Source organism: Bacteroides sp. AM54-2NS (genome assembly GCF_003602935.1).
Classification (GTDB): Bacteria; Bacteroidota; Bacteroidia; order Bacteroidales; family Bacteroidaceae; genus Bacteroides; species Bacteroides xylanisolvens.
The window spans coordinates 57,672-115,342 of the sequence record NZ_QTMZ01000018.1 but is presented as its reverse complement, the minus strand read 5'-3'; the positions used below and the strand labels follow the sequence as shown (position 1 = coordinate 115,342).

General features: G+C 39.2%; 36 protein-coding genes, 1 tRNA gene and 8 pseudogenes (2 of these 45 cut by a window edge). 11 read left to right on the top strand and 34 right to left on the bottom strand.

The window, feature by feature from the left end; all coding sequences use genetic code 11:
• On the bottom strand, positions 1–2,016 hold the 5' portion of the coding sequence (locus DXA05_RS13160; RefSeq protein ID WP_004314507.1) for an ATP-dependent Clp protease ATP-binding subunit. 513 nt of this gene lie to the left of the window's left edge; 2,016 of the gene's 2,529 nt are visible here — the first part of the coding sequence; the start codon lies at positions 2,014–2,016; its stop codon lies beyond the left edge, outside the window.
• Positions 2,017–2,370: 354 nt separating this feature from the next.
• On the opposite strand from DXA05_RS13160, the gene gyrA reads away from it, so the two are divergent.
• Together gyrA and DXA05_RS13150 are read left to right on the top strand one after the other, a co-directional pair.
• The gene (gene gyrA, locus DXA05_RS13155; protein ID WP_128859236.1) at positions 2,371–4,947 is read left to right on the top strand and encodes a DNA gyrase subunit A; all 2,577 of its coding nucleotides are present in this window, start codon (positions 2,371–2,373) and stop codon (positions 4,945–4,947) included.
• A 32-nt stretch (positions 4,948–4,979) separates the two neighbouring features.
• A complete protein-coding gene (locus DXA05_RS13150) occupies positions 4,980–6,194 on the top strand; it encodes a tetratricopeptide repeat protein (protein ID WP_004314509.1) in 1,215 nt (404 codons plus the stop codon).
• Positions 6,195–6,417: 223 nt separating this feature from the next.
• Here DXA05_RS13150 and DXA05_RS13145 read toward each other — a convergent pair whose 3' ends face one another.
• The 19 genes and pseudogenes from DXA05_RS13145 to tsaD all read right to left on the bottom strand — a co-directional run bounded on the left by DXA05_RS13145 (position 6,418) and on the right by tsaD (position 24,014).
• Positions 6,418–7,539, bottom strand: coding sequence for a universal stress protein (locus DXA05_RS13145; RefSeq protein ID WP_004314373.1), 1,122 nt, complete (start codon positions 7,537–7,539; stop codon positions 6,418–6,420).
• A gap of 77 nt (positions 7,540–7,616) precedes the next feature.
• Positions 7,617–7,907: a hypothetical protein gene (locus tag DXA05_RS13140; RefSeq protein ID WP_004295969.1), complete on the bottom strand. Its 291-nt coding sequence runs from the start codon at positions 7,905–7,907 to the stop codon at positions 7,617–7,619.
• Between the two features lie 128 nt (positions 7,908–8,035).
• Positions 8,036–8,869, bottom strand: coding sequence for a tetratricopeptide repeat protein (locus DXA05_RS13135; RefSeq protein ID WP_004314372.1), 834 nt, complete (start codon positions 8,867–8,869; stop codon positions 8,036–8,038).
• An 18-nt stretch (positions 8,870–8,887) separates the two neighbouring features.
• Positions 8,888–10,706: pseudogene (locus tag DXA05_RS13130) on the bottom strand (BatD family protein).
• Between the two features lie 31 nt (positions 10,707–10,737).
• Complete coding sequence (locus DXA05_RS13125; RefSeq protein WP_008640249.1) at positions 10,738–11,460, bottom strand: tetratricopeptide repeat protein; 723 nt, start codon at positions 11,458–11,460, stop codon at positions 10,738–10,740.
• Between the two features lie 8 nt (positions 11,461–11,468).
• Positions 11,469–12,497 carry a VWA domain-containing protein gene (locus tag DXA05_RS13120; RefSeq protein ID WP_004314368.1) on the bottom strand — a complete coding sequence of 343 codons (1,029 nt, stop codon included), beginning with the start codon at positions 12,495–12,497 and terminating at the stop codon, positions 11,469–11,471.
• A gap of 45 nt (positions 12,498–12,542) precedes the next feature.
• On the bottom strand, positions 12,543–13,526 hold the full coding sequence (locus DXA05_RS13115) for a VWA domain-containing protein (RefSeq protein ID WP_004314367.1): 984 nt from the start codon (positions 13,524–13,526) through the stop codon (positions 12,543–12,545).
• A 49-nt stretch (positions 13,527–13,575) separates the two neighbouring features.
• Entirely contained in the window at positions 13,576–14,652 is a 1,077-nt protein-coding gene (locus DXA05_RS13110; protein WP_008640252.1) for a hypothetical protein, read from the bottom strand.
• Positions 14,653–14,663: 11 nt separating this feature from the next.
• Entirely contained in the window at positions 14,664–15,533 is an 870-nt protein-coding gene (locus tag DXA05_RS13105; protein WP_004314365.1) for a DUF58 domain-containing protein, read from the bottom strand.
• An 83-nt stretch (positions 15,534–15,616) separates the two neighbouring features.
• The gene (locus tag DXA05_RS13100; protein WP_004314364.1) at positions 15,617–16,612 is read right to left on the bottom strand and encodes an AAA family ATPase; all 996 of its coding nucleotides are present in this window, start codon (positions 16,610–16,612) and stop codon (positions 15,617–15,619) included.
• A 239-nt stretch (positions 16,613–16,851) separates the two neighbouring features.
• Positions 16,852–18,270, bottom strand: coding sequence for an HU family DNA-binding protein (locus DXA05_RS13095; protein ID WP_004314363.1), 1,419 nt, complete (start codon positions 18,268–18,270; stop codon positions 16,852–16,854).
• Positions 18,271–18,283: 13 nt separating this feature from the next.
• On the bottom strand, positions 18,284–18,556 hold the full coding sequence (locus DXA05_RS13090) for an HU family DNA-binding protein (RefSeq protein WP_004314362.1): 273 nt from the start codon (positions 18,554–18,556) through the stop codon (positions 18,284–18,286).
• A complete protein-coding gene (rimO, locus tag DXA05_RS13085; RefSeq protein ID WP_120068411.1) occupies positions 18,549–19,859 on the bottom strand; it encodes a 30S ribosomal protein S12 methylthiotransferase RimO in 1,311 nt (436 codons plus the stop codon). Before rimO ends, DXA05_RS13090 begins: the two co-directional genes overlap by 8 nt.
• On the bottom strand, positions 19,856–20,815 hold the full coding sequence (ftsY, locus tag DXA05_RS13080; RefSeq protein WP_009041129.1) for a signal recognition particle-docking protein FtsY: 960 nt from the start codon (positions 20,813–20,815) through the stop codon (positions 19,856–19,858). The genes rimO and ftsY overlap by 4 nt, the downstream gene beginning before the upstream one ends.
• Positions 20,816–20,953: 138 nt before the next feature.
• Positions 20,954–21,112 (bottom strand): DUF4295 domain-containing protein, encoded by a 159-nt coding sequence (locus DXA05_RS13075; protein WP_004295982.1) that lies wholly within the window; start codon positions 21,110–21,112, stop codon positions 20,954–20,956.
• A gap of 17 nt (positions 21,113–21,129) precedes the next feature.
• Positions 21,130–21,318 carry a 50S ribosomal protein L33 gene (rpmG, locus tag DXA05_RS13070; protein WP_002560155.1) on the bottom strand — a complete coding sequence of 63 codons (189 nt, stop codon included), beginning with the start codon at positions 21,316–21,318 and terminating at the stop codon, positions 21,130–21,132.
• Positions 21,319–21,339: 21 nt separating this feature from the next.
• Positions 21,340–21,600 carry a 50S ribosomal protein L28 gene (gene rpmB, locus DXA05_RS13065; RefSeq protein ID WP_004314359.1) on the bottom strand — a complete coding sequence of 87 codons (261 nt, stop codon included), beginning with the start codon at positions 21,598–21,600 and terminating at the stop codon, positions 21,340–21,342.
• A 122-nt stretch (positions 21,601–21,722) separates the two neighbouring features.
• Positions 21,723–22,955: a competence/damage-inducible protein A gene (locus DXA05_RS13060; protein ID WP_008775676.1), complete on the bottom strand. Its 1,233-nt coding sequence runs from the start codon at positions 22,953–22,955 to the stop codon at positions 21,723–21,725.
• Positions 22,956–22,994: 39 nt separating this feature from the next.
• Positions 22,995–24,014: a tRNA (adenosine(37)-N6)-threonylcarbamoyltransferase complex transferase subunit TsaD gene (gene tsaD, locus DXA05_RS13055; RefSeq protein WP_128859235.1), complete on the bottom strand. Its 1,020-nt coding sequence runs from the start codon at positions 24,012–24,014 to the stop codon at positions 22,995–22,997.
• 200 nt (positions 24,015–24,214) lie between these two features.
• On the opposite strand from tsaD, the gene DXA05_RS13050 reads away from it, so the two are divergent.
• Positions 24,215–28,669 carry a translocation/assembly module TamB domain-containing protein gene (locus tag DXA05_RS13050; protein ID WP_128859234.1) on the top strand — a complete coding sequence of 1,485 codons (4,455 nt, stop codon included), beginning with the start codon at positions 24,215–24,217 and terminating at the stop codon, positions 28,667–28,669.
• Between the two features lie 87 nt (positions 28,670–28,756).
• Here DXA05_RS13050 and DXA05_RS13045 read toward each other — a convergent pair whose 3' ends face one another.
• Together DXA05_RS13045 and DXA05_RS13040 are read right to left on the bottom strand one after the other, a co-directional pair.
• The gene (locus DXA05_RS13045) at positions 28,757–29,614 is read right to left on the bottom strand and encodes a PepSY-like domain-containing protein (RefSeq protein ID WP_128859233.1); all 858 of its coding nucleotides are present in this window, start codon (positions 29,612–29,614) and stop codon (positions 28,757–28,759) included.
• Between the two features lie 21 nt (positions 29,615–29,635).
• The gene (locus tag DXA05_RS13040) at positions 29,636–30,073 is read right to left on the bottom strand and encodes a PepSY-like domain-containing protein (RefSeq protein WP_004306079.1); all 438 of its coding nucleotides are present in this window, start codon (positions 30,071–30,073) and stop codon (positions 29,636–29,638) included.
• A 317-nt stretch (positions 30,074–30,390) separates the two neighbouring features.
• On the opposite strand from DXA05_RS13040, the pseudogene DXA05_RS13035 reads away from it, so the two are divergent.
• The 3 genes and pseudogenes from DXA05_RS13035 (at position 30,391) to DXA05_RS13025 (ending at position 33,237) form a co-directional block, all read left to right on the top strand.
• A pseudogene (locus DXA05_RS13035) lies at positions 30,391–31,541 on the top strand (NEW3 domain-containing protein).
• A 3-nt stretch (positions 31,542–31,544) separates the two neighbouring features.
• Entirely contained in the window at positions 31,545–32,288 is a 744-nt protein-coding gene (locus DXA05_RS13030; protein WP_128859232.1) for an ABC transporter ATP-binding protein, read from the top strand.
• Positions 32,281–33,237: an ABC transporter permease gene (locus DXA05_RS13025; RefSeq protein ID WP_004295992.1), complete on the top strand. Its 957-nt coding sequence runs from the start codon at positions 32,281–32,283 to the stop codon at positions 33,235–33,237. Before DXA05_RS13030 ends, DXA05_RS13025 begins: the two co-directional genes overlap by 8 nt.
• Before the next feature lie 129 nt (positions 33,238–33,366).
• Here DXA05_RS13025 and DXA05_RS13020 read toward each other — a convergent pair whose 3' ends face one another.
• From DXA05_RS13020 to DXA05_RS13000, 5 genes and pseudogenes are all read right to left on the bottom strand, one after another.
• On the bottom strand, positions 33,367–34,641 hold the full coding sequence (locus DXA05_RS13020; protein ID WP_004312440.1) for a HAMP domain-containing sensor histidine kinase: 1,275 nt from the start codon (positions 34,639–34,641) through the stop codon (positions 33,367–33,369).
• 21 nt (positions 34,642–34,662) lie between these two features.
• Positions 34,663–35,339, bottom strand: a pseudogene (locus DXA05_RS13015) (response regulator transcription factor).
• A 214-nt stretch (positions 35,340–35,553) separates the two neighbouring features.
• The gene (gene proS, locus DXA05_RS13010) at positions 35,554–37,047 is read right to left on the bottom strand and encodes a proline--tRNA ligase (protein WP_004312439.1); all 1,494 of its coding nucleotides are present in this window, start codon (positions 37,045–37,047) and stop codon (positions 35,554–35,556) included.
• A 170-nt stretch (positions 37,048–37,217) separates the two neighbouring features.
• Entirely contained in the window at positions 37,218–37,646 is a 429-nt protein-coding gene (locus DXA05_RS13005) for a DUF2867 domain-containing protein (RefSeq protein WP_004312438.1), read from the bottom strand.
• A 139-nt stretch (positions 37,647–37,785) separates the two neighbouring features.
• Positions 37,786–37,858, bottom strand: a tRNA-Gly gene (locus DXA05_RS13000).
• A gap of 776 nt (positions 37,859–38,634) precedes the next feature.
• Between DXA05_RS13000 and DXA05_RS12995 the strand changes: the two are divergent.
• The 5 genes and pseudogenes from DXA05_RS12995 (at position 38,635) to DXA05_RS12975 (ending at position 47,631) form a co-directional block, all read left to right on the top strand.
• Positions 38,635–40,046, top strand: a pseudogene (locus DXA05_RS12995) (TolC family protein).
• Positions 40,047–40,052: 6 nt separating this feature from the next.
• Positions 40,053–41,038, top strand: a pseudogene (locus DXA05_RS12990) (HlyD family efflux transporter periplasmic adaptor subunit).
• A gap of 22 nt (positions 41,039–41,060) precedes the next feature.
• Positions 41,061–42,245 carry an ABC transporter permease gene (locus tag DXA05_RS12985; protein ID WP_004312435.1) on the top strand — a complete coding sequence of 395 codons (1,185 nt, stop codon included), beginning with the start codon at positions 41,061–41,063 and terminating at the stop codon, positions 42,243–42,245.
• Positions 42,229–43,412: pseudogene (locus DXA05_RS12980) on the top strand (ABC transporter permease). The gene DXA05_RS12985 and the pseudogene DXA05_RS12980 overlap by 17 nt, the downstream one beginning before the upstream one ends.
• A gap of 229 nt (positions 43,413–43,641) precedes the next feature.
• On the top strand, positions 43,642–47,631 hold the full coding sequence (locus DXA05_RS12975) for a two-component regulator propeller domain-containing protein (RefSeq protein WP_128859231.1): 3,990 nt from the start codon (positions 43,642–43,644) through the stop codon (positions 47,629–47,631).
• 125 nt (positions 47,632–47,756) lie between these two features.
• Here DXA05_RS12975 and DXA05_RS12970 read toward each other — a convergent pair whose 3' ends face one another.
• The 7 genes and pseudogenes from DXA05_RS12970 to DXA05_RS12940 all read right to left on the bottom strand — a co-directional run.
• Positions 47,757–49,646 (bottom strand): TonB-dependent receptor, encoded by a 1,890-nt coding sequence (locus DXA05_RS12970; RefSeq protein WP_165861513.1) that lies wholly within the window; start codon positions 49,644–49,646, stop codon positions 47,757–47,759.
• A gap of 30 nt (positions 49,647–49,676) precedes the next feature.
• Positions 49,677–50,096, bottom strand: coding sequence for a DUF1893 domain-containing protein (locus DXA05_RS12965; protein ID WP_120068456.1), 420 nt, complete (start codon positions 50,094–50,096; stop codon positions 49,677–49,679).
• Positions 50,097–50,104: 8 nt separating this feature from the next.
• On the bottom strand, positions 50,105–51,508 hold the full coding sequence (locus tag DXA05_RS12960; RefSeq protein WP_128859230.1) for an aldo/keto reductase: 1,404 nt from the start codon (positions 51,506–51,508) through the stop codon (positions 50,105–50,107).
• A gap of 19 nt (positions 51,509–51,527) precedes the next feature.
• A complete protein-coding gene (locus tag DXA05_RS12955) occupies positions 51,528–53,036 on the bottom strand; it encodes a 4Fe-4S binding protein (RefSeq protein WP_128859229.1) in 1,509 nt (502 codons plus the stop codon).
• 189 nt (positions 53,037–53,225) lie between these two features.
• Positions 53,226–54,329 carry an MBL fold metallo-hydrolase gene (locus tag DXA05_RS12950; protein ID WP_128859228.1) on the bottom strand — a complete coding sequence of 368 codons (1,104 nt, stop codon included), beginning with the start codon at positions 54,327–54,329 and terminating at the stop codon, positions 53,226–53,228.
• A 147-nt stretch (positions 54,330–54,476) separates the two neighbouring features.
• Positions 54,477–57,100: pseudogene (locus DXA05_RS12945) on the bottom strand (carboxypeptidase regulatory-like domain-containing protein).
• A gap of 125 nt (positions 57,101–57,225) precedes the next feature.
• Positions 57,226–57,671 (bottom strand): annotated as a pseudogene (locus DXA05_RS12940) (FecR domain-containing protein); it runs 528 nt beyond the window's last position.

Sequence of the window (57,671 nt, the reverse complement as noted above, 5' to 3'; positions counted from 1 at the left end):
ACTGTCAGTCAGACGACCTTCATCCATAACCTGAAGCAAGATGTTGAACACATCCGGATGTGCTTTTTCTATCTCATCAAGCAATACAATCGAGTATGGTTTACGGCGCACTTTTTCTGTCAGCTGACCACCTTCTTCATATCCTACGTATCCCGGAGGTGCTCCAACCAGGCGTGAAACAGTGAACTTTTCCATATATTCACTCATATCTATACGAATCAGTGCATCAGCAGAACCAAACATGTATTTGGCTAACTCTTTTGCTAAGTGAGTTTTACCAACTCCTGTCGGGCCTAAGAACATAAATGTGCCAATTGGCTTATTAGGATCTTTTAGCCCTACACGGCTTCGCAAAATAGCTTTAACCAGTTTTTCTATTGCTGTATCTTGTGCGATGACTTTAGCCTGCAAATCTTCTTTCATACCTGCGAGCTTGATACCTTCAGCTTGTGCCATCCGTTGTACCGGAATGCCTGACATCATTGAGATGACATTGGCAATTTCTTCTGCATCAACAGTTTGCCTGTTTTCCTTCAGATTGGCTTCCCATTCTTTTTTCATCTCATCCAATTGGACAGAAAGCTCTTTTTCTTTATCACGGAAGCTGGCTGCAAGTTCGAAATTCTGCGATTTCACAGCTTCGTTTTTCTTGCTTTTGGCTTCTTCGATCAGTTTTTCTTGTTCTTCTATCTCTTTGGGCACATTGACATTGGTAAGATGTACACGTGAACCGGCTTCGTCTAAAGCGTCAATAGCTTTATCAGGGAAATTACGATCTGTGATATAGCGGTCTGTCAGCTTGACACATGCTTCCAATGCTTCATCCGTATAATACACATTGTGGTGGTCTTCATATTTATCCTTGATATTACGCAAAATCTGCAAAGTTTCGGCAGCGGTAGTCGGTTCTACTATTACTTTTTGGAAACGACGTTCCAAAGCGCCATCTTTCTCAATGTTCTTACGATATTCATCAAGAGTGGTAGCACCGATACATTGTATTTCTCCTCTTGCCAATGCCGGTTTTAGCATATTGGCAGCATCCATAGAACCTGCCGCAGAGCCTGCGCCTACAATCGTGTGGATTTCATCAATGAATAATATTACATTCGGATTTTTCTGTAATTCATTGAGAATGGAACGAATACGTTCCTCAAATTGTCCACGATATTTGGTTCCTGCTACAACAGCAGTCATATCAAGAGCAACCACTCGTTTATCAAACAGAATCCGCGAAACCTTTTTCTGAATGATTCTTAATGCAAGACCTTCAACAATCGCTGATTTTCCTACACCAGGCTCACCAATCAAAATCGGATTATTCTTTTTGCGGCGGCTTAAGATCTGCGCTAAACGTTCGATTTCTCTCTCTCTGCCGACAACAGGATCCAAGCGTCCTTCTTCTGCCGCTTTTGTCATGTCAGTACCGAAATTGTCAAGTACCGGCGTGTCATTAGACGGCTTTTTTGAAGCGGTTTGTGCCTGTTGGCGTTCGTCCGAACCACCTCTGCCGGAACGGGGAGAGGACATTTCTTCGTCATCATCATCGTCTTCCGTGAAACCCATACCAGAGTTTATATCTGGCTGCAATGTAGCTTGCTCCAGTACTTTCACATAATTTATATCGTTTGCTTCAAGTACAGAAGCGGCCATATTGTTTTTTTCTCTTAAAATAGCCAATAATACATGTTCTGTATCAGCGATGTTACTTTTCATTCCACGAGCTTCTAAAATACACATTTTTAATATCTTTGCCGCATCATTAGATAACGGTACCTCTGCATCAGGCAATAACATATCATCAGCTTCTGCCTTCAGTTGAGCTTCAATCTGTTGCTTTATTGCAGCTAGATTGGTGTTGAGTTTAGACAATATCTCGATAGCTTTTCCTTCACCGTCACGAAGGATTCCCAGAAGCAGGTGCTCAGGGCCTATATACCTACTTCTCAACCGATTCGCTTCTTCCTTACTATAGACGATAATGTCGGAAACTCTTTGTGAGAATTGATTATTCATACTTTTCCTTTTCTTCTAAGGGTTATTCACTGGCAAATATACGCATTAATCAAGTTTGTATTGCAATATTTGCTTTATTTCTTATATCTACAAATGGCGTGCCATAAAAACGGTGTATTTGCATTATATATATAAGGTATAACAAATATCCAGCTCTTTTTTACCAATGTTATCTATCTTTCCATATTATATTTATCGTTTTTATCTTTTTATTTTCGAATTTTAAAGTTTAATGAATTGTCGTCCCGGTCATGCTAAAACTTTCTTTCTAAAAACTTTCGTATATCGCGGAAAAGTAGTACTTTAGCGTGGTTTTTCACAAACCGTAGAATGTATAATTAATAATCATTTTAAATGCTTGAACAAGACAGAATTATAAAGATTAACATCGAGGAGGAAATGAAGTCATCGTACATTGACTACTCCATGTCGGTCATCGTTTCACGTGCCCTTCCGGATGTTAGAGATGGATTTAAGCCTGTTCACCGTAGAATTTTATACGGAATGATGGAATTGGGCAATACTTCAGACAAACCTTATAAGAAATCAGCCAGAATCGTGGGTGAGGTACTCGGTAAGTACCATCCTCATGGAGATTCTTCTGTTTATTTTGCAATGGTGCGTATGGCTCAGGAATGGGCAATGCGTTATCCTTTGGTAGATGGACAGGGGAACTTTGGTTCTGTAGACGGTGATAGCCCTGCTGCTATGCGTTATACAGAAGCTCGTCTTAATAAGTTGGGTGAAGCAATGATGGATGACCTGTATAAGGAAACCGTCGATTTTGAGCCTAACTTTGATAATACGTTGGTAGAACCTAAAGTTATGCCGACACGTATCCCAAATCTTCTGGTGAACGGAGCATCCGGTATCGCTGTAGGTATGGCTACCAATATGCCTCCTCATAATCTTTCGGAAGTAATTGAAGCATGTGAAGCATATATTGATAATCCGAAAATTACAGTAGAGGAACTGATGGAATTTGTCAAAGCACCAGATTTTCCTACTGGTGGGTTTATATATGGTGTGAGTGGTGTACGCGAGGCATATTTGACTGGACGAGGACGTGTAATTATGCGTGCGAAAGCCGAAATCGAAAGCGGACAGACACATGATAAGATCGTAATAACCGAGATTCCTTATAATGTAAATAAGGCCGAACTGATTAAGTATATAGCTGATCTTGTAAATGATAAGAAAATAGAAGGTATCTCAAATGCCAACGATGAGTCTGACCGTGACGGTATGCGCATTGTTATTGACATCAAACGTGATGCAAATGCAAGTGTAGTGTTGAACAAACTCTATAAAATGACAGCTTTGCAGACATCTTTTGGCGTAAACAATGTTGCTTTGGTTCATGGACGTCCAAAAACGTTGAATCTGAGAGATTTAATTAAATATTTCATCGAACATAGACACGAAGTTGTTATTCGTCGTACTCAGTTCGATCTTCGTAAAGCGAAAGAACGTGCGCACATTCTTGAAGGTTTGATTATCGCTTCGGATAATATTGATGAAGTAATTCGTATCATTCGTGCAGCAAAAACTCCTAATGACGCTATAGCAGGCTTGATTGAGCGATTCAACCTGACAGAAATTCAGTCTCGCGCAATAGTAGAAATGCGTTTGCGTCAATTGACAGGTCTGATGCAGGATCAGCTTCATGCGGAATACGAAGAAATAATGAAGCAGATAGCTTATTTGGAAAGTATTTTGGCTGATGATGAAGTATGCCGTCAGGTAATGAAAGATGAATTGTTGGAAGTTAAAACGAAATATGGAGATGAACGTCGTTCTGAAATCGTTTATTCTTCAGAAGAGTTCAATCCGGAAGACTTCTATGCAGATGATCAGATGATTATTACAATTTCTCATATGGGTTATATCAAACGTACTCCGTTGACTGAATTCCGTGCACAAAATCGTGGTGGTGTAGGTTCGAAAGGTACGGAGACCCGTGATGAAGACTTTGTAGAACATATTTATCCTGCTACCATGCACAATACGATGATGTTCTTTACACAAAAAGGCAAGTGCTATTGGCTGAAAGTATATGAAATACCTGAGGGAACGAAGAATTCTAAGGGACGTGCTATTCAGAATTTGTTGAATATTGACTCGGACGATAATGTAACTGCATACTTGCGTGTGAAGAGTTTGGAAGATTCTGAGTTTATTAATAGCCATTATGTATTGTTCTGTACTAAGAAAGGTGTAATAAAGAAGACATTACTTGAACAGTATTCTCGTCCTCGTCAGAATGGTGTAAATGCTATAACTATCCGCGAAGATGATAGCGTAATTGAAGTTCGTATGACGAATGGAAATAATGAAATCATCATTGCAAACCGCAATGGACGTGCAATTCGTTTCCATGAAGCAGCAGTTCGTGTAATGGGACGTACAGCAACAGGTGTACGTGGCATTACGTTGGATAATGATGGTCAGGATGAAGTAGTAGGAATGATTTGTATCAAAGATTTGGAGACAGAATCTGTAATGGTAGTTTCCGAACAAGGATATGGTAAACGTTCTGAAATAGAAGACTATCGTAAGACAAACCGTGGCGGTAAGGGTGTGAAGACCATGAATATTACCGAAAAAACAGGTAAGTTGGTAACAATCAAGTCAGTAACCGATGAAAATGACTTGATGATTATCAATAAGTCTGGTATCACTATTCGTTTGAAAGTGGCTGATGTTCGTATTATGGGTCGTGCTACTCAAGGTGTCCGTCTGATAAATCTAGAAAAACGTAACGACCAGATTGGTTCGGTATGTAAGGTTATGACAGAAAGTCTTGAAGATGAAATTCCGGCAGAAGAAGCAGAAGGAACAATTGTGAGTGATCCAAATGCTGATGCTCCTGATATTGATGATGCAGCAGACGTAAATGAAAACGAAAGCAACAACGAAATCGAGGAATAGACATAATATTAATAATTAATCAAACAACAATCATGAAAAGAGTATTATTTTCGATGGTTTTATTGATGGCTGTTAGCTTCTCATTCGCACAGATGAAAAATGTGAAAGAAGCAAAGAGTATGGCTAATGACGTAAAACCTAATTTTAAGCAGGCTGAGCAGCTTATTAAAGAAGCTATGAAGAATCCTGAAACGAAGGATCTTGCTGACACATGGGACGTTGCTGGATTTATTCAGAGACGTATCAACGAAGAGCAAATGAAAAATGCTTTTTTGAAAAAACCGTATGATACATTGAAAGTGTATAATAGCATTCTGAAAATGTATGAGTACTATACTAAGTGTGATGAATTAGCGGAAATACCTAATGAAAAGGGGAAAGTTAAAAACAAATACCGGAAAGCAAATGCTTCAAGTATGTTGGCTGAACGTCCTAATTTGATTAATGGTGGTATTCAGTATTTTAACTTGGATAAGAATAAAGAAGCCTTGAAATTCTTTGCAACATATGTTGAATCAGCTTCTTACCCAATGTTAGCTGATAAAGAATTGGCTAAGAATGATACTCTTATCCCACAAATTGCATATTATGCTACATTGGCTGCTGATAGGGTAGGTGATAAAGATGCAATTATTAAGTATGCCCCAATGGCTTTATCTGATAAGGACGGAGGTAAATTTGCAATGCAATTGATGGCTGATGCTTATAAAGCTAAAGGTGATACTGTTGCTTGGATTAAATCTTTGGAAGAGGGTATCCTAAAGTTCCCTGGAAATGATTATTTCTTTGCTAATTTGGTTGATTATTATAATAGCTCTAATCAAGCCTCAAAAGCTATGGAGTTTGCTGATAGAATGTTATCTAATGATCCGAATAATAAGTTGTATTTGTATGTAAAAGCATATCTTTATCATAATATGAAAGAATATGATAATGCAATTGAATACTACAAGAAAGCTATTGCGGCTGATCCGGAATATGCAGAAGCATACTCAAATGTGGGTTTGGTATATTTGATGAAAGCACAGGATTATGCTGATAAAGCAACAACAGATATCAATGATCCTAAATATGCTGAAGCACAGGCTGTAGTTAAGAAATTCTACGAAGAAGCTAAACCATTCTATGAAAAAGCTAGAGCTTTGAAACCTGATCAACAAGATTTATGGTTACAAGGTCTTTATAGAGTTTACTATAACTTGAATATGGGACCTGAATTTGAAGAAATTGATAAGCTTATGAAGTAATCGTTTTCAGGAAAATTATAAGTCTTGAAAAAGGAAGGAAGGTTGCTAGAAATAGTAACCTTCTTTTTTATAATCCAGATAATCAAAAAATACATTTGAGGGAATATGCATTTTTTAATTGATGTAAATTAAAAAAGAGCAATGTTATTATATTGCCCCTTTTTAATTAAACATAATATTGATTATTCACCAATCATAAATGCCCATTTTTTGCTTGATCTGATCAGCTGTTAATAACAAGTAATGGTGTATCAGAATGAAAAATCATTTTTCTAGCAATACTTGGATTAAATAACCGAGCAAATATATTCCTTTTGTAAGAAGTCAAAGTGATTATATCTATTTGATTATCTTTGATATACTGATCAAGTCCTTTTAACAAATTATCGTTCATTACTACATCATAATGAATTTCAAGCCCTGGATATTGCTTGTGAAAATATTCTTTTATGCCTGCTAGTTTTATTTCATTCCAGGTATCTTTGGAATCAGTAAGATGTATTAAAGATACAGAAAAATGGAATGATTTCCAAGTATTAAAGAATGCTTCGAAAGCAATTAAATCTCTTTGATCAAAATTGGTAATAAAGGCGATCCGTTTTACTTCACTAAACTGTTTAAATGGTGTGTTTTCGGGAATGGCCAGTACAGCTGTGCGGCTTCTATCAATAACTTCAGCAGTTACACTGCCAATCAAATCGATATCTTTCTGATTCTTTCCCCGAGTCCCCATGATGATAACCATAGGACGCTGTTCCTTAGCATATCTTAAGATTTCTTCTTCTGGAATACCTTCACGTAAGATACAGCTATATTTAATATTGGGAAAATCACCCGATGTGACTTTTTCTTTTATCTTTTCTGATAAGGCATTGAGGTCAGAATGAACTTTCTGAATAATCGTTTTTACGGATTCTTCATCTCCAATTTGGTAATTGAAAACATCTCCATATGGTAATGATGAAGCATATATAGGCGTAAAATAGACGTGCAACAAAATGACTTCAGCATTTTCTGTTTTTGCTAGGTTAAATGCAAATTCACACGCTTTCATCGAATAATTAGAGAAGTCGACGGGAATTAAAATCTTATTTGACTTATTTTCTGTTTTGGGCTCCTTCTCTCCCACTATACTTTCAGACAGCCATGTAGAACTTTCTGTTATTTTCAAAGCACGTGGCAGATCGCTTTCCTTTATGCGTAAACGCACCCCCGAAGAAACAACCGGTTGTATTTGATTTACGTTGTGAATGTATGTTTCTATACCTTCATTTTCCAAGACATTCTTTAAGATCTGCGCTTTGGTGTATGTCAGAATGGCTAGGGTTACTAATTTGTCTTCCATAAATGCACATTTTATAAGGTGAAAACAAATAAGAAATCCCAATTGTTTGATTCAATTGGGATTCAGTTTGTTATATTTTAAACTTGCACAGATTCGGTAGCCTGTTCTTTTTGCATACTCATATTCAATTCATCTAGGATTTTTAAAGCCCGATCAAGAACGGTCGTATCATCCAACATTACAAGCCCACCATCTGGACCGGGCTCAAGATGTATTCCGACACTTTTTCCCTCCTTGAAATTGTGTCCTCCGAAAAAGTTTCGCACTGTATCTACGTGCAAACCAAGTTCGTCTGCTATTCTATGCATGCTACCGCTAGGCAATGAATCTTTAATTTTACGAAGTTCATTAAACGTTATTGTTCTCATGTCTCATAAATTTAATGGTTAATACTATGTGATTTTTTTATCACGCTATAAACTTAAGCAAAAAAAAAGATAAAACAAATTATTTGCTTATCTTTTTTTCTTGAATTTATAAAATCTATTAATGACCTTTATATTACTTCAATAGCGGAAGCTGGTACCCATCCTACTTTTCCATCTTCCAACCGAATTTCTTTCCATTCTTTCATAGAGTTGTCCTTGACGTTTACTTTTCTCCCTTCATGCAGAATAAACAAACTGGTACCACTCTCGCTTGGAGTACTTCGAACTGTTACACTTGGGTTCATTACTATAGCTTCATTTCGATTGACTAAATGTTCTTTTTGTTGTGAAGCAAAAAGATTAGAGCAAATGGTGACAATCAGAAAAACAATTCCTAATATGAAGCCTACTTTCTTTAACACAATCTGTTTAGAGAATATAAAAAAGTAAAGAGCTATAATCAATAGAATAAAGGATACAATACCCCATGTGGCCCATGCATCTACACTCATGCTATTTGTCAGAGATTTGATCCATGAAACAAAGAACACTTCAGGAACAGGCTCAACTTTGTCTATTGTCTTTGCGCGTGCCACTTCAAGATTAGCACGTATATCGCCATTTCCAGGTTGCAATAACAAGGCACGCTCATAATTTAAAACAGCTTTCGCTATCTCTCCTATTTTATAATAACTATTTCCCAGATTGTAATAAACGTCAGCAGCTTCTCCATTTTTTAATAATGCTTCATATATTTGAATAGCTGCTGCATAATCTTCTTTTATATATGCGGAATCGCCTTCAGCTTTTGTGGCATCTTCCAGTGTGTTACTGGAAAATGTGGTGTGTGAAGCGTGGATAGAATCAGCTCCATTGGTTTGTTTAGAATCAATGTTTAACGAATCTTGTGCAAAACAAGTAAGTGACATTGATAATAATATAAAAAATAATATCTTTTTCATGACACAATCTCTTCTGGGTTAATGTTTTATCGAATTCTCCATTTTGCTTATTACTTCTATTGAAGAAGAATAAACTTTATCCATGGCTTGATTTTCATCACCTGGAGCAAACCGGGCAAATTCACAGTCATTCAATGCATTCAGGAATTCTTTGATTAGTTCCTCATTTACTCCATGATTTCTTAGCTTCTCTTCAATATTATCTTTAGATAAACGAGATACCGGAATATTCAGTTTGTCACTTATATATCCCACAGTGCCTTTAAAACTTCATCATAGAAAGCATCTTTCTTATTTTCTGAGAGTAATTTTCCAGCTAACTTCATACGTTTTGTTGCTACTTTATTGGCTTTCTTCGTACGCATTTTAGCTACGTTCGCATTTTCAGCAGCTTGCTTACGATAAATAATAAAGAAAATAATAAAGCAAGAGCCGGAATGATATAGAATAGCCAATATGTCATTGAACCATAGAAGAAACTTCCTTTAGGCTGGAGAGTAACTTCGTTTTGTTTGATGTAACGGATGTCCTCACCTAATACTTTCAAATCCTCTTTATTAGTGAAATTAGCAATTACTTGATCTGCATTACCCGCACCTTTCTCAACGTTTATTACATATTCTTCTGTTTTCAGCGTTTTATAAGATTTGGAGCGAATATCAAAATAACTAAAAGATACTCCTGGAATCTTATATGTTCCAGCATGTCTCGGAATTGCTAAATATTCGATAACCTTATTACCTGTAAGTCCTTCCCGGGTTAATCTGACTTGATTGTCTACTTTGGGATCGTATACTTCAAAATCATCTGGGAATTTAATTTCCGGATTAGAAATTAATTTCAGGTTACCTGTACCGGATATTACTAATTTAATAGTAATAGCATCATTGGTTTTCAGTTCCTTGTTGTTGATAGATGAAGAAATATTGAACTCTCCCACTCCACCGGAGAAATCTGCCGGTTTACCTGCAGGAAGCGGATTTACATTTATTGCTATTTTAGGGGTGGAAATTGATTTTTTTATTTCAATGACATTACTTCCTCCATTGAAGAAAGCATCAAAAGGATCATCAGATTGTACAGGCTTACCGACTGTCATCTGGAATTGAGCAGGATCAATATATAGTTTTCCTGATTGTTGCGGGAAGAGAACGAACTGACGATAAACTGTCGTATAGTAATTACGTCCCTGATAATGTTCCGGAGTCCATCTCGCATTTGTAGTCATTTCGATTTCTTGAGAATGGAAGCCTTTAAAGTCGGGTAACTTTGCATTATTCAGTTGTAAATTGGATTCTCTGGTGTATATTTTATAGGTCAGGACAAATGCTTCCTGTTCGTACACATTCGTTTTACTGGCACTTGCTGTAATAAACAAGTCTTGGTTAGAGACCCCTGTACCAGATGAGGAATGTGTAGAAGAGCTACTGCTACTATTGCTATCACCTTGATCTTGTGGCAATACTTTAATCCTTACTGAATTTGATACCATTTGATCGCCATCAGCAACAATTGAAGCTCCAGGTATTGTATATTCTCCGGCATTATTCGCCATCAATATATATGTGAATGTAATACTACTAGTAGACGTAACATTACCATTTACTATTTGAGTATTACTTTGTTGTGAACGGCTTGGCCCCATCAACACATCAAAACCTTTGATTGATGGTGCCCGGAAATCTTTCACTTTTTGTGTAGTAACAGTATACGACAGCCTGAACTGGTCGCCTACTACCACTGCGTCAGGAGCAGAAGCAGTAAAAGACACTTTATCAGCAAGCATCTGAGTGCTATATGCTATCAATGCCATCAATATAATAATCAGTTTTTTCATTGCTTATGAAATTTATATCATCAACTTTATATTACCAATCTTTTTCTAAGCGACCACCTTGCATAACTTTTTGTTGCTTTTTCACTTTGTCTTGCACATCTTTTTCATCCTGCATTACAGAATTCAGCAATTGTTCAGCATTCTCCTTTGACATCTGGTTATCTTGTTTTTTTTCTGACTTCGGTGGTTGCTGCTGATCTTTCTTTTCATCTTGTTTCTGATCTTTCTGCTTGTCTTTATTCTGATCTTGTTTTTGATCTTGCTTTTGTTGATCTTTATTCTGATCCTGATTTTGGTCTTGATTCTGCTGATTTTGTTGATCTTTCAACATTTTCTGTGCAAGAGCCAAATTGTACCGGGTTTCATGATCGGCAGGATTATTACGCAGTGACATTTTATAGGCGTCCACAGCCTTTGCATAATCTTTACCAGCTTGGAAAAGTACTCCCATATTGTGGTAGATATGGGCGAGCTTCATTTTATCCTTTTCAATTTTGCTGGCCGATACGTATTGTTCCATGGCATCCTGAAACTTTTGCTGTTGCGAAAGAGTATTTCCCAAATTGTACATAGATACTGTAGACTTGGGATTTGCTTCCAGAGCTTTCCGGTAGTTTACCTCTGCGTCAACAAATACACTATCATTAAACAGGCGGTTTCCCTTACGGATATAGTCGCGTTCTGCTTTCTGAGCCGAGACACCGACTGTCGCTAGCAGAAATACAGCGAATAGAATATATTTACTTTTTAACATACGTATAACTATTTCTTATTAGAAAACAGGTGAATGTTCTTAAATAAAGGATTTTTGCGGTCCAAAATTAAGATTTCTGCCAATAACAATAGTAGAATAACCCATGCAATAGCTTGGAATTGTTCGTTAAACTCTGTATATACTTTCGACTCTACATCAGACTTCGCCATTTTGTTCACTTCTTGATTAATAGCTCTTTGGGCTGAATTAGAGTTGTCTACTCGTACATATATACCTTTTCCTTCCTTAGCAATTTCCTGGCACATAGCTTCATTCAAACGGGTAACAATCACATTACCTTCCCGGTCGCGACGATAATCATTCGTACCTTCTACCGGAATGGGGGCACCATCAGGCATACCTACTCCCAATACACTTACTTGAATACCTTTTTCTGCAGCGGCTTTTGCGGCTTCCACTGCACCACCCTCATGATTTTCACCGTCAGTAATAACAATAATAGCACGTCCTACCCCTTCTTGTGGAGTGAAACTACGAGCTGCTAAATTGATTGCTTCCCCGATAGCTGTACCCTGTTTAGAAATCAACGAAGGATTGATGGACTCTAAAAACATCTTAGCGGAAATATAGTCACTTGTAATTGGTAGCTGAGTAAAAGCGTCACCTGCAAATACAATCATACCTACCTTATCATTGTCAAGTTCATCCACTAATCTGGAAATTAGTCTTTTTGCTTTTTCCAGACGGCTAGGTTGTACATCTTGAGCTAACATAGAGTTTGAAATATCCAAAGCTATAATTACCTCTACTCCTTTACGCTTAACCGTTTCCAGCTTAGAACCGAATTGGGGGCGTGCTAATAATACGGAGAACAAGCCAATAGCAACAAAAATAATCCAGAATTTTACATCCGGACGATATTTGGATACATCAGGCATTAATTGAGCCAATAAAGTCGGGTCCCCGAAGCGTCGGATATTCTTTCTTCTCTTGTAGTTGGAATACAAGTAGAAAGCTGCTAAAAAAGGTAATAGCAGCAATAAGTATAAATATGTAGGTTCTCCAAATCGAAACATCTTCTTACTATTTTATGATTGACAAATAACGATTGACAAACATTCTTATGGAATTTTTTTGAGTACCGAATTGCGTAATAGTACTTCCAACAAAACACAGAGGAAAGCAGCTAGGGCAAACCAGTGATACTCTTCGTCTCGTTTACTGTACTCTTTTACGTTCAGTTTCGTCTTTTCCAGTTTATCAATTTCTTCATATACTTCTTTTAGTTTCGAGTTGCTCGTAGCCCGGAAATAGTTACCATCCGTTGTTCCGGCAATCTCTGTCAATGTCTTTTCATCAATTTCCACCGGCATACTTACATATTGTACAGTATTCCCCACCGGATAAGGATAAGGGGCCATTCCATTAGTACCTACCCCGATAGTATATACACGAATACCAAAACTTTTAGCTATTTCTGCTGCTGTCATTGGAGAAATATCTCCCTTATTATTAGTACCATCCGTCAATAAGATAATAACTTTAGATTTCGCTTTGCTATCTTTTAAGCGAGTCACAGCATTAGCAATACCCATACCAACCGCAGTACCGTCAGTGATAAGGCCGCATTTAATATTATGTATCATATCCAACAATACGGCATGATCTACAGTCAACGGACATTGAGTGAAAGTTTCTCCTGCAAATAATGTAATACCGATATTATCATTGGGGCGTCCGTTGATAAATTCAGCAGCTACATCTTTGGCAGCTTCAAGTCTGTTTGGCTTTAAGTCTTCAGCCAGCATACTGGTAGAAACGTCAATAGCCAGCATAATATCAATTCCTTCTATTTCACTGTTCTGCCACTTGTTAGTAGTTTGCGGGCGTGCAAGAACCAAGATAACTAACACCAAAGCAATGCAGCGCAGTAGAAATGGAACATGCAACAAATAGTTCTTATAACTTTTAGGTGTATGTGCATATACCCGAGCATCTGAAATTTGAAGGGTTGCTTCACTTTTCTTTTGTTTCAGGATATACCATACAATATATGGTATAAGCAATAATAGCAAAAACAGATATTCAATATTGGCAAAAACCATTTTATTTATGATTTAACAGTTTACTATTTAGTATTAAGTTATACACTCTTTATACAAAAAGATTGTATAACTGCAGACCTATATATATAAAGGTACCAATCAGTGCTGCTGATAACAGTGCAATTCCGCAAATCAGCATAGCTTTAACACGTAAAGAACGTTTCTCAATGATAGTGATTTCCGTTGGTTGCGGTTTCTGGTTTTCCTCTTCCGGTTGTTTTGTCTCATTGATAAAATCGATGGCATTAATTAAATTAGCATCGTTTTCATTCATCTGAGGATCATGTTTGGCAAACTTAACTAAATCAGCGGTCTGGAACAAAAGCTTCAAGTCTGATATAGCCTCTTTATCATTCAACTCCAATAGCTGGTCAATTATTTCAGAAGAAGTCATTTCTAATGCGTTAAATCCGAAACGGTTCTTAATATAGGTGCGAAGTGTATCCGTTAGTTCGGTATAATACTCCTTCGATTGTCCTTTTTGCCATATCTTCTCTGTTTTGATACGTTCTATCTCTTTCATTGCAGCCTGATGTGGCGGCAATTTAGGTTCAACTTTTATTTTACGGATAATAGGTTTATTATCACGTATACGAATAATGAGATAGATCAGTAAACCAAGCAAAGGTAAAGCCAAGAATGAACAAGCAATCAATCCATACCAGTCTTCCCACGCAAAAGGAGCTTTCATCACAGGTTTCTGTCCAAAGAACTGGTCCGGATGTAATGTATCAACCGGCATCGAATATACTTTCAATGCCAGAGCTTTGGATTTATATACTTTATCATCTACGGTAACCGGCATTGGTGGTAGATAATATAGAGCAGAGTCAAAAGAAGTGATAATGTATTCTTGAGTAATCAACATTCGTTGGCGATCATTCAGGAATTGAGTATCCGGTTTGACAGTTTCTATAATTTCCACACCTCTTACCAATGTATCGGTGTAAGCAGGAAAAATAGCACGCTGTTTAGCATCCATGGCTACTTGCAATTGCACTTTCGCCTGTTCGCCAATCAGTATCTGCAATGAATCAATTTTTGCTTCTACCGTGACAGACTGTGCTGCTGCTTTGCCTACAGACAATAGAGCTAATAATGCTATCAGAATAATATTTCTATTCATCTTTGATTCCATTAATTTCGTTTGGCAAATAAATTCAACAATGCCTTTACGTAATCCTGGTCGGTTCTGACAGATACAGCATCCACGTTACTTTTAGTGAAAGTATCGTTAAGTTCAGTCTGCTTTTGTATCCACCAGTCACGATGTGCCCGGCGTACAGCTTTGGAAGAGGTGTCGATCCATTGTTCATGTCCAGTTTCCGCATCTTTGATTCGCATCAGTCCTACTGGGGGAAGATCACTAACCCTCCTGTCGTACACTTGTAATGCTACTACATCATGTTTTCTGTTAGCAATGGTCAGTGCATTCTTAAAGCTGTCCTGATCAATAAAGTCTGATAAGATAAATGCGGTGCAACGTCTTTTCATCACGTTTGTCAAATATTCTAAGGCAAGACGAATATTTGTACGACGGCTTTCCGGCTGAAAATCAATCAATTCGCGGATAATATATAAGATATGTTTACGTCCTTTCTTGGGAGGAATAAACTTTTCTATCCGGTCTGAAAAGAAAATCACACCAATTTTATCATTGTTCTGAATAGCAGAGAAAGCAAGCGTGGCAGCGATTTCCGTCACCATATCTTTCTTCAACTGCTTGATCGTACCAAATTCCAAACTTCCGGAAACATCGACCATTAACATAACTGTCAGTTCACGTTCTTCTTCAAACACTTTCACATAAGGTTTATTGAAGCGCGCAGTCACATTCCAGTCTATGTCACGTATATCATCGCCGAACTGATACTCACGGACTTCCGAAAATGACATACCCCTACCCTTGAAAGCCGAATGATATTGGCCTGCAAAGATATTGTTAGACAATCCTCGTGTCTTTATTTCAATTTGGCGAACTTTTTTTAGTATTTCACTTGTTTCCATTTATACAGTAGTTAAGTAGTAAGTAGTTAAGTAGTCATGTATAGATATTAATGACTACTTATTGACTGTATTATAACTACAAATTAGGGCACTTCAACCTTATTCAGAATCTTACTGATGATTTCGTCCGAAGTCATATTATTAGCTTCAGCTTCGTATGTCAATCCAATACGATGACGGAGAACATCATGTGCTACAGCACGTACATCTTCCGGAATTACGTAACCGCGACGTTTGATAAATGCATACGTACGAGCAGCCAAAGCCAGATTGATAGACGCACGAGGTGAACCTCCGAATCCGATCATATCTTTCAGTTCCTTGAGGTCATATTTTTCAGGGAAACGAGTTGCAAATACAATATCTACAATATAACGTTCAATCTTCTCATCCAGGTACACTTGACGAACAACCTTACGTGCTTCAATAATTTCATCCGCTTTGAGAATAGGCTTCACATTGAACTTCTCACCATTGATATTTTGGCGAATAATCAGTTTTTCTTCTTCCAGCTTTGGATAATCAATGACAACTTTCAACATGAAACGGTCAACTTGTGCTTCAGGAAGCGGGTAAGTACCTTCTTGTTCGATAGGGTTCTGAGTAGCCAGTACAAGGAAAGGTTCCGGTAATATGAATGTTTCTTTACCAATAGTAACCTGACGTTCCTGCATTGCTTCCAGCAAAGCACTCTGTACTTTAGCAGGAGCACGGTTGATTTCATCAGCTAATACAAAGTTTGCGAAAATTGGTCCTCGCTGCACTTTAAAAGATTCATCTTTCTGACTGTAAACCATTGTACCAATAACGTCGGCAGGCAATAAGTCCGGCGTAAACTGGATACGGCTATACTTCGCATCAATCAGAGAAGCGAGTGTTTTAATAGCCAAAGTTTTCGCCAAACCAGGCACACCTTCCAAAAGAACGTGACCATCGGAAAGTAATCCGATAAGCAGTGATTCAACCAAATGTTTCTGACCAACAATGATTTGGTCCATCCCTGTCGTAAGATTGGTAACGAAAGCACTTTGTCTTTCAATCCGCTCATTTAGCTCGCGGATATCAATTGATTCAGCCATAAATACTTAATATTTTATTATTTAAATCCCTTTTATTTTATGTAAGCCTTTCCTGTGTGTTGTAAGCTTCTTATTTTGCCTCCAAAAGTACGCCATATAATTAACGATTGCAACTAATTTTTATTAAAAAACAATGCGAAATCTTTAGATTAAGGTACTTTCATACGCTTTTGTACATCCATAACATTTCACCCGATCAATACAGGATTTGTATGATCGGGTGAATGGATTATTGCTATTTATTCTTTTGTAAGTTCCGGTATTTCAATTGTTGTGCCATATGGTACGTTATTGGGGTTCTTAATAACCTTCGGATTGTGCTTCACAATGTATGGCCACATTGCTTTTGTACCATAAAAACGCAAGGAAACCCTAGTTAAAGTTTCTCCTTCTTTGATTGTATATTTTGTTTTGGTTCCTGTAATTTTATAAGATGCTGAATCCAAATAAGCAGATGTAGCGGGTTGCTGTGGAGCTGTCTGGGGTTCTGCTTTGGCAGGAGCAGTTTCTTCTTTTTGGGCAACAGGTGGTGTGGGCGTAACAACTTTAGGTACATCAGGAGTTATTTCCTTTATGGTATCCTTCTGTTCAATTGTATCGGAAAGTTGTGTTTCCGGTTGAACGGGTTGAGTTGTCACAGGTGGCATATCCAGCGCATTCTTGTCAGATGAAGAAGAAAATAAATCCGGGTAATAAATAAACAGGATAACCCCTCCACATAATAACAAAACGATTACAATAACAGCTATTAAATAAGGTACAGGAGATTTTTCCTTCACTGGAGCTGTTTTTTTAGAAGCCGGTTGGGATACATGTTCTGATTTGACCGGTTTTATCGTTTCTTTTTTAGCAGGAGGTATTATAGGAGCCACAGGTTGCAGATTTGCTTTCATAAGCTCTTGTTCTATAATTTTCTCGGCAGTGATCTCCTCTTTTTCTTCTATTATAGGTGCTGCTGGTTGTTGTTCTACCATTGCGACTTCCTCTTCCGGGACTTCTTCATCTTCCAGCTGTTCGACTTTCTCTTCAATATTAGTTTCTGTGCTGGTCCTTTTAGGTTCTACATGAGAGGATGGCTCAATAGATTCTTCTACTGTAGATACATTTTCAACGATAACAGGTTCTTCAATGGAGTCTTCCACAGATGGTTGAGCAGTTATTTGCTCTTCCTGAATCAACTCTTTTTCTGAAAGCTCATCATCAGTGCTTTCATATTCCTCCGTTACAAGGGGGGGCGTATTCTCACCAATCTCATTCAATACAGTTTGTGCTGATGCTTCCTCACCTGCTTCTTCTTCCTCTGTATCTTCTATCGGAGTATCTTCCAAAATTGTATTTTCATTCAATACAACAGTCTCAAAGTGTGCGAAAGGCTTATTTATTGTATCTCTTAGATTGGCATCCGGAGAAAATGAGACTTTTGTATGTCCCTTTATCTGGAAACGTTCTCCTGTGTTGACATTGACACTTTCCCGGCTATCTACATCAATAAGTTTGAAAGTTCCCAATCCTTTGATTTTTACAGTCTTTTCGTTCTCCAAAGCTTGTTCTATCAAGAGAAAAAACTCTTTAACAAACGCTTCGGCGTCTTTCTTGGTCATGCTATGTTTGGCTGCCAATAAGTCAGTAAGGTCTTGAATTGTTAGTCTTTCATTCATAACGGGAAATTATTTATTTAAACTTATCTTTCAATGTATTGCTAGGTCTATAAGATAGCACTAATTTGGGTGGAACCAACATGCGTTGTTTACTTGCCGGGTTGATTGAAATTCGTTCCGCTTTCTTTTTAACTTCAAAAGAGCCGAATCCTTGAACTGCAATCACATTACCTTCTTCCAATTCTTGTGTCATGCTGGACAACAAAGAACCTATCAATTCGGAAGTATCCTTGATTGTGTATCCCAATCTTTCCGCTAGTTCGGATGTAAATTCCTTATTATTCATAGTCATTTATAATCTTTGCATATAAATCAAAATCGTCTGCATTCGTCACTTCCACCTGATAAAACTGTCCGATCTTAAGTTCTCTCTCTGAACGCTTAACCAGCACTTCCGGATCTACTTCCGGTGAATCAAATTCTGTTCGTCCAATATAATAATCTCCTTCCAAACGGTCGATGATAATTTTCATCTGTTTACCGATTTTTTCCGCACTTAATTCTGCCGAGATACCTTGCTGGATGTCCATCAATTCATCAAGTCTGGCTTGTTTAACCTCTTGTGGAATAGAATCTTCGTATGCTTTTGCAGCATAAGTTCCCTCTTCTTCGGAATATGCGAAAGCTCCCATCCGATCGAAACGTACTTTGCGCACAAACTCTTTAAGCTCTTCGAAGTCTTCCTCGGTTTCTCCGGGATGCCCTACCATTAAAGTTGTTCGCAGGTGAATGCCTGGCACTTCTTTACGAAATTGTTCAATCAGTCGGTAAGTATCCTCTTTGCTCACTTGCCGACGCATTAATTGCAACATATTGTCGCTGATATGCTGAAGAGCAATATCCATATATTTACATACATTATCGCGTTCACGCATAACCCGGAATAAATCCGTTGGGAAATGTGCCGGATAGGCATAATGCAACCGAATCCATTCCACGCCAGGGATATCGGAAATACGTTCAATCAGTTCCGGAAGCATTTGCTTCTTATACCGATCGATTCCATAATAAGTCAATTCCTGTGCGATCACCTGAAATTCTTTCACGCCTTGCGATACCAGGTATCGTACTTCGTCCAAAATTTCCTCCATCGGTTTGGAGATATGGCGTCCTGTAATAATGGGAATGGCACAATAAGAACATTTGCGGTCACACCCTTCTGAAATTTTCAGGTAAGCATAGTGCTGGGGAGTTGTCAATGTCCGTTCGATATATAACTCATCATGATAGACCTTTCCTAAATCTTGTAAAAGCTCCTTCCAATTGAATTTGCCATAAAATTTATCTACTTGCGGTATCTCAACAGCCAATTCCTTCAGATAACGTTCGGAAAGACAACCCATCACGAAAAGTTTCTTTAAATCCCCTTCTTCCTTTCTTTCAGCAAATTCCAGAATCATATTTATAGACTCCTCTTTGGCATCACCAATAAAGCCGCACGTATTGATTACTGCAATTTCTCCTTGTGGATTTTCAGTATCATGGGTTACGCTATATCCGACTTCTTCCAGTTGACGCATTAACTGTTCGGAGTCAACCAAATTTTTAGAGCATCCTAAAGTGATAATATCTATTCTCTTTCTTTTCATGCATTCTCTCCAAACAAGGAATCAACGAATTCATTTTTACGGAATACTTGCAGGTCTTCCATACCTTCACCTAACCCGATATATTTAACAGGAATCTTGAATTGATCGGAAATACCAATCACGACACCACCTTTAGCGGTTCCGTCAAGTTTAGTGATAGCCATGGCAGTTACTTCGGTTGCCAGGGTGAATTGTTTGGCTTGTTCGAATGCATTTTGTCCGGTGGAACCGTCCAATACCAATAAAACTTCATCCGGTGCATCGGGCACAACCTTCTTCATCACATTCTTGATTTTGGTCAGCTCGTTCATCAAGCCCACCTTATTATGCAGGCGACCGGCTGTATCGATTATAACCACATCTGCGTTGTTGGCAACGGCAGAACTAAGAGTGTCATAAGCCACAGATGCAGGGTCCGCTCCCATTTTCTGTTTAACAACAGGAACCCCTACCCGTTCTCCCCAAATCATTAACTGTTCTACGGCTGCAGCGCGGAAAGTATCGGCTGCTCCCAAATAAACCGATTTGCCTGCTTTTTTGAATTGATAAGCCAGCTTGCCGATAGTTGTAGTCTTCCCTACTCCATTCACTCCCACAACCATAATTACATAAGGTTTCCTTGTGATGGGTACGTCAAAATCAGCTACATCATCCGAGTTGTTTTCGGTAAGCAAAGCTGCTATTTCGTCACGTAATATAAGATTCAGTTCTTGAGTATTCACATACTTATCAGCCGCAGCGCGTTTCTCGATGCGTTTGATAATATTTAAAGTTGTTTCTACACCTACGTCAGATGTGATCAGTACTTCTTCCAGATTATCTAATACTTCATCGTCTACTTTTGACTTACCAGCCACAGCACGAGCAATCTTACTGAATACGCTCTCTTTGGTTTTAGATAATCCTTTATCTAAAGTTTCCTTCTTCTCCTTTGAAAAAAAACTAAAAAATCCCATATTGACACTTGTTTGTATAATACATTTGCTACAAAGATATAACAAAGGATTGGAAAAGTAAAAAAAGAAGCAATAAAAAATCCCCTCATTGTTTACCAATGAGAGGATTTTGCAGTTATAGCGTATATGCTATTTCGATTATTTTTTGAAAAAGTCTTGTACTTTTTCGTTCGGAACCATTTGCTCATCAAAAACGTATGCTCCAGTTTTCGGAGATTTTACCATTTTGATAACCTTGGTATAAGCACGACCTTCTTTTGAACCTTCGTGCAAACTTGCTACTGTTTTCTTTGCCATGGGTTATACTACTTTTATTATTTAATTTCCTTGTGTACTGTTACTCTCTTCAGAATTGGGTTGTATTTTTTCAACTCAAGTCTTTCTGTAGTATTCTTTCTGTTCTTAGTTGTGATATAACGAGATGTTCCCGGCATTCCACTGTCTTTGTGTTCTGTACATTCCAGAATCACTTGTACTCTGTTACCTTTTGCTTTCTTTGCCATTGTAAGTTTTCTCCTCTACGTTTAGCCGATTACTTTAATGCTTTTCCAATCACAATAACCTTTAGCCACTGCTTCAGTCAGCGCAGCATCCAGTCCTTTTTTGTTGATAATACGCAACCCGTTAGCGCAAAGGCTAAGGCTGATCCAACAATCCTGTTCTACATAATAGAACTTTTTGTTAAACAAGTTCAAATCAAAGGTTCTTTTAGTTCTTCTCTTTGAGTGTGAAACATTGTTGCCAATCATGGCTTTCTTTCCGGTAATTTGACAAATCTTCGACATTTCTATCTTATTTTTATAGTTTTATATCTATACTTATTTCAAACAGGACGCAAAGTAAGCACTTTTATCCGTATAAAACAAGAATTTCTTAAAATAATTCACTTTCAGGCACCTATTTTTCTTTATTTGAGTAAATCACGGAGCATTAATAGGGCATTATTGCCAGCTCTTTCAATGTTCATGCTTCTTCCGCGGTTTGTTTCTTGCTTGTAAGTATGAATTTCGTTTTTATAACCAGCAGCTATCCAAACAGTTCCCACCGGCTTTTCCGGAGTACCACCTCCAGGGCCTGCTATCCCTGAAGTAGCAACAGCGCAATCTGTTTTTAATGCTTTCATCGCACCTTTTACCATTTCAATCACAGTTTCCTCACTGACAGCTCCATATTGTTCCAAAGTTTCGGAGGAAACGTGCAAAAGCCCCATTTTCACTTCATTAGAGTAGGCCACTACACTTCCATTAAAATATTCAGAACTGCCGGCGATGGAAGTCAACCGTGCGGCAATACTGCCCCCGGTACAACTTTCTGCGGTGGAAACGGTCAATTTCTTCTTTTTTAAAAGCTCACCGACTATAACCTCCAATGGTGTATCTTCTTCACTGAAAATATCTTCACCAAGTATTTCCTCTAATTTTAACTTTTCACGTTCAAGAAGAACTTTTACTTCTTCTCTGTTTTGTCCTCGTCCGGTCAGTCTAAGACGAATAATGCCAAGTTTGGGTAGATATGCCAATTTAATGCATTCCGGTAAAGCGTTCTCCCACGATTCTAACTTTTCGGCTAATACAGATTCTGGATAGTGCTGTACGAGAAATGTTTGATGCATAATAACATCCGTTTGAAACCTATCGTGCAGCTTAGGTAACACGCTTTCTGTCATCACAGCAATCATCTCTTGTGGAACGCCCGGCATGGAAACAAGTACCTTGCCATCCCTCTCGAACCAACTGACAGAAGCACTTCCCACAGGGTTATTTATTACCATACAATCTTTCGGGACCATTGCCTGGCTTTTATTGAGTGCATTCATTGGTATTTTTCCTGCCAGTACCCGCTTTACGTTTTCGAATACTTCTTCGTTGAAAACCAGTTCCGTATGGAAGTATTTACATAAAGTCTGTTTGGTAATATCGTCTTTGGTAGGTCCGAGTCCTCCGGTTACTAAAACAATATTCACCCTTTCCATCGCATTATCAATCGCTTCCATGATTTCTTCTTCCCGGTCACGGATTGAAACAATACGAAGAACCTCAATACCTATTTTATTTAATTCCTGTCCCATCCAGGCAGAATTAGTATCGACAACCTGTCCTATCAGCAGTTCATCGCCAATGGTTATTATTTCGGCAAACATACTTCTTAGTTTTATCCTATTATATATAAGGTATACTTATTATAATGTCACACGCGAATAAGCCGGAAGATCAATAGAACAAAAATCCTTATCCAGGTATTTGAAATATCCGGTAATGGCAATCATTGCTGCATTATCGGTAGTATAACTGAATTTAGGGATGAAAATATTCCAACCATATTTCTCGGCGTGTTCTCGGAAAGCATTGCGTAATCCGTTATTTGCGGAAACTCCTCCGGCTACTGCTATTTCATTAATTTTATATTCTTTGGCAGCTTTCCGTAATTTATCCATCAGAATGTCCACTATAGTAGCTTCCAATGATGCTGCAAGATCCACTTTATGGTGCTCTATAAAATCCGGATCATCTTTTAGCCAGTCGCGTAATGAATATAAAAAGGAAGTTTTCAATCCGCTGAAACTGTAATCTAAACCGGGAATATGCGGTTTGCTAAATGTAAAAGCTTTCGGATTTCCCTGGCGTGCTAATTTGTCAATGATTGGTCCACCCGGATAGCCAAGTCCCATCACTTTAGAACATTTATCAATTGCTTCACCTGCCGCATCGTCAATAGTCTGTCCGAGGATCTCCATATCATTATAGGCTTTTACCAGTATGATTTGTGAATTTCCTCCGGATACCAGCAAGCAAAGAAATGGGAAAGCAGGCTGTCTTTCTTCCTCTCCTTCTGCTTTAATAAAATGAGCTAAAACATGTCCGGTCAAGTGATTAACGTCAATCATTGGAATGTTTAAGGAACGAGCAAATCCTTTTGCAAAGGAGACTCCGACAAGCAAAGACCCCATCAATCCTGGACCACGAGTGAAAGCTACTGCGCTCAACTCTTCTTTGGTGACACCGGCACGTTTTAATGCTTCATGTACTACCGGTACGATGTTTTGTTGGTGTGCCCGTGAAGCCAACTCGGGTACTACTCCACCGTATGCTTCATGTACGGCTTGACTTGATACCACATTTGACAGCAAATAACCATCCTTGATTACGGCTGCCGACGTATCGTCACAGGAGGATTCAATTCCTAAAATTATTGCACTCATAAGTATTTAAACTATTAAACGGTGCAAAAGTAATCATAAAACTACGATTCGTAACGAACTATTTTATATTTTTGTTCGCAAAATAAAAGTTATCGCATATCAGAACGCTGAAAAAGACTGTACGCTGGGTAGTTGGTATTGTACTGGGAGTATATATCGGGACTATTGTTTTGCTGAATATACCAAGCATTCAGCAAACAATGAGTGTATTTGTGGCTAAAGAACTTTCCGAAGTTTTAAACACAAAGGTAGTGATTGGTAGAATTAATATCGGTCTATTAAACCGTATTATTATTGATGATGTATTGCTTGACGATCAAAGTGGTCAGGAAATGCTCAAAGTCACTCGTTTATCCGCCAAGTTTGATATTATGCCTTTTTTTAAAGGAAAGATATCCATTAGCAGTGTTCAGCTCTTCGGATTTAATATCGATCTCCGGAAAGAGACTCCGGAGTCTCCTCCTAATTTTAAATTTGTTTTGGATGCTTTTGCTTCCAAAGATACAGTAAAGAGAGAAAGTTCACTTGATTTACGAATTAACTCCATCCTGATTCGTCGTGGAAGGATGTCCTATCATGTGTTATCGGAACAGGAAACACCGGGAAAATTTAACGCCAAGCATATTCAGCTTCAAAATATCATAGCCAATATATCGCTGAAAGCCTTAAGTAAGGATTCTTTAAATTTAGGAATCAAGCGATTGAGCCTTGATGAAAAGGCATCCGGCTTTTCTTTGAAAAAAATGAGTTTGAAACTGGTTGCCAATAACAAGCAGACAAACATTGATAATTTTACTATAGAGTTGCCCGAAACATCTCTTAAGCTGGATACCATTCATTTAGAGTATGATAGTTTGAAAGCTTTTGACCGTTTTACAGAACAGGTGCATTTCTCTTTCCGTACTTTGCCATCGCAAGTTACTTTAAAAGATATTTCTCCTTTTGTCCCTATCCTCTCGCATTTCAAGGAACCGGTGACGTTGGATATGGAGGTGAAGGGAACTGTGGACCAGTTGACTTGTTCGCATTTGGAAATTACGGCCGACGACCGCCAGTTTCGTCTGCGAGGAGATGTATCGCTTCAGGACTTATCGCGTCCACAAGATGCGTATGTATATGGAACTCTTTCCGAACTTTCGGCCAATACCCGCGGAGTCGGTTTTTTAGTGCGTAATTTGAGTCCTAATTATAATGGAGTTCCTCCTCTTCTCGAACGTTTGGGCAACGTGAGTTTCCAGGGAGAAATTTCGGGATACTTCACGGACTTAGTTACTTATGGACAATTACAAACGAGTCTTGGAAATGTAAAGACCGACTTAAAATTGAGTTCTGATAAGACAAAAGGATTGTTTGCGTATTCCGGAGCTGTCAAAACAGAGGATTTTCAACTAGGTAAATTATTGGATAATGAGGAATTGGGAGAAATTACTTTCAATCTGGATGTACATGGCCGGCATATTGCTGACCACTTGCCTGCCGTAGAATTGAAAGGACTGATTGCTTCGATAGATTATAGCAGATATAGATATGAAAATATCACACTGGACGGAGAATACAAACAAGGCGGATTTAATGGAAAGATTGCGTTGGATGATCCTAATGGCTCTATTTATCTGAATGGAGACGTAAATGTTGCATCCAAAGTTCCTACTTTTAATTTTCTTGCAGTAGTCAATAAAGTACGCCCACATGATTTGAATCTTACGACCAAATATCCTGATGCAGAGTTCTCTTTAAAACTGAAAGCCAATTTTACAGGTGGATCAGTGGATGAGATGATTGGAGAAATCAATGTGGATAGCTTGGAATTTACAGCTCCGGATAAAGCATATTTCATGCAGAATATGAATATCCGGGCAACCAAACAAAATGGAGAAAATCAGCTTAGATTGACTTCCGAATTCCTGAAAGCAAGCATAGAGGGAAAATTCCAATATCACACATTGCCTGCCAGTATTCTGAATATTATGCGGAAATATGTGCCGTCTTTGATATTACCTCCCAAGAAGCCGATTGAAACCCATAATAACTTTTTGTTTGATATACATATATATAATACGGACATTTTATCTACGATATTTGATATACCGTTAACGGTATATACTCATTCTACGTTGAAGGGATATTTTAATGATGCTTTACAACGCTTGCGTATAGAGGGATATTTTCCCCGTCTGCAATATAAGAACAACTATATTGAGTCAGGTATGATTCTGTGCGAGAATCCGGCAGATCATATTCGTGCACGGGTTCGTCTGACTAATTTGAAAAAGAAAGGGGCAGTCAATCTATCTCTGGATGCACAAGCTAAAGATGACAATGTCAGTACGACTTTGGATTGGGGAAATAATGCTGCAGCAACATATAGCGGGAAATTAGCAGCTGTTGCCAAATTTCTACGTACAAGCGGAGAAAAGTCATTGTTGAAAGCGATGGTGGATGTGAAGCCTACTGATGTTATTTTAAATGATACTCTCTGGAAGATACATCCTTCGCAGGTGGTGGTCGATTCCGGACGAGTGGATGTGAATAATTTCTATTTTAGTCATCAGGATAGGTATGTACGTATTAACGGCCGGCTTTCCGAGAATCCTAAAGATACTGTAAAGGTTGATCTAAAGGATATAAATATGGGATATGTATTTGATATTGCAAGTATATCCGACGATGTAAATTTTGAGGGCGATGCAACAGGAACGGCTTATGCAAGCGGAGTGTTTAAAAAGCCTATCATGAATACCCGTTTATTTATAAAGAATTTCTCACTCAATCACGGTCGTTTGGGTGAACTGGATATATATGGTGAGTGGGATAATGAAAACAGAGGTATCCGGTTGGATGCATCCATTCAGGATATATCTCCTTCTCCGTCGCGTGTCACGGGTATTATTTATCCATTAAAACCCGAGAGCGGACTTGATTTAAATATTGAAGCAAATGAATTGAATCTGAAATTCCTCGAACATTATATGAAGTCTATTGCCAATGATATTAAAGGGCGAGGAACAGGAAAAGTACATTTCTATGGAAAATTTAAAGGATTGAACCTGGATGGTGCGGTTATGACAGATGCATCCATGAATTTTGATATTTTAAACACACATTTTGCGGTAAAAGATACTATTCATTTGGCTCCTACCGGATTGACATTCAATAATATACATATCTCTGATATGGAAGGGCATTCGGGGAGAATGAATGGATATTTGCATTTCCAGCATTTTAAGAACCTAAACTATCGTTTCGAGATACAGGCAAATAATATGCTTGTGATGAACACAAAAGAATCGACAGATATGCCTTTCTATGGTACGGTATATGGTACCGGGAATGTATTGCTCTCTGGAAACGCCATACAGGGGCTCGATGTAAATGTGGCCATGACTACAAATCGAAATACTACCTTTACCTATATTAATGGTAGTGTAGCATCGGCTACTAGCAATCAGTTTATCAAATTCGTGGATAAAACACCTCGTCGTACTATCCAGGATTCTGTTCAAGTAATCTCATATTACGAACAAATACAGCAAAAACGTCAGGAGGAGGAAGAGCAGAAAACAGATATCCGTTTGAATATTCTCGTGGATGCAACTCCCGATGCCACCATGCGAATCATTATGGACCCTATTGCCGGAGATTATATCAGCGGAAAAGGTACGGGAAATATCCGGACGGAATTTTATAATAAGGGCGATGTGAAAATGTTTGGTAATTACCGGATCAATCAAGGAGTATATAAATTTAGTTTGCAGGAAGTGATTCGTAAAGACTTTATTATCAAAGATGGAAGTACAATAACGTTCAATGGTGCACCTTTGGATGCTAACATGGACATACAAGCTTCATATACAGTGAACTCTGCCTCTTTGAATGATTTGATACCGGATGCTTCGGCTATTATACAACAACCCAATGTGCGTGTAAATTGTATCATGAATCTAAGTGGTATGCTGGTACGACCGACTATCAAACTGGGTATTGAGCTTCCGAATGAAAGAGATGAAATACAAACATTGGTACGTAATTATATCAGTACGGAAGAGCAAATGAATATGCAAATTCTTTATTTGCTGGGTATTGGCAAGTTCTATACGGAAGATGCCCGTAATAATAATCAGAATTCGAATGTGATGTCATCGGTGCTCTCATCTACTCTCTCCGGCCAGTTGAACAATGCACTTTCACAGGTCTTTGAAACGAATAACTGGAATATCGGTACGAATTTGAGTACGGGTGATAAGGGTTGGACAGACATGGAAGTAGAAGGTATTTTGTCGGGACAATTATTGAATAACCGTTTATTGATAAACGGAAACTTCGGTTATCGGGATAATCCGATGGCTAATACTAACTTTGTAGGAGACTTTGAAGCAGAATGGCTGATTACCCGTTCGGGAGATATTCGTTTGAAGGCTTATAATGAGACAAATGACCGTTATTACACAAAAACAAACTTGACTACACAAGGTGTAGGTATCATGTATAAAAAGGATTTCAATAAATGGAGTGATCTATATTTCTGGAATAAATGGCGGTTACGCAATAAGCGGAAACGGGAAGAAGCTGAAAAGGTGAAACCGCAACAAACGGACAGCATCACTGATAAAACTGCTAAATCGGCAGTGAAAAGAAAACGTGTACAGGAGCAGTAAAAAATAATAAACGATGACATATCCCCCAGGAATTATGTCATCGTTTGTTGTTTGTGAGAATTATGTTTCAGAATTATGCACTTTGACCTATGAAAGGACAGTACCGTTCTCGCCTATGTTTACTACTTTATCTACATCCCCCTTCTCAAGTTCAATTCGATAATATATGCTACCATCTGCTTTTTCAATATACTCCGCTTCGTCAAAACGATATTCTCCATATTGATTATTGAGAGTATTGTTTACTGCTTCAGGCAATTCATTCTGACGTATTTCCCATGAAGTAGAATACCAATTTCCAGTCTGGTTGAACAATACATCTTTTGAGATTCCATTATGAATGATATCTACCTCTGTAAATCCAAAATCCCAATCATTTCTATCATCTTCAACGTCTACTTCCATGATTCTTACATTCGGATACTTTTCATTGATGAAGTTTTTCATAGCTTCAGTCAATTGTACAGGAAGATGTTCGCTGTTATCATCATCAGTGTCTACAATGCTTTTAATCAGAGTTCCATCAGCAGAATAATACAAATCGACCTCCTGATTCTGCTTTTCGACTTCAATTACGAAAACAGTTTCAACGCCTGTCCGTTCCAGTTTGTCTATATCATCCCGCTTCCATGAGGCATATTCGCTGTTCTCAAAAGACATTTTTACTGCTTGTGGTAATGCATTGTAAGGAATGTCCGTTTCTGTCATTTGCCATTTACCATCTTGGGTGAACCATGCAGATGCTTCATATCCGTCATAGAAATCTGCTACATAATATCCAGACTTAGTTTCCCACTTCACATTTGCAGCATTAGGGAATTTGGATGAAAATGCACTTTGAAGTTCGGCAGGAACAGCTATTGAACCATCGTCATCGTTGTCACAACTTTGCAGACTCCATGTGACGCTTAGTGCCAGTAAAAGTGTATAAATCTTTAGTTTCATCTTTGTTCAATTTAAATAGGTTTAGAAATCAATATCAATCAAATTAAATTTCAGGTCAAACTTCAGTTCCGTACGGTTGGACAGTTTTACTTCATAATCTTTCTTATCTCTCTCAATTTTTAGAATTTTAGCATCAGGGTAATTGGTCGTTACGTATTTCTGAATAGCTGCCGGAATAATTGCTGTAGGTACAGAACTATATTTGCAGTTCACTTCTTCCCAGTTGCCTTTGTTGTCAAACTCCACTTTATCGCCATTCGTGAAAATCACTTCATAACTTTTATAAAAGAAATCACTCTCCATTTTGGCTAATGCTACTTTGCTGTCGGCAAAATGCTGTTTGATAAACTGCTGTGCCGGTTGTGGCATTTGAGTTACCTGGATTGGTTTGTCGTCATCTGCACGAGCTACTGTTTGCAAAGTGAAAAGACACACTAATAAGAATACTAACTTTTTCATAATCGTTGTTTTTTAATATTGGTTTTTACTATTATTATTAATTTGATAATGCAAAGATGAGAGGAGAATCTGAAAAGATTTGGGAATTTTGAGAATTTCCGAAAAAAAAATCGAAAAATATAGTGACGCTATCCGGTTAACATAGCGTCACTATACATAAAGGATACCGTCACCATCCTATAGAGATAGTGTCACTATAATTTCTTCTTGAAATTAGATTCTTTAGGATTCTTTTAAAACTACTAATAGATACATCGTTTATTTTTGCACACACAAATTTGACAATATTCATATTAAACAACCATAAGAACTTTTGTATGACTATGAGAACAAATTATTTTTTATTATTAGCTATTCTATTGGGGATGATCCCTATGAGTTACACGCACGCCAATGATTCAATACCTAAGAGCGTGATTCTGTACACACCTTACACAAAAATCTCCGTATCTCCCGGAGCGTCAATTGACTACAGTATTGATCTTATCAACAACACAGACCAGTTGACGAATGCGAATCTTTCTGTCAGCGGATTGTCCTCCAGTTGGAAACACGAGATGAAATCCGGTGGCTGGAGCCTTAGCCAACTATCGGTACTTCCCAAAGAGAAAAAGACTTTCAATTTAAAAGTCGAAGTCCCATTAAAAGTGAATAAAGGTAATTATCACTTTGTGGTATATGCCGGAAACGCCAAACTTCCATTGGATGTAGTGGTTGCTCAAAAAGGAACATACCAGACTGAATTTACTACCGACCAACCCAACATGCAGGGAAATTCCAAATCAACCTTCACTTTCAGTGCCACTTTAAAGAATCAGACTGCCGACCAGCAGCTATATGCTTTGATGGCTAATGCACCCAGAGGTTGGAATGTAGTTTTTAAACCTAACTATAAGCAAGCCACTTCTGCACAAGTGGAAGCCAACAGCACTCAAAATGTAAGTATAGATATTACTCCTCCTGCCAATGTAGAAGCCGGCAGTTACAAAATTCCGGTACGCGCCGCTACAGGTACCACTCTGCCGAATTGGAACTGGAAGTGGTTGTTACCGGCTCTTATCAAATGGAACTGACTACTCCCCGTGGGTTATTGAGTACAGATGTCACAGCAGGTGATATAAAGAAAATAGAACTGGAAGTCAGAAATACAGGTTCTTCATTACTGAAAGATATTCAGCTGTCTGCTAATAAACCAGCTGACTGGGAAGTAACTTTCGAACCTTCAAAAATCGATGCGCTAAAAGCCGGAGAGACATCAACGGTTATGGCTACTTTGAAAGCTTCTAAAAAAGCATTGCCAGGCGACTATGTGACTACCATCATGGCAAAAACTCCTGAAGTAAATGCAGATGCGCAGTTCAGAGTTGCAGTAAAAACTCCGATGATATGGGGATGGGTAGGCGTTCTTATCATTATTGCCACCATCGGCGTGGTTTACTATCTGTTCCGTAAATATGGAAGGAGGTAAATTATGGGCGAACAAGTGATCGTACTTACCGATTTGACCAAACAATACGGTAATTTCACTGCTGTAGATCATATTCGCCTGAATATCCGGAAAGGAGAAATCTTCGGATTACTGGGACCGAATGGTGCTGGAAAATCAACTACTATCTTAATGATGTTGGGATTGACAGAGCCTACTTCGGGAACAGTTGAAATTTGTGGAATCAATTCTACTACACACCCCATTGAAGTAAAAAGGAAAATTGGGTATTTGCCAGAAGATGTAGGATTCTATGATGATATGACAGGACCGGAGAATTTGATCTATACAGCGCGATTAAATGGTATTTCTGATAAAGAGGCAAAAACCAAGGCTCTGGAACTGATGAAGCGGGTAGGCCTTGAAGATCAGTTAGCCAAAAAGACAGGGAAATACTCTCGTGGTATGAGACAGCGGTTGGGATTGGCTGATGTACTTATTAAAAATCCGGAGATTATTATTCTCGATGAGCCGACTTCAGGGATTGACCCTGCAGGTGTTCAGGAATTTATCGAACTGATTCGCTGGTTGAGTAAAGAAGAAGGACTGACAGTGCTTTTCTCTTCCCATCATCTGGATCAGGTACAGAAAGTGTGCGACCGGGTAGGTTTGTTCAGTAATGGCCAATTACTTGCTTTGATCGATATGGCAGAATTGAAAGATAAGAAGCAGGAATTGTCTGATATTTATAACCATTATTTTGAGGAAGGAGGAGAAAGACATGAATAAAGTCAATCATCCTTTTTGGGTTATCGTCAACAAGGAAATTTCCGATCATGTCAAAAGTTGGCGTTTTATTATACTAATAGGTATTATAGCACTTACCTGTATGGGGTCGCTATATACAGCACTCACCAATATTAGTGAAGCCATCAAACCTAATGATCCGGACGGTTCGTTTCTTTTCTTGAAGTTGTTTACGGTTTCAGATGGGACTCTCCCCTCTTTTGTGCTGTTTATTAACTTCTTAGGTCCCCTATTGGGAATCGCTTTGGGATTTGATGCAGTCAATTCCGAACAAAATAAAGGAACATTGAGCCGTATGCTGTCCCAGCCTATTCATCGCGATTGCATTATCAATGCGAAGTTTGTGGCTGCTTTGATTGTGATAGGTATCATGTTGTTTGTATTGGGCTTTCTGGTGATGGGATGTGGGCTGATTGCTATTGGTATTCCTCCTACGGCAGAAGAGTTTTGGAGAATTGTTTTCTTCATCATTACCAGTATCTTTTATGTAGCATTCTGGTTGAATCTGGCTATTCTGTTCTCACTCCGTTTCCGTCAGGCAGCGACTTCTGCATTAGCATCTGTGGCCGTTTGGCTGTTTTTTAGTGTATTCTATACCATGATTGTTAATTTGGTGGCAAAAGGGTTGAGTCCGTCACAGATGGCATCACCTTATCAGATTATCAGTTATCAGAAGTTTATTCTAGGGTTGATGCGTTTGGCACCGAGTGAACTGTTTAATGAAGCTACCACCACACTATTGATGCCTTCTGTCAGAAGTTTGGGGCCATTGACTATGGAACAGGTACAGGGAGCTATCCCTAGTCCGCTCCCATTGGGACAAAGTCTTTTAGTTGTATGGCCACAGTTGACCGGATTGATTGCGGCAACGGTTATTTGCTTCGCTATTTCTTATATCATGTTTATGAGGAGAGAAATACGATCCCGATAACCTGCTCACTATAAAAGACGCAGAGGACACGGAGAAACAGGTGAATGGATATACCTGACAAATTGGTTTTATGATAACCGACAGGTCGTTCACTTAAAATCCGTGTCCTCTGTGTTTTTCAGATGAATCTTATGATTGGGAAATCTCGAAGCAATGTTCATTCTGCTCGAAGTAATATTTTATATTCAGATGTTGCAAACGACAGATGGAATCGGCTATAGCTAATCCCAGCCCTGTAGATCCTTCTTTTTTGCTACCCTGATAGAAACGTTCGAAGATATGTTCCTTGTTCAGCGGATGTTCCACTCCCGAATTTCGGAAAGTAATACCGTTCTTAGTAACGGTGATTCGGATATGTCCTCCATCAATATTATGTACAAATGCATTTTTCAGGAGGTTAGTGAGCAAAGCAACAGCCAGGGATTCGTTCATTGTCACCTTGAAAACGCCTTGTTCATCTATCGTGACTTCTATGTTGCGATAATCATAAACTTCTTCGTAATCTTGCAGATATTGTTTGAGAAGTACATTGAGTTCCAATTCTTTGGTATCCGTAAACTGACCATTATCAATCTTGGAAAGCAATAATAGGGATTTGTTTAATTTAGTAATGTATTCTAAAGTCTGATGCGTTTTCATCAGTTCTTCCAGTTGTTTTTCTGATAGCGAATCATCTTCCATCAACATTTCCAATCGATTACGGCAGATAGCAAGTGGAGTTTGTATCTCGTGTGAAGCATTTCCGATAAACTGTTTTTGTTGTTCGAACATCTGCTCCGTACGTTCCACATAACGAATGGCAGCCTCATTTAATTTCCGGAATTCCGTGATTTGAGTATCGTTACTCAAAGGTTTATTTCTTTTTCCTGTTTGATAACCGTCCAGCCAGTGTAGAAGTACATAGAGCGGTCGCATATTCCGGTAAAATACCCATACGGAAATGATAATAATGCAGAATAATAAAGCTACATATAGAAATATAATCCACATTTGGATGGCATCTCTCAAATCATCTTTTTCAATGCTGGGGGTCGATACTGTCAGTTCGTGGTATCGTCCTTCATCATCTTTAAAGATAGTAGTAAGAATACGTGCCGGCTCGGTCTCTCCTTTTTCTTCAATGTATACCATAGAGTCTTTATACTGAATATCCTCCCGGCTTTCCGCATACTCTTTGCTTACTTCCATCATATAATATTGATTGTTGGAGCCATTGGTTTTAGAAGGTAGCTCCTCTCCTGCCAATGCCCGGATAATGATGGTTTCCGAATAATCTTCCAAAGCATCATCCACTTCATCGTTGACTTCATCGATCATCGTAACATAAAAGAAGATAGCCCAGACCGTCAGTATGAGAGTCAGAGCAAGGGTAATACGAAGAATGATGTAATATATTAATTTCATGGACAATAATCTCTTTCCTTTTTATTCTACTATCATTTTATACCCAAATCCATAGACTGCTTTAATTTCAATAGTTGCACCCGAATCCTTGAGCTTTTTGCGAAGATTCTTGATTTGTGCATATATGAAGTCAAAATTATCGACCTGATCGATATGGTCTCCCCACACTGATTCGGCCAAAGTGTTTTTATTGATTAATCTCCCAGGGCGATTGATAAAATATAACAGGATATCATATTCTTTTCTATTTAGTTCCACTTCCTGCTCGTTGACAAATACACGATATTTATCCGGTTCTATCCGTACGTTGCCTTGGCGGATATCAATCTCTCCATCATGCTGATGGCGACGAATCACGCTTTTAATTCGTGCATTTAGTTCAACCAAATGAAATGGCTTTGGCAAATAATCGTCCGCTCCCAGTTCTAATCCCAAAACTTTGTCTTCCAGAGAGTCTTTCGCGGAATAATAATCACGTTCTCCCGCTTATGGAGAGCTTTCAGTCGTTCAAGAAGATCAAGTCCGCTTCCGTCCGGTAGCATGATGTCCAATAAGATACAATCATAGTCGTAATCTTCAATTTTGCGTAGAGCAGAATTGAAGTCACTGGCTGTTTCTACAACGTAACGTTCTTTTTCAAGTGAACATTGAATCAGTTCTCTCAAAGAGGGTTCGTCTTCTACAATCAATATCTTCATAATTTTGTCTCCTTTCTTTTTTACATACTACAAAGAAAAGGGATATTTCTGAAATAAAACTGAAATGGATTGAAAAAAGAGCTTGAAATAACTATTGAATGTCTAATGAACTATTAGGACAGGCCATAAATAATATAATATGGAAGGAAAAAAAGAAAAGGATGAAAGCGATTGAGCCGTTTCCATCCTTTTTATAATTATGTGCGAATTTTGTTTAATAAGAACGTGCAAATATCACGCGGCAAGCAGATGGTTTACCTGTTACCATACATTTACCAGGTTCTTTGTCTCCCGGAACAAATGACTCGAACGGAATACAACGAATGGTTGCTTTAGTTTCTTCCTTAATTTTTTCTTCGGTTTCAGTAGTTCCATCCCAATGAGCCAGAATAAATCCGCCTTCTTCGATTTTTTCTTTAAATTCGTCATAGGTGTCTACTGTTGTAATCTTGGAGTTACGGTAGTCCAATGCTTTCTTGTAGATATTAGCTTGCATTTCTTCAAGCAAATTCTGAACGTATGTTTCAATGCCTTCACAAGTAACCGTTTCTTTTTCCAGTGTATCACGGCGCATCACTTCCATAGTGTTGTTTTCAAGATCGCGACCACCCATAACCAAACGAACAGGTACACCCTTCAATTCATAATCAGCGAATTTGAAGCCCGGGCGTTTGTTATCTGCATTATCATATTTCACAGAGATACCCAATGCTTTCAACTTAGCTACAATGCCTTCTACTTTAGCGTCAATTTGTTTCAGTTGTTCGTCATTCTTATAGATAGGAACGATTACTACCTGAATCGGAGCCAAATGTGGAGGTAATACCAATCCGTTGTCATCCGAGTGAGTCATAATCAATGCACCCATCAAACGAGTAGAAACACCCCATGAAGTAGCCCAAACATACTCCAACTTGTTTTCCTTGTTAACGAACTGAACATCGAATGCCTTTGCAAAGTTTTGTCCCAGGAAGTGGGAAGTACCACTTTGCAATGCTTTTCCGTCCTGCATCATGGCTTCTATTGTGTAAGTGTCAAGTGCACCTGCAAAACGTTCATTGGCTGATTTCACTCCCTTTACAACGGGAACAGCCATATATTTTTCTGCAAATTCACCATATACATTCAACATTCTGATTGCTTCTTCCTCTGCTTCTTCACGGGTAGCATGAGCGGTATGTCCCTCTTGCCACAGGAATTCGGCAGTACGCAGGAAAAGACGGGTACGCATTTCCCAACGGAAAACATTCGCCCATTGGTTGCAGAGAATAGGCAGGTCACGGTATGACTGAATCCAGTTCTTATAAGTATTCCAGATGATTGTTTCTGATGTCGGACGGATAATCAATTCCTCTTCCAATTTAGCTGCAGGATCTACTACAACTCCTGAACCGTCTTCCGCATTCTTCAAACGATAATGTGTTACTACGGCACACTCTTTCGCAAACCCTTCTACGTGTTCTGCTTCGCGGCTTAAGAATGATTTCGGGATTAATAGCGGGAAGTATGCATTTACGTGTCCTGTTTCCTTGAACATGTCGTCCAATTGACGTTGCATTTTCTCCCAGATAGCGTATCCGTAAGGCTTAATCACCATACATCCGCGCACAGCAGACTGTTCTGCCAAATCAGCTTTTACCACCAAATCGTTATACCACTGTGAGTAGTTTTCACTACGTTTGGTAAGGTCTTTCAGTTCTTTTGCCATTATATTTTTCTATTTAAAGTTTTCTTGAGTGTTAAAACAGGGTGCAAAAATACGAAAAATGCATGAACTGCCCTATTCTTCATGCATTAATTTTCTAAAGTCATGTACTTCTATATTACATATCTCATTTTTCATATTCGTTATATAGTTGCATCCGCGACTGTGCTTGTTCAGCATAGCGCTTTTTTGAGAACTAAAGGCACTATGACCCGATGAAAAGGTTTTATACAAAAGAAATAAGCCTTTCCTACCCAATTATGGTATTTTACTAATGTGGTAACCTCAATCATTTGTTTTCCTGTTTCCAATGGCGTAATGAAAATATCGACATAAAACAATAAATGTTTATCGTCTTTTCTCATAATTGCTTCTTGCTTGTCTTCCTCTATAATAAGTTCTTCACTTTCAATAGCTTTAGTTTCTATACCGAAAGGTTTGACTAAACAGGCCCTTATTGCATACAACATTCGGAGCCAAGCGGGGTTATGAGCAAAGACTTTTAAAATAATATCTTTAGGAGACAAACGATTTTCTGTAACTTCTATGGAAAAACTGTCACTGTAATCTACGGGGAGATATTTCTCTATTTCCTTAGCCATATTGGTTATTCAATTAGGGTTATTCTACAATATGTTCAGTTTAGGTTTCGTCCGATAATAGATAAAACCATAGAAAAGGGGGCTTGAAAAATAAAAAATCAGGCAGTTTTTTTTAAGATAACCACCTGATTTTCAAAAGAGCGGTAAACGAGGCTCGAACTCGCGACCCCCAGCTTGGGAAGCTAGTGCTCTACCAACTGAGCTATTACCGCATATTTACTGCATTTCTCGACTCAAAAGCCTTATGAAATGGTGATGCAAAGGTAAACATAATTTTTATATCTCAAATAAAATCGCAGAAATTTTAATGCAAGAAAAAAGAGAAATTAAAGCCTCTTCAATTCTTTTGTTTTGATGAAAAACAACCGGATATGAAAAAACGCATATTAGTAGCCCGTATAATTAAAAATATACAGATTGGCGATAGTCGCTATAGAAAAAATTCCAGGATTTCCGGTTAATAAGATTCAGATATAAACTATTTTAGTGAATAATCTATCACTAGGTTCTAAATAGAGAATGAATATTGAATATGTGAGAACAAAGTTGCTTATATTATTTCAAATTGACAGATTTAGTTTCTAGCAAAATAAATAAGATTTAGAGACAAACTGGTACTTTATGGGCTGTTTGGTAGCTTTCTTTTAAAGGGAGAACACGCTTCTCACCGACCAACGGTTGGTTCCATTTAAAGGAACAGAGCTTTTCCTTTAAAGAAACAACTCCAATATGCATTTATATTTTGTATAATCAAGTAGTTTATATCCATTAATAACACGCTTATTGCATATACTTGCATTATTTTATGCATCATTTTTTCTATCTGATAGAAATGATGCAAACGTGATTCAAAGAGAAGATGAAAAATAGAACATCTTATAAAAAAGCGTTGAAACCTTCTTTTGTTGTATTGCTATATTCTTTCTGATGAACAAACCTCTCTTTTCATCTGTTAGAATATCTCAAATTCAGATATAACCTAACCAGTATGAAAAAAAATAAGCGACTTTGTATACTATTGACTTTGTATTTTTCCATCGGTCAGATAGATGCACAGATACCATTAAGTTTCGAAGAATCACTGCATCTGTTGAATCAAGGAAATCAGAGTCTGAAAATAGCGGATAAGAGTATTGAGATTGCGAAGGCTGAACGTGATAAGTTGAATGCTTTTTGGTATCCCAGTCTTCAGTCTACAGGTGCGTTTGTACACATGTCGGAGAAGATCGAAGTTAAACAGCCTTTATCGCAGTTTACCGATCCGGCTAAAGACTTTGTACATTCCATTATTCCGGATGACCAGATCATTTCGTCTATACTGGATCAAATTGGGGCAAATACCCTTATATTTCCTTTGACTCCAAGAAATTTGACAACTGTTGATTTATCAGCCGAGTGGGTACTCTTTTCCGGTGGTAAGCGTTTTCATGCCACCAACATCGGAAGAACGATGGTTGATCTGGCACGGGAAAGTCGGGCACAGGTATCGGCCAATCAGCAAAGTTTATTGGTTGAAAGCTATTACGGGCTTCGACTGGCACAACAAATTGTGACGGTTCGTGAAGAAACCTACAACGGATTGAAGAAACATTATGAAAATGCCTTGAAGTTAGAGGCAGCAGGAATGATTGACAAAGCAGGAAGGCTTTTTGCCAGGTAAATATGGATGAAGCCAAACGTGCATTGGAAGCTGCGCGAAAAGAAGAAACAGTAGTGCAAAGTGCCTTAAAGGTTTTGCTGAATAAAAAGGATGCAGATGCCAATATCATTCCTACCTCTCCCCTTTTTATGAATGATTCATTGCCACCTAAAATGCTATTTGATCTTTCAGTAAACAGTGGGAACTATACACTCAACCAATTACAGCTGCAGCAGCATATTGCCAAACAAGAAGTGCGGATTGCTCAAAGCGGCTATTTGCCGAATATAGCCCTTTTTGGAAAACAGACCTTGTATTCGCATGGTATTCAGAGTAATTTATTACCGCGTACCATGGTAGGCATTGGTTTTACATGGAACCTCTTTGACGGACTGGATCGTGAAAAAAGAGTGCGGCAATCAAAATTAACGGAACAAACTCTGGCTTTAGGCCAGATGAAGGCCCGTGATGATCTGGCTGTTGGGGTAGATAAGCTTTATACGCAGCTGGAAAAGGCACAGGATAATGTAAAAGCTTTAAATGCAACGATTGCTTTAAGTGAAGAATTGGTACGCATCCGAAAGAAATCATTTACAGAAGGGATGGCAACTTCTACCGAAGTTATTGATGCTGAAACCATGCTTGCCAGTGTAAAAGTGGCTCGCCTGGCAGCATATTATGAATATGATGTGGCACTAATGAATCTACTCTCGCTTTGTGGCACACCGGAACAATTTGCAAACTATCAACCTAAACCGTAACAAACAATGAAACCAACTAGTAAAACCCTATCATGGGCTTTTGTCATCATTCTTCTGGCTGTCGGTATTTTCACCGGCTTGGGAGTTATATTAATGCATAAACAGCCGCTGGTCTTGCAAGGACAAGCTGAAGCAACAGAAATCCGTATCAGTGGGAAACTTCCCGGCCGTATCGACACTTTCTTCGTTCAGGAGGGAGACTGGGTACACCGGGGAGATACTCTTGTCGTCATTAATAGCCCTGAAGTACATGCCAAGTATCAACAAGTGAATGCCTTGGAACAGGTGGCAGTACAACAGAACAAGAAAATAGATGCCGGAACCCGTCGTCAGATCGTGGCTACTGCACTGCAATTATGGAATAAAACGAAGAGCGATCTTACTCTCGCCCAGACAACTTACAACCGTATTCTTACTTTATATAAGGACAGTGTCATTACTTCTCAAAGAAAGGATGAAGTAGAAGCTATGTATAAAGCGGCTGTAGCAGCCGAACGTGCTGCCTATGAACAGTATCAGATGGCTGTAGATGGTGCACAAAAAGAAGATAAAGCGTCTGCTGCCAGCATGGTGGATGCTGCTCGAAGCACAGTGGATGAAGTCTCGGCTTTGCTGGTCGATGCTCGGTTGACCGCTCCGGAAAACGGTCAGATAGCAACAATCTTCCCTAAACGTGGAGAGTTGGTTGCACCGGGAACTCCCATTATGAATTTGGTGGTGGTGGATGATATACATGTTGTTCTTAACGTGCGGGAAGATCTGATGCCGCAATTTAAAATGGACGAAACATTTGTTGCGGATGTGCCCGCTATCGGTAAAAAAATATTGAATTCAAAATCTATTATATTAGTCCGCTAGGCAGTTTTGCTACCTGGAAATCAACCAAGCAAACCGGAAGTTATGACTTACGTACCTTTGAGATTCATGCCCGTCCAACCCAAAAGGTGGATGACTTGCGTCCCGGCATGTCCGTGTTATTGACTTTAGATTAATCGACATCAAATAAACCAGAGAATGGATGAATCACAAACATATTCCCCTTTTCGTTCCGTACTGCTCAGAGAGTGGTGGCGAATGACTTCACGGCGCCTTTATTTTGGTGTCTGCATTGTCTTGCCATTGTTCACCCTTTTCTTTATGGCTACGATCTTTGGTAACGGACAGATGGAAAACATTCCTATTGGTATTGTCGATCAGGATAATACTGCTACTTCCCGGACGATAGTCAGGAATATTTCTGCCGTACCAACTTTTAAAGTGACAAAGCATTTTGTAAATGAAGCAGCTGCCCGTGAATCTGTGCAAAAGAAAGAGATTTATGGATATCTTTCCATACCTCCCCAATTTGAACAGAATGCGATTACCGGAAAGAATGCAACACTCTCCTACTATTATCATTATGCATTAATGTCGGTAGGTGGTGAGTTGATGGCGGCATTCGAAACTTCCTTAGCTCCGGTGGCTCTTTCTCCTGTGGTGATGCAAGCGATGGCACTCGGAGTAGAACAGGATCAGATTACCACCTTTTTATTACCCGTACAAGCTAATAACCATCCGATATATAACCCTAGTCTGGATTATTCGGTATATTTAAGTCAGCCCTTTTTCTTTGTGCTGTTTCAGGTTTTGATTCTGTTGATTACCGTGTATGCGGTTGGCATTGAAATCAAGTTCCGCACAGCAGATGATTGGCTGGCGACTGCAAAAGGCAATATAGTGACAGCTGTTTTAGGTAAATTATTACCTTATACCATTATATATATACTGATAGGATGGTTGGCTAATTACGTCATGTTTGGTATTTTGCATATTCCTTTTCAGGGGAGTTGGTGGTTAATGAATATCATGACTGTGCTTTTCATCATTGCAACACAGGCTTTAGGGCTGTTTTTATTCTCGCTGTTTCCGGCAATATCGTTGGTTATAAGTGTAGTTTCTATGGTAGGTTCTCTGGGGGCTACTTTGTCCGGAGTAACCTTTCCGGTTCCCAATATGTATCCGTTGGTGAGGGATGCTTCCAATTTGTTCCCTGTCCGTCATTTTACGGAAATGATGCAAACCATGCTCTATGGAGGCGGTGGGTTTATCCATCTTTGGCCGTCGGCTGTGATACTCTGTATCTTCCCGTTGCTGGCCCTGTCGCTGCTTCCTCATTTAAAACGAGCTATAGAAAGTCATAAGTATGAAAACATTAAGTAAGTTACAACAGTTGTCATTCATCATTCGTCGTGAATTTCTAGCTATCAGTACCAGTTATGCGGTTTTACTGGTGTTGATGGGAGGAATCTTCGTTTACGGGTTGCTCTACAATTATATGTATGCACCGAATATTGTAACCGATGTACCTGTTGCCGTAGTCGACAATTCGCACAGTGAATTGAGCCGTGATTTTATCCGTTGGCTGGATGCTACTCCCCAAGCAGAGATTTTTAGTCAGGCTATGGACTATCACGAAGCAAAAGAATGGATGAAAGAAGGCAAAGTACAGGGAATACTCTACCTGCCTCATGATTTTGAGGAACGGGTGTTCCGGGGAGATGAAGCCGTATTTTCCCTTTATGCAACTACTGATGCCTTCTTGTATTTCGAAGCTTTGCAAGGTGCTTCTTCACGTGTCATGCTGGCTATTAATGATAAATACCGGCCAGATGAAGCAGTGTTTCTTCCACCACAAGGATTGCTCGCCGTAGCTATGGCGAAACCGATCAATGTGGAAGGCACTGCACTCTACAATTATACCGAAGGATATGGTTCCTATCTTATTCCGGCAGTCATGATGATTATAATTTTCCAGACCTTGCTGATGGTTATTGGTATGGTGACCGGAGAAGAATACAGTAGTAAAGGAATCCGTGCATATACTCCTTTGGGGTATGGCTGGGGAGTTGCTATTCGTATAGTGGCAGGAAAAACGTCCGTATACTGTACTCTTTATGCCATCTTTGCCTTTTTTCTATTAGGCTTGCTCCCTCACTTTTTCAGCATCCCCAATATTGGAAACGGATTGTACATCGTACTATTATTGATTCCATATTTGATGGCAACTTCTTTCTTGGGATTGGCTGCATCCAGGTATTTTACGGATTCTGAAGCTCCCCTACTCATGATCGCCTTCTTCTCCGTAGGATTAATCTTTCTTTCCGGCGTTTCCTATCCAATGGAACTAATGCCTGGTATTGGAAAGTAGTCCATTACATTTTCCCAGCTGCACCAGGCACACTCGCTTTTGTGAAACTGAATTCTATGGGAGCCAGTATGGCTGATATCAGACCGGAATATATAACTCTCTGGATACAGGCACTTATTTATTTTACAATAAGTATATGGGTCTATAAGAAGAAACTGGAATCAAATCTGATTAGTTAAATTAACAAAAACAAAACATGCGCTAATTATAACATATAGCAAAAGAACACTTTCAGATAAATCAACTTCGCAAAGTAAATAATCAACTTTGGAAATAAAAATGTTTCTAAATAGATGTTTTCTTGTAGAATCTCTCCTATTTCTTTGCATTTGTCATTGTTTTTGTCTAGTTTCGTTAACTGTTATGTTTATATGATCGTTAGAAGTAGTTTAAAAAACAACTATTTATATGAAATACATTGTATATATTCTTCTCTTTTTTCCTGTTTGGGTTACAGCACAAACATACAAATATATAGGAATAGAAGATGGCTTGAGCAATCGCCGGATATTCAATATTCAGAAAGATGCTCAGGGCTATATGTGGTTTCTTACAAATGAAGGGATGGACCGATACAACGGTAAAGATATAAAACACTATAAATTAAATAAAGAAGGCACTATTTTGGATGCTCCCATACGTTTGGGATGGTTATATACAGAACCACATATCGGTATATGGGTGGTTGGCAAACAAGGACGAGTCTTTCAATACGAAGCCGACAGAGACGATTTCAAAATGGTATATAAATTACCGGATACCTCTGAAGCAATAAGTTGTGGTTATCTGGATCGCAATGATAATATCTGGATATGTCGTAAAGATACTGTATTGCTGTATAATATTAAAGATGCTCATATAGTTCGATTTCCCAATGTATTGCATAGTAGTATTACGGCAATAGAACAAGTAGATGAGCACCATTTCTTTATAGCAACGGAGACGGGCGTACGATATGTCAAACTGGAGAATGGTATTTTAGAGACCATGCCTGTTGAAACACTGGACTATTTTCATGCACAGGTGAGTGAACTGTATTTTCATCGGCAATTAAAAAGATTGTTCATTGGTTCATTTGAAAGAGGAGTTTTTGTGTACGATATGAATACACAGGAAATTATACGTCCGGACGCTGATCTTAGTGATGTAAACATAGCTCGTATCAGCCCATTGAATGAAACAGAGTTACTGATTGCAACGGAAGGAATGGGGGTGTATAAAGTTAACGTAAATACCTGTGAACTGGAAGATTACATTATTGCTAATTATCAGAGTTATAATGAAATGAATGGAAATAATATCAATGATGTTTTTGTAGATGAAGAAAAGCGGATATGGCTTGCTAATTATCCAACAGGAATTACAGTGATTGATAATCGCTATGAAAATTATCATTGGATGAAACATGCTATGGGTAATGCACAGTCATTAATCAATGATCAGGTACAAGCGGTTATCGAAGATCATGAAGGTGATCTGTGGTTTGGAACTAGTAATGGTATTAGTCTTTATAATTCAAAAACAGGTCAGTGGCATTCATTTCTAAGCTCTTTTAATCATCAACTAAAGGACAAGAATCATATATTTATTACTTTATGTGAAGTGGCTCCTGGCATTATATGGGCAGGAGGATATACTTCCGGCATTTATAAAATAAATAAAGAAACGCTATCAGTTGAATACTTCTCTCCTTACCTTCTTTCTCACGTCAATATGCGTCCGGATAAATATATTCGTGATATAGTTAAAGATTCAAGAGGACATATCTGGTCGGGAGGCTATTATAATCTAAAATGTTTTGATTTGGAGACTAACAGTGCACGTCTATATCCGGGACTGAATTCCATAACATCAATTGTTGAAAAAGACAAAGATAATATGTGGATCGGAACTGCTGCTGGCTTGTATTTATTGAATCGAAATACTGGTGAATATCAGTATATTGAAATGGAGATAGGAATCACTTATATTAATACGCTTTATCAGGCAGATAATGGGTTGTTATATATCGGGACAAATGGTATGGGAGTATTTATCTATAATCCTCAAGATAAGACTTTCGAACATTATTTTTCTGATAATTCTGCTTTAGTTTCAAATAGAATATTTACAATATTGCCGGAAGTAGATGGACGTATAATGATGAGTACAGAGAACGGAATAACCTGTTTTCATACTAAAGAAAAGATATTTCGTAATTGGACTAGAGGAGAAGGCTTGTTGCCTGCATACTTTAACGCAGCGGCAGGAACGGTGCGTAAAAATAAAAACTTTGTATTCGGTAGTACGGATGGAGCAATTGAACTTCCGATGAATGTGAAATTCCCGGATTATAAGTTCTCCAGATTGGTATTTAGCGACTTTCATCTGTCTTATCAACCTGTTTATCCGGGTGTCAAGGATTCTCCTTTACAGAAAAGTATCGATGAGACAGATGTATTAGAGCTGGCTTATGATGAGAATACGTTTTCATTTGAAGTTTCTACAATCAATTATGATTCTCCCGGAAATGCACTATATTCGTGGAAATTAGAAGGCTTTTATGAGAAATGGACTCAACCGGGAGCAAATAATTTGATTCGTTTTACCAATTTGCCTCCAGGTAGATATATTCTTCATGTACGTGCTATATCCAGAGAAGAACATGACATTGTTTTTCAGGAACGTGCTATGAAAATTATCATCACGCAACCTTTTTGGTCGAGTTGGTGGGCTATCTTGTGTTATATTCTGTTGGTAATAGGGGGATTTTATTTTGTTCTACGTGTGATAAATCTAAGAAAACAAAAGAATATATCTGATGAAAAAACGCAGTTCTTCATCAATACGGCCCATGATATACGTACTCCGTTAACTTTGATAAAAGCACCTTTGGAGGAATTGCTGGAAGAAGAGAATCTTACCGACAACGGGATAACCCGTACGAACATTGCATTGAGGAATGTGGAAGTTCTTCTGCGACTGGTCAGCAATCTGATTAATTTTGAACGAACTGATGTATATTCCTCTAAAATGAGTGTTTCTGAGTATGAGCTGAATACTTATATGAATGAAATATATGATACATTCTCTTCTTATGCTGCCATTAGGCGTATTGAATATACATACGAGAGTACTTTCAGCTATATGAATGTATCGTTTGATAAGGAGAAGATGGATTCTATTTTGAAGAATATAATATCGAACTCGCTAAAATATACTCCGGAAAATGGAAAGGTCAGCATTTCCGTGTCCGATACGAATGATTCATGGAAAGTGATAATCAAGGATACAGGTATAGGTATTCCTGCCAGTGAACAAAGTAAGTTGTTCAAGCTTCATTTCCGTGCCAGCAATGCTATTAACTCTAAAGTGACGGGTAGTGGTATCGGATTAATGTTGGTAGGAAAACTGGTGAGCCTTCATGGAGGTAAAATTAGTGTAGATAGTGTCGAACATCAAGGTACGACAATCAAAATTGTTTTTCCGAAAAAGAATAAGAATTCTCAAAATATCAGTGACGAAGCACCTTCTAAATTTGAGGCGTTGGCTCCTGTACTGCCCGCTCCGAATGTACCAGCAAAGACAAACGCTACGATAGATAATCCAAATTTACGACGGATTCTTGTTGTAGAAGACAATGATGAGCTACGCTCCTATCTGGTCAGTTCATTATCTTCTATATATAATGTACAAGCTTGCGCTAACGGAAAGGAAGCGTTGATTATTATCAAAGAATATTGGCCGGAACTGGTTCTTTCTGATATCATGATGCCGGAGATGCGGGGAGATGAATTGTGTGTTGCTATCAAAAGTGATATTGAGATTTCACATATTCCTGTGTTGTTGCTTACTGCTTTGGGAGAAGAAAACAATATTCTGGATGGACTGTCGATTGGTGCGGACGAATATCTCATCAAACCTTTCAGCGTGAAAATATTACGGGCGAATATCGCTAATCTGTTGGCAAACCGGGAACTGTTGCGCATGAGATATGCCAATCTGGATATAGAAGCGAAATCAATGGTTCCATCTGCAAACGGTACTAACAGCCTCGATTGGAAGTTTATATCAAATGTAAAGAAAATCGTGGATGAGAATATAAACAACCCTGAATTTTCCGTTAATATGCTCTGTGAATCAAGTGGCATGAGCCGTACCAGTTTCTATTGTAAATTGAAAGCATTGACGGGACAGTCTCCGACAGAGTTTATTCGGGTGATGCGTTTGAAACGTGCTACCGAGTTATTGAAAGAGGGGGAATATGCCATTAATGAGATTTCAGACATGGTTGGATTCTCTGAAACTAAATATTTCCGGGAAGTATTCAAAAAATACTATAAGATGAGTCCGAGCAGGTATGCTAAAGGAGGAGGTAATCCCGCTGCTACTGATCTGGAAGATGACGACGAAGATTGATAAATAGAAAAATAGATGAATAAGTCCTATTATTATAATATGTTCTCCCCTGCTATGAATATCTTTAGCAGAGGAGAACTTTCTTTTTCAAGACTTATTGTTCTGATTTTGGAAAAGTGGGATATTTAAAAGTTCAAATTAATACCACCCATAAACGTAGCTTTCGGCATGGGATAACCTGCATTTATTTCATAGCGTTGCGCCAACAGGTTTTCTCCTTTCACAAAGAGATTAGCGAAATGACAGAGACGATAATTTCCCCGAAGGTTCCACAAGACAAAACTATCTTGTTGCTCGTTGTTTTGTATTACAGAGGTATAAAGCCCCTTTACATATTGTATACCTGTTGATACACTCCAACGTCCGGAAGTATAATCTACTCCTGCGTACAATTTATGCTCGGGAGCGGCAAGAACAGGATTTTCCATGTGAAGCCAGCTATAATTGGCATTGACATTCCAATGTGAATTCATGCGATAACCAATGTTGGTTTCCAACCCCCAGTTTTCTATTTCGCCGGAATTGATATTTAATGGAGGAACCAAACCGTTCGACATAATCACATTATCCCCATTGATATAATAAAGGTTGACTCCGTAGGATAACGCGCCTTCCAACAAACGTTGTGAATATGAAAGTTCGTAACTTATCAGTTTCTCCGGTTTTAGTTCCGGGTTGGCAGGGGTAAACATATACATTTCTCGAATCGTCGGATTGCGGTAGCCTTTGCTAACCATTGCTTTAAGTTCTCCATGCTTCGGCAAATGAAAGGCCAACCCACCTTGTGGAATCCATTCAGTACCTACATGCGAATGATGGTCTACACGAATACCTGCATCCAATGAGAACCAGCTATTGATATCCTGACGGAAATCAATGTATCCGGCAAACTCATCCATTTGCTTGTCTACCCCCGGAGTATGTTCACCTGTAGCTACAACCTTGTTCCACGATTCACCTCCGAAGTGCTGATAATCCAGCCCTACGGTCAAACGGTTGCCGGTAAAGAGAGTGGCACTTTGATACCATGACACACCCAACATCTTATCTTTGGAGTTGAAATGTGACTTTTGCGGTTCTTTTCCTATCTGATAACCATCATTGATTTTATGCCGTCCCCAGTTATAGAAAAAGCTCAAAGCACCCGAAGTCTTCTCGTAATGATTCTTTAAAGCAAATGATGTCATTCCGCGAGTGATACGGGAATCGTTGTCGATCAATGGTACTTGAATAGTTCCCGGATTGGAAGCATTAAAGTGAGTCACGTTTACATCTCCCCATAACTTCCAGAAAGAGCTGATGTCATAGCCTAACTTTGCATATCCACCGTATTGCTCGAATTTCATATCAGGGCGATGTCCGTCCGTACGATTATATGAGCCGGTTACGACACTACTGAAACGTCCCTTTTTGACACGGTTGGAAAATTCAGTCTGTAATGTGTTGTATGAACCATAGCCCACTTGCATATTCGTATTTACTCCATCTTCCTGTTGCTTGCGGGTGACAATATTAATCACTCCACCCATTGCATTCGAACCATAAAGCACGGATGCGGGGCCTCGTAACACTTCTACTTTTTCTGCCATCATCGATTGATAAGCATCCGCTATCGGATGTCCCATCACCCCCATGTACTGCGGATGACCGTCAATCAATACCAATAATCCCGCTGTCGGGCTACCACCGATACCGCGCAGGCTCATACCTCCCGCAGCTCCGCCGGATACACCATATCCCATGACGCCACGATTGGTAGTGAATAATCCCGGCACCTGCTCCGTCAATAACGGCAACAGAGAAGGTTCATATCTTTTCTCAATCTGTTGCCTGCTGACTACGGAAATAGTCATCGGAAGATGACGTACATCTGTCTCATTACGTGTCCCGGTGACTACAACTTCATCGATCATATAATTTCTTCCGGCCTGTGTACTGTCTCTCTTAGTCTGTGCCATTCCCGAGAGGGAAAGCAAACTACCGAACAGGAATAAACAAGCTGTATTTCTTCTCATACTTTATTTCGTGTTTCAGTTATCTCTTTCTTACTTCCTACTTCTGATTTTTTCCAGGAAATCGCGGATCAGCGGTAATATTTCTTCTGCTGATTCCACTTCGCTACACATAGTTTCTACTGGACATCCTCCTGTACGGTCGCGGTTCCAGATAAAAGCAACTTCCTGCGCAAAATCGACTTTCACATCTGATTTCCGGAATAGCTCCAAAGCCTTGGTACTGATAATATCCGTATATAATTCTTCTATACCACCCAGAATCATCAGGGCGGCAGCTCCCTTGCCAACCACTTTGTCGGCAACCAAAGCTCCTTTAAGAAACTCCGGTTCCTGTGTTAGCAAATCATAGAGATCGGCTACGCCACGTTGAGTGAAAGTGCGGATTTTTCCTCCGTTGGCAATGGTACAGGAATATCCTCCTGTATGTAATAGATTGATTAATTCTTCCATCGTTTCTTTTATAAAGTACCTTGTTTCAATTGTTCTACAAACTGGTCTATCCGGTGCAGTTCTTTCGGAATATCAATGTTTTGCGGGCAATGAGCCACACACTGATTGCAACCGATGCAATGACTTGCCTGTCGAAGTTTGGGCACGCTACGGTCATATCCGACAAGAAAAGCGCGTCGGGCTTTCGCATAATTTTCATCCTGCCCGCTTCTGGCGACATTACCTTCATTGACACAACGGTTGTAATGCAACAATACAGCAGGTATATCCAGCCCATACGAACATGGCATACAGTATTTGCAGTCGTTACAAGGGATAGTAGGATATTTCAGCATTAATTGTGCCGTTTCTTCGAGGAATTCTTTTTCTTCATCTGTCAATGGTTCCAAAGGAGAATAAGTGCGGAGATTATCCTGCAGATGCTCCATGTAAGTCATACCACTTAATACAGTCAGAATATCCGGGAATGAACCGGCAAAACGGAAAGCCCAGGAAGCGACACTGCTTTCCGGACGACGTTGTTTGAGCCGTGCCACCAGATTATCATTCAACTTGGATAGACGTCCTCCCAAAAGTGGTTCCATAATGATGGCAGGAATCCCCCGTTTGGCCAGTTCGCCATAGAGATATTCCGCATCCGTATTTCGAGTATTGGTCTCTTTGGCATGTTTCCAGTCTACATAGTTGAGCTGTATTTGTACAAAATCCCATTTAAATTCATCGTGTCGTGAGAGCAGATAATCATATACCTCAATATCACCATGGTAAGAGAATCCGAGATTCCGGATACGTCCGGCTTCACGCTCTTTAACCAGAAAATCAAGTATTCCGTTATCCAGGTATCGTCCTTTAAGGGCTTCCATTCCTCCCATGCCGATGCCGTGGAGCAACATATAATCAATGTAGTCGACTTGTAGCTCCGCAAACGATTTGTGGTACATCTTGAGCGAGGCTTCGCGAGACCACGTATCAGGAGAGAAATTAGATAATTTGGTAGCGATGTAATATTTATCACGGGGATGGCGACTTAATGCAATACCTGTTGCCTTTTCGGAAAATCCTTGTACATACGCCGGAGATGTATCGAAATAGTTTACTCCGTGAGCGATTGCATAATCTATCAATCCATTGACGGCATCCTGGTCGATAACTTCACCATTACCATCGGGAGCAGGTTTGAGCGGCCAACGCATACAACCATATCCCAAAAGTGAAACACGGTCACCGGTGGTTGGAGATGTGCGATAAGTCATTTTATCGGTGGGCACCTCTCCTTCTCCTGTTGTGCTACTTGCAGAAGTAGTTCCCTTTGAAGAGCATCCGTATAGCAGACCTGTCGATGTGGCTGCACTGATACCTACAATCTTAATAAAATCTCTTCTATTTATATCTTTCTTATTTTTTTCTTCCATAATCTTATACTGATTTAGATCAAATAATTCTGTGCATCTGATGCCCGCTCACATAAATGGCACTGAAAGGACGGGACGGACAAAGGTTCTCACACGCTCCGCAACCAATGCATTTTTCTACATTCACTACCGGAATCTTTAGAGAATCCGCCTTGTCAGGATCGGAAGCCACCATTTGTATAGCACCTGTCGGGCAATGGCGGGCACAGTTGCCACACTCCATTCCATCCGTCAAAGGCACACAGTTCTCTTTAATCCATACGGCATGTCCGATCTGAATAGCCGATTTCTCAGCAAGACTGGTCAGATGAATAGCATCTGTCGGGCATACTTCCGCACATTTTGCACATTCGGGACGACAATATCCACGTTCATACGACATTTCCGGTTGCATCAACGTCATCAGATTGTCTGAAGGACGCAACACCTGGTTGGGGCAAACAGATACGCATAATTGGCAGGCAGTGCAATGTTGAGCGAAATTGCGCGCGCTTAATGCACCGGGAGGATAAATTGGATTTTCTCTGTTCGGGATCTTCTTATCCTCAATAGTGGCTAACCCGCCGTCCACTTTCTTTTCCTGTGCTTTCAGGACAGAAGTTGTCGCAAAGATAGCCGATGCCGAAAGGAAGCTACGGCGGGCATTATCAATCTGTTCGGTAGTGACAGCCTTTGCTTTCATATCTTCGCTTGTAGCTGTTTCGTTTTTAGGTTTCCGTCGAGTGTATTTAATGGCTCCATGCTTACACTTTCCGATGCAATCCATACAAGCCACACAACGACTATAATCAATTTCATGAGCTTTTGAATTGATACATGATGCTTTGCAATTACGGGCACATAAACCGCAACTATTACATTTGGAAGTATCAATCACCGGTTTGAATATCGCATATTTGGATATAAATCCCAATACAGTACCCACCGGACAGATGGTATTGCAATACGTTCGTCCATTGCGCCACGCCAGAATGAAAAGGACAATGAGAGTGACAACGGCAATAATCAGTGTTAAAAGGCTCTTCATCCATACATCTACCTCATAAAAAGCATAACTATCCATTCGTTCGGCAAAGTATGCCAACAGGTTGTTTCCCCATTGCCAAACCGGCGCGAAAAGGCTGGAAGCTATTCGTCCATAAGCACTATACGGAGCCAGTAAGATAGCCAAAGAATTCAGCCCTGCAACCATCATGATAATGAACACTCCTAAAACGCCATACCGCAACCATTTCATTGCCGGTGAATAGCGGAAACGATTTTTCTTTTGTTTACCGGATACCCACGAAACGATGTCCTGAAACACTCCCAACGGACAGATAACGGAGCAATAGATACGCCCGAACAGGAATGTAAATACAACTAAAAACAATACGACACCTATATTCAAGGCTAATAAAGCCGGCAGAAATTGAATTTTCGCCAACCATCCGAACCATGTGTGCAATGTACCCGTAAAGTCGAGAAAAAGCAGGGTAATAAGCGTAAAGCACACAATGGCGGCTGTAAGTCTGATAGTACGTAGCATAAACTTTTTTAATTTTCAATTTATAGTAGTTATCTCTAAATGTCCAAAACAGTCAGGATTGAACCATCTGTATTTCAACGTTGCAAATTTAATCAGTGAAATTTGTTTTTCAACTATACAGATTACAGAATGTTTTACCAATTTTACTGATAAATAGAAAAGAAACGTTTAACCATATTGGGTGAAGAGCTATTTTTCTAATGTCACGACCTCTCCGATCTCCGGAATCAATACATTGAGGTAATCTTTATTCTTCATCTCTTCTGCATTCTTCAAAGGCTCGTCCCAACGATGTTTGGCTAACGCATATTTAGAATGATGTACGGTCAGGACTTTCTTCGCTTTTAAGTCTCTGGCTGTCTGCGCCATATATTGGGGCATGAGGTGGATTAAGCTCCACTCTTTGTCGTATTGCCCGTTTTCAAGGATTGCAAGGTCGATATCGGGGAAGCGGTTGCCTATTTCCGCATAATGTGTATCATACCCTCCGTCTCCGCCAATGTATATCTTTTGTGAAGGAGCTTCCAACAGGAAAGAAGCCCAAAGTGACTGGTTGGCAGTAAGTCCGCGGCCGGAGAAATGACGGGCGGGCAAACAATGTATCATAAAGCCGGGAGCAAGACGTGCATCTTCATTCCAGTCAAGCTCTACTATACGTTCTTTATCGAATCCCCAGTATTCAAAGTGTTCACCGACACCCAACGGGCAAATCACTGCTCCAATCCGGTCTTGTAGTTTTTTGACCGTGTTGTAATCCAAATGATCCCAATGATCGTGACTAATCACCAGATAATCAATGTCTGGCATATCATCCGGTGTATAACGTTCCGTACCTTTGAAGGGCTTGTTGACAAAAGATACAGGAGAAGCGATACAGAATACCGGGTCAACCAATATTCGTTTTCCTCCCGTTTGAATCAGGTAAGATGAATGTCCGAACCATACCAATATTTCTTCGTGACGGTCAATCTTCCGTAAATCCGTCTTTGTTGTTTTGACAGCCTGTTCGGGACGCAGACCATCTATCTTTTTGAAAATGAACTCCCAGATTCCGCTAAAACGTCCTCTGTCGGAAGTCATCAACAGGGTTTCGTGCAGGTTTTTAAATTCTCCGTTTCTATAATTGGGAGATTTCATGACTCTCTCCAGCCGTTCCCCGCGAGGAGTTCTGCCGAAGCTGGGTTGATTGATAAAAACAATGACTGACACAGCCAGCAACGCTATTATAGCTAATATACATCCTACAATCATACGTGTTCTGAATTTCTTGAATATGATACGCATATAATTAATGACTAAATTATTTCACGCAGCAAATATACAGGTATTCAGAAAGCCCGTTAGTATATAGATTACAGATTGTTATACCATAATTACTGAAAGCAATTGTCTGTTGGGTGTCAGTCTATTGTGTGAACAAACCTTTTCTTATTCAGTGCTTTAGAAATAAATTTTGTAGCTGATGTTCGGAATCAATCCCGATCCGTCTTTTTCTTCTACTACGCTTGTTCTTTCATTGTATTCATAGAAATGCATTCCGGTGCGCATACCTACATTCAGTATCTTTAGAGAGAACTCGTGAGACACTCTTTTCTTATTGATCCGGAAGCTGATAGAGACATCACCATTAATGGAAGGATTGAAACGTTTGGTATATGCCTTGCTTTCGTCAAAAACGATGTCGCGTTCTTCCTGGCTTTTTTCTTCATCCACAGGAGTATAGCGTCCCCCTCCCTGAAAAAACAGGCGTCCGTTTATACTTAATACATTTTGTTTGAGTCTGCCGACCATCCATTCTTTTCCGGCGAGCAAGTTCACTAAATAACTTTTGTCCAGTCTTGTATTTCGCCAGATACGATCTCCTCCCCTATATTTCGACTTGAATAATGAACCTGTAATCATATAGTAGAAGCCATTTTTCATATACTGCTCCAATGTTATATCTATTCCATAGTTTTTCGCTGTTCCGGTGCTTGTCAGGATCCGGTCTAAATAGAATTCTTCGTAATTAATAATCGAAAAGGAAGAATTCTTTTCCACCGGTATGTGGAACAGGTATTGATAATAGGGTTCTATTTTCAGATGCAGACTTTGATTAATATTCCAGTCATAAGTAAATCCGAAATGATGTGCCTTAGAAAAATCCAGGTATCGGTTTGATTCCTTTTTACCATTGATTATCTGTTCGACAAAATAATAATCGAGCCTTTCCCTATGGCTGTGCAAACCGTAAGCTACCGCTAAAGAATGTGCAGGATTTATTTCCCATTTGAGCGCGACTCTCGGTTCTATCGACCAATTCTTGTTTAAAGTAAAGTATTGTCCGGTAACTCCCAAACTGGTTGTCAGGTTATTGCTCAAGTTGATTACGGAACTGCTATACGCCGAAAGAACTGTACTTTCTCCACTACCTTTCGAAAGCTGCTCCATGGGTTGGTTTAATCCAAAATAAGGACTGACCTTATAATCAAGATCATATTTAAGTTCCGTAATGGTAATCCCCGTTCTATTGGTGTGCCTCGAACTGAATTTCTTGTTCAGATAAGAATTGAACACAAAATTCCATCTGCTGTTTTGAATATCTCCCACTTGGACAATGGTTCCATCGTCAGTCTGTAAGTTGACTAGTGAATGATCTTTCGAATAGGTTGCAGATAGAGACGAACGGATATAGGTATTTTCATTAATTACATATTTATGAGTTAGCCCGCCTGCCAGTTTATCCAGTTTGTTAGATCCCGACGACCGGTCTCCCATCGTTTCCCATTCGGAACGATCCAAAACCTCTGCCTTGTTCCTGTCGATCAATCCTAATCCCCAGATCGAAAAGGTTCCGGCTTTACGTGTGGGGAAATTCAGTTTAAAGGCTAAATCCTGATATTTCAGGTTGATGTCATTGCCCGACGCCAGCGAGGTAGTGGAAAAACGGTAATTAATCAGGTAGGAACTTCCCCGTTTTTTATTGATAGGACCTTCCGAAGCCAAATCTATCCCCATGAGTCCGACCTGAAAAGCGTGTTCGTACTTCTGATTATTACCATTTCGCAGATGCATATCGAAAACTCCTGATAAGGCATTGCTGTATTCCGCAGGGAAAGCTCCGTTGTAGAAGTCGGAGTTGCCGATGACTTGCGTACTCAAACCGGACAGGAATCCTCCGCCCAAACCTGATAAATCGGCAAAATGGGTAGGATTAGGTATTTCAATTCCCTCCAGTCTCCATTGGGTAAATTGTGGAGCGTTTCCCCGGATGGCAACTGCATTGGTACCGACATCTCCTGCTACTCCTGCAAATGCAGAACTCAACCGTGCAGGGTCGTCAAAGCCATTGGCAAATCGTGACGCTTCTTCGATACTAATCATACGTCCTCCTGTGATGGCCATCGGGTTGACAGTCCGGTCTTTTTTTATTTCCGGTTTGACAAGCACTTCGGCCAAATCCTGTACATTTTCATCCATTGGAATCTCTACAAATACTTCTTTGGAAGAAGTGACAGATACTTCGGTGATGATACTTGAGCGATACCCCATAAAAGTTGCCTGAATATTATAACGCCCTACCGGGACATTATTAATCCGGAAATTTCCCCGTTCGTCAGTCGAACCTCCCCGCGAGGATCTTCTGTTATACAGACGGAGGCATATTCTATCGGCGTATTGGTTTTGGAATCAACAACAATTCCTCTTATGGTTTGAGTCAGTTTTTGTGTATCATTGTTGGCGGGCTTTTGCTTGTTATCCTGCAAAGAGATAATAATATGATATCCTTTTATTTTATATGCATATCCTGTTCCTTTCAATAGTTGGGTCATGGCTTTGTCGACAGTTACATTTTTGAGAGATAAAGAGTGCTTCTTTTCGATATCCAGCTTCGATTGCTCATAAGCGATGCTATATCCGGTTTGTGTCTCTATTTGTGCAAAAGCCTCTTTTAATGAGATCTTTTTATTTTGTATGGTAATCTTTTTTTCTTTATTCTGTGCAACAGTTGTAAGAGAGAGAAAAGTAAAAAATAAAAAAATGGCGAGCTTACCTGCTCTTTTCTTTGTATTTATTCGATTCATTATTCTATATTTGTATGTTGATACTTCATTTTACGTCACTTGTTGAATGAGGGTAGACATTTCAGAACTGGGAAGAGGGTCTCAAGCTACTTCCCGGTTCTTTTTATTCATAGGCTGTTTCTTTTTTATGGTTGGGTTACTACTATTTTCTTTTCATACTGCTGATAATCAAAGCCGATTATATCTTTCAATATATTCAGTATTTCATCCAGGCTTTCATCTTTTAGAAACTTGACGTATATCGTTTCGATGTGGGGATAGTTGCTGTATTATCAATCGTGGTGTTGTAGTGTCTTTCCAAGGTTCGGAATATTTCTCCGGCACTGGCATTGGTAAAGACTAGTTTTCCCACTATCCAGCAGTTGGTATCATTGGTATCTATCATTGATATATGGATGTCTGATGATTTTTTGTCGTATGTAAGCTGCTCATTGGGCTTTAGTATATGGGGAGGTTGGGACTGAACGCTCACTTCCACCTTACCGCTAGTCAATGTAGTAGTTATTTTCTCATCATTAGGATAGGCTTTCACGTTGAATCTGGTTCCGAGCACTTTCACCGAAAGTTGGGA

What these genes read in the sequence shown, in the direction of transcription:
- tsaD (WP_128859235.1), bottom strand. Translation starts at nt 24,014, where the DNA reads ATGAGTGCAATAATTTTAGGAATTGAATCCTCCTGTGACGATACGTCG.
- DXA05_RS13115 (WP_004314367.1), bottom strand. Translation starts at nt 13,526, where the DNA reads ATGGTTTTTGCCAATATTGAATATCTGTTTTTGCTATTATTGCTTATA.
- DXA05_RS12965 (WP_120068456.1), bottom strand. Translation starts at nt 50,096, where the DNA reads ATGGAAGAATTAATCAATCTATTACATACAGGAGGATATTCCTGTACC.
- gyrA (WP_128859236.1), top strand. Translation starts at nt 2,371, where the DNA reads ATGCTTGAACAAGACAGAATTATAAAGATTAACATCGAGGAGGAAATG.
- DXA05_RS13030 (WP_128859232.1), top strand. Translation starts at nt 31,545, where the DNA reads ATGGGCGAACAAGTGATCGTACTTACCGATTTGACCAAACAATACGGT.
- DXA05_RS13095 (WP_004314363.1), bottom strand. Translation starts at nt 18,270, where the DNA reads ATGAATGAAAGACTAACAATTCAAGACCTTACTGACTTATTGGCAGCC.
- DXA05_RS13105 (WP_004314365.1), bottom strand. Translation starts at nt 15,533, where the DNA reads ATGGAAACAAGTGAAATACTAAAAAAAGTTCGCCAAATTGAAATAAAG.
- DXA05_RS13135 (WP_004314372.1), bottom strand. Translation starts at nt 8,869, where the DNA reads ATGAAAAAGATATTATTTTTTATATTATTATCAATGTCACTTACTTGT.
- DXA05_RS13050 (WP_128859234.1), top strand. Translation starts at nt 24,215, where the DNA reads ATGAGTGTATTTGTGGCTAAAGAACTTTCCGAAGTTTTAAACACAAAG.
- DXA05_RS13075 (WP_004295982.1), bottom strand. Translation starts at nt 21,112, where the DNA reads ATGGCAAAGAAAACAGTAGCAAGTTTGCACGAAGGTTCAAAAGAAGGT.
- rpmG (WP_002560155.1), bottom strand. Translation starts at nt 21,318, where the DNA reads ATGGCAAAGAAAGCAAAAGGTAACAGAGTACAAGTGATTCTGGAATGT.
- DXA05_RS13005 (WP_004312438.1), bottom strand. Translation starts at nt 37,646, where the DNA reads ATGGCTAAGGAAATAGAGAAATATCTCCCCGTAGATTACAGTGACAGT.
- DXA05_RS13110 (WP_008640252.1), bottom strand. Translation starts at nt 14,652, where the DNA reads ATGAATAGAAATATTATTCTGATAGCATTATTAGCTCTATTGTCTGTA.
- DXA05_RS12970 (WP_165861513.1), bottom strand. Translation starts at nt 49,646, where the DNA reads ATGAGAAGAAATACAGCTTGTTTATTCCTGTTCGGTAGTTTGCTTTCC.
- ftsY (WP_009041129.1), bottom strand. Translation starts at nt 20,815, where the DNA reads ATGGGATTTTTTAGTTTTTTTTCAAAGGAGAAGAAGGAAACTTTAGAT.
- DXA05_RS13100 (WP_004314364.1), bottom strand. Translation starts at nt 16,612, where the DNA reads ATGGCTGAATCAATTGATATCCGCGAGCTAAATGAGCGGATTGAAAGA.
- DXA05_RS13145 (WP_004314373.1), bottom strand. Translation starts at nt 7,539, where the DNA reads ATGGAAGACAAATTAGTAACCCTAGCCATTCTGACATACACCAAAGCG.
- DXA05_RS13025 (WP_004295992.1), top strand. Translation starts at nt 32,281, where the DNA reads ATGAATAAAGTCAATCATCCTTTTTGGGTTATCGTCAACAAGGAAATT.
- DXA05_RS12955 (WP_128859229.1), bottom strand. Translation starts at nt 53,036, where the DNA reads ATGCTACGTACTATCAGACTTACAGCCGCCATTGTGTGCTTTACGCTT.
- proS (WP_004312439.1), bottom strand. Translation starts at nt 37,047, where the DNA reads ATGGCAAAAGAACTGAAAGACCTTACCAAACGTAGTGAAAACTACTCA.
- DXA05_RS13090 (WP_004314362.1), bottom strand. Translation starts at nt 18,556, where the DNA reads ATGAATAATAAGGAATTTACATCCGAACTAGCGGAAAGATTGGGATAC.
- DXA05_RS12985 (WP_004312435.1), top strand. Translation starts at nt 41,061, where the DNA reads ATGGATGAATCACAAACATATTCCCCTTTTCGTTCCGTACTGCTCAGA.
- DXA05_RS13120 (WP_004314368.1), bottom strand. Translation starts at nt 12,497, where the DNA reads ATGTTTCGATTTGGAGAACCTACATATTTATACTTATTGCTGCTATTA.
- rimO (WP_120068411.1), bottom strand. Translation starts at nt 19,859, where the DNA reads ATGAAAAGAAAGAGAATAGATATTATCACTTTAGGATGCTCTAAAAAT.
- DXA05_RS13040 (WP_004306079.1), bottom strand. Translation starts at nt 30,073, where the DNA reads ATGAAAAAGTTAGTATTCTTATTAGTGTGTCTTTTCACTTTGCAAACA.
- DXA05_RS12975 (WP_128859231.1), top strand. Translation starts at nt 43,642, where the DNA reads ATGAAATACATTGTATATATTCTTCTCTTTTTTCCTGTTTGGGTTACA.
- DXA05_RS13140 (WP_004295969.1), bottom strand. Translation starts at nt 7,907, where the DNA reads ATGAGAACAATAACGTTTAATGAACTTCGTAAAATTAAAGATTCATTG.
- rpmB (WP_004314359.1), bottom strand. Translation starts at nt 21,600, where the DNA reads ATGTCGAAGATTTGTCAAATTACCGGAAAGAAAGCCATGATTGGCAAC.
- DXA05_RS13060 (WP_008775676.1), bottom strand. Translation starts at nt 22,955, where the DNA reads ATGTTTGCCGAAATAATAACCATTGGCGATGAACTGCTGATAGGACAG.
- DXA05_RS13150 (WP_004314509.1), top strand. Translation starts at nt 4,980, where the DNA reads ATGAAAAGAGTATTATTTTCGATGGTTTTATTGATGGCTGTTAGCTTC.
- DXA05_RS13125 (WP_008640249.1), bottom strand. Translation starts at nt 11,460, where the DNA reads ATGTTAAAAAGTAAATATATTCTATTCGCTGTATTTCTGCTAGCGACA.
- DXA05_RS13045 (WP_128859233.1), bottom strand. Translation starts at nt 29,614, where the DNA reads ATGAAACTAAAGATTTATACACTTTTACTGGCACTAAGCGTCACATGG.
- DXA05_RS13020 (WP_004312440.1), bottom strand. Translation starts at nt 34,641, where the DNA reads ATGAAATTAATATATTACATCATTCTTCGTATTACCCTTGCTCTGACT.
- DXA05_RS12960 (WP_128859230.1), bottom strand. Translation starts at nt 51,508, where the DNA reads ATGGAAGAAAAAAATAAGAAAGATATAAATAGAAGAGATTTTATTAAG.